The 56,125-nt window shown below is 63.7% G+C and carries 56 protein-coding genes (2 of these 56 only partly in view); 40 read left to right on the top strand and 16 right to left on the bottom strand.

Annotation, left to right across the window (positions count from 1 at the left end; translation table 11 throughout):
- The 5 genes from E4M07_RS21600 to E4M07_RS21580 form a co-directional block, all read left to right on the top strand.
- Positions 1 to 519: the 3' portion of an ABC transporter permease gene (locus E4M07_RS21600; protein WP_246660545.1), read on the top strand. It extends 486 nt beyond the left edge of the window; only the last 519 of its 1,005 coding nucleotides appear in the window; the start codon falls outside the window, past its left edge; the stop codon is at positions 517 to 519.
- A gap of 2 nt (positions 520 to 521) precedes the next feature.
- The gene (locus E4M07_RS21595) at positions 522 to 1,265 is read left to right on the top strand and encodes an ATP-binding cassette domain-containing protein (RefSeq protein WP_206057340.1); all 744 of its coding nucleotides are present in this window, start codon (positions 522 to 524) and stop codon (positions 1,263 to 1,265) included.
- A 16-nt stretch (positions 1,266 to 1,281) separates the two neighbouring features.
- Complete coding sequence (locus tag E4M07_RS21590; protein WP_136660475.1) at positions 1,282 to 2,022, top strand: FCD domain-containing protein; 741 nt, start codon at positions 1,282 to 1,284, stop codon at positions 2,020 to 2,022.
- Between the two features lie 30 nt (positions 2,023 to 2,052).
- Entirely contained in the window at positions 2,053 to 2,721 is a 669-nt protein-coding gene (locus tag E4M07_RS21585) for an RraA family protein (RefSeq protein ID WP_136660474.1), read from the top strand.
- A 115-nt stretch (positions 2,722 to 2,836) separates the two neighbouring features.
- On the top strand, positions 2,837 to 3,982 hold the full coding sequence (locus E4M07_RS21580) for a fumarylacetoacetate hydrolase family protein (protein WP_169054336.1): 1,146 nt from the start codon (positions 2,837 to 2,839) through the stop codon (positions 3,980 to 3,982).
- 25 nt (positions 3,983 to 4,007) lie between these two features.
- Here the strand turns inward: E4M07_RS21580 and E4M07_RS21575 are convergent, their stop codons facing one another.
- The 3 genes from E4M07_RS21575 to E4M07_RS21565 form a co-directional block, all read right to left on the bottom strand.
- Positions 4,008 to 4,850, bottom strand: a complete 843-nt coding sequence (locus E4M07_RS21575) for an alpha/beta hydrolase (RefSeq protein WP_136660473.1) — start codon at positions 4,848 to 4,850, stop codon at positions 4,008 to 4,010.
- Positions 4,851 to 4,969: 119 nt separating this feature from the next.
- Positions 4,970 to 5,641: a thioredoxin family protein gene (locus tag E4M07_RS21570; RefSeq protein WP_136660472.1), complete on the bottom strand. Its 672-nt coding sequence runs from the start codon at positions 5,639 to 5,641 to the stop codon at positions 4,970 to 4,972.
- Positions 5,642 to 5,794: 153 nt separating this feature from the next.
- Positions 5,795 to 6,931, bottom strand: a complete 1,137-nt coding sequence (locus E4M07_RS21565; protein ID WP_169054335.1) for an FAD-dependent oxidoreductase — start codon at positions 6,929 to 6,931, stop codon at positions 5,795 to 5,797.
- 90 nt (positions 6,932 to 7,021) lie between these two features.
- Between E4M07_RS21565 and E4M07_RS21560 the strand changes: the two genes are divergently transcribed.
- The 13 genes from E4M07_RS21560 (at position 7,022) to E4M07_RS21500 (ending at position 18,490) form a co-directional block, all read left to right on the top strand.
- Positions 7,022 to 8,317 carry a glutamine synthetase family protein gene (locus tag E4M07_RS21560; RefSeq protein WP_246660544.1) on the top strand — a complete coding sequence of 432 codons (1,296 nt, stop codon included), beginning with the start codon at positions 7,022 to 7,024 and terminating at the stop codon, positions 8,315 to 8,317.
- A gap of 3 nt (positions 8,318 to 8,320) precedes the next feature.
- The gene (locus E4M07_RS21555; protein ID WP_136660470.1) at positions 8,321 to 8,629 is read left to right on the top strand and encodes a EutN/CcmL family microcompartment protein; all 309 of its coding nucleotides are present in this window, start codon (positions 8,321 to 8,323) and stop codon (positions 8,627 to 8,629) included.
- A 1-nt stretch (position 8,630) separates the two neighbouring features.
- The gene (locus E4M07_RS21550) at positions 8,631 to 8,939 is read left to right on the top strand and encodes a BMC domain-containing protein (protein WP_136660469.1); all 309 of its coding nucleotides are present in this window, start codon (positions 8,631 to 8,633) and stop codon (positions 8,937 to 8,939) included.
- A gap of 45 nt (positions 8,940 to 8,984) precedes the next feature.
- Complete coding sequence (locus E4M07_RS21545) at positions 8,985 to 10,175, top strand: hypothetical protein (RefSeq protein ID WP_136660468.1); 1,191 nt, start codon at positions 8,985 to 8,987, stop codon at positions 10,173 to 10,175.
- Positions 10,175 to 11,554 carry an aldehyde dehydrogenase family protein gene (locus E4M07_RS21540; RefSeq protein WP_136660467.1) on the top strand — a complete coding sequence of 460 codons (1,380 nt, stop codon included), beginning with the start codon at positions 10,175 to 10,177 and terminating at the stop codon, positions 11,552 to 11,554. Before E4M07_RS21545 ends, E4M07_RS21540 begins: the two co-directional genes overlap by 1 nt.
- Positions 11,555 to 11,556: 2 nt before the next feature.
- Positions 11,557 to 12,192, top strand: coding sequence for a BMC domain-containing protein (locus tag E4M07_RS21535; RefSeq protein ID WP_206057339.1), 636 nt, complete (start codon positions 11,557 to 11,559; stop codon positions 12,190 to 12,192).
- Entirely contained in the window at positions 12,192 to 13,379 is a 1,188-nt protein-coding gene (locus tag E4M07_RS21530) for a malate dehydrogenase (protein WP_136660466.1), read from the top strand. Before E4M07_RS21535 ends, E4M07_RS21530 begins: the two co-directional genes overlap by 1 nt.
- 5 nt (positions 13,380 to 13,384) lie before the next feature.
- The gene (locus E4M07_RS21525) at positions 13,385 to 13,798 is read left to right on the top strand and encodes a Rid family hydrolase (RefSeq protein WP_136660465.1); all 414 of its coding nucleotides are present in this window, start codon (positions 13,385 to 13,387) and stop codon (positions 13,796 to 13,798) included.
- Positions 13,799 to 13,898: 100 nt separating this feature from the next.
- Complete coding sequence (locus E4M07_RS21520; protein WP_136660464.1) at positions 13,899 to 15,188, top strand: ABC transporter substrate-binding protein; 1,290 nt, start codon at positions 13,899 to 13,901, stop codon at positions 15,186 to 15,188.
- Positions 15,189 to 15,248: 60 nt separating this feature from the next.
- Entirely contained in the window at positions 15,249 to 16,100 is an 852-nt protein-coding gene (locus E4M07_RS21515; RefSeq protein ID WP_136660463.1) for a branched-chain amino acid ABC transporter permease, read from the top strand.
- 1 nt (position 16,101) lies between these two features.
- Positions 16,102 to 17,058 carry a branched-chain amino acid ABC transporter permease gene (locus tag E4M07_RS21510; RefSeq protein WP_136660462.1) on the top strand — a complete coding sequence of 319 codons (957 nt, stop codon included), beginning with the start codon at positions 16,102 to 16,104 and terminating at the stop codon, positions 17,056 to 17,058.
- On the top strand, positions 17,055 to 17,786 hold the full coding sequence (locus E4M07_RS21505; RefSeq protein ID WP_136660578.1) for an ATP-binding cassette domain-containing protein: 732 nt from the start codon (positions 17,055 to 17,057) through the stop codon (positions 17,784 to 17,786). The genes E4M07_RS21510 and E4M07_RS21505 overlap by 4 nt, the downstream gene beginning before the upstream one ends.
- Entirely contained in the window at positions 17,783 to 18,490 is a 708-nt protein-coding gene (locus E4M07_RS21500) for an ABC transporter ATP-binding protein (protein ID WP_206057338.1), read from the top strand. The genes E4M07_RS21505 and E4M07_RS21500 overlap by 4 nt, the downstream gene beginning before the upstream one ends.
- A 23-nt stretch (positions 18,491 to 18,513) precedes the next feature.
- Here the strand turns inward: E4M07_RS21500 and E4M07_RS21495 are convergent, their stop codons facing one another.
- The 8 genes from E4M07_RS21495 to E4M07_RS21460 all read right to left on the bottom strand — a co-directional run bounded on the left by E4M07_RS21495 (position 18,514) and on the right by E4M07_RS21460 (position 27,718).
- Positions 18,514 to 19,494, bottom strand: a complete 981-nt coding sequence (locus E4M07_RS21495; RefSeq protein WP_136660461.1) for a helix-turn-helix transcriptional regulator — start codon at positions 19,492 to 19,494, stop codon at positions 18,514 to 18,516.
- A gap of 30 nt (positions 19,495 to 19,524) precedes the next feature.
- A complete protein-coding gene (locus tag E4M07_RS21490) occupies positions 19,525 to 21,834 on the bottom strand; it encodes a N,N-dimethylformamidase beta subunit family domain-containing protein (RefSeq protein WP_136660460.1) in 2,310 nt (769 codons plus the stop codon).
- Between the two features lie 4 nt (positions 21,835 to 21,838).
- A complete protein-coding gene (locus tag E4M07_RS21485; protein ID WP_136660459.1) occupies positions 21,839 to 23,359 on the bottom strand; it encodes a branched-chain amino acid ABC transporter permease in 1,521 nt (506 codons plus the stop codon).
- A 4-nt stretch (positions 23,360 to 23,363) separates the two neighbouring features.
- Positions 23,364 to 24,293, bottom strand: a complete 930-nt coding sequence (locus tag E4M07_RS21480; RefSeq protein WP_136660458.1) for a branched-chain amino acid ABC transporter permease — start codon at positions 24,291 to 24,293, stop codon at positions 23,364 to 23,366.
- Positions 24,294 to 24,301: 8 nt separating this feature from the next.
- Positions 24,302 to 25,000, bottom strand: coding sequence for an ATP-binding cassette domain-containing protein (locus E4M07_RS21475; RefSeq protein ID WP_136660457.1), 699 nt, complete (start codon positions 24,998 to 25,000; stop codon positions 24,302 to 24,304).
- Positions 24,993 to 25,724, bottom strand: coding sequence for an ATP-binding cassette domain-containing protein (locus tag E4M07_RS21470; protein ID WP_136660456.1), 732 nt, complete (start codon positions 25,722 to 25,724; stop codon positions 24,993 to 24,995). The genes E4M07_RS21475 and E4M07_RS21470 overlap by 8 nt, the downstream gene beginning before the upstream one ends.
- Before the next feature lie 11 nt (positions 25,725 to 25,735).
- Positions 25,736 to 26,995 (bottom strand): ABC transporter substrate-binding protein, encoded by a 1,260-nt coding sequence (locus E4M07_RS21465; protein ID WP_136660455.1) that lies wholly within the window; start codon positions 26,993 to 26,995, stop codon positions 25,736 to 25,738.
- Positions 26,996 to 27,118: 123 nt separating this feature from the next.
- On the bottom strand, positions 27,119 to 27,718 hold the full coding sequence (locus E4M07_RS21460) for a TetR/AcrR family transcriptional regulator (RefSeq protein ID WP_136660454.1): 600 nt from the start codon (positions 27,716 to 27,718) through the stop codon (positions 27,119 to 27,121).
- 158 nt (positions 27,719 to 27,876) lie between these two features.
- Between E4M07_RS21460 and E4M07_RS21455 the strand changes: the two genes are divergently transcribed.
- The 8 genes from E4M07_RS21455 to E4M07_RS21420 all read left to right on the top strand — a co-directional run bounded on the left by E4M07_RS21455 (position 27,877) and on the right by E4M07_RS21420 (position 39,533).
- A complete protein-coding gene (locus E4M07_RS21455) occupies positions 27,877 to 29,058 on the top strand; it encodes an efflux RND transporter periplasmic adaptor subunit (protein ID WP_136660453.1) in 1,182 nt (393 codons plus the stop codon).
- Between the two features lie 3 nt (positions 29,059 to 29,061).
- Positions 29,062 to 32,187 (top strand): efflux RND transporter permease subunit, encoded by a 3,126-nt coding sequence (locus E4M07_RS21450; RefSeq protein WP_136660452.1) that lies wholly within the window; start codon positions 29,062 to 29,064, stop codon positions 32,185 to 32,187.
- 96 nt (positions 32,188 to 32,283) lie between these two features.
- On the top strand, positions 32,284 to 33,447 hold the full coding sequence (locus E4M07_RS21445) for a hypothetical protein (RefSeq protein WP_136660451.1): 1,164 nt from the start codon (positions 32,284 to 32,286) through the stop codon (positions 33,445 to 33,447).
- 158 nt (positions 33,448 to 33,605) lie between these two features.
- Complete coding sequence (gene asnB, locus E4M07_RS21440; protein ID WP_136660450.1) at positions 33,606 to 35,576, top strand: asparagine synthase (glutamine-hydrolyzing); 1,971 nt, start codon at positions 33,606 to 33,608, stop codon at positions 35,574 to 35,576.
- 17 nt (positions 35,577 to 35,593) lie between these two features.
- The gene (locus tag E4M07_RS21435) at positions 35,594 to 35,857 is read left to right on the top strand and encodes an acyl carrier protein (RefSeq protein ID WP_136660449.1); all 264 of its coding nucleotides are present in this window, start codon (positions 35,594 to 35,596) and stop codon (positions 35,855 to 35,857) included.
- A 35-nt stretch (positions 35,858 to 35,892) separates the two neighbouring features.
- Positions 35,893 to 37,440 (top strand): class I adenylate-forming enzyme family protein, encoded by a 1,548-nt coding sequence (locus E4M07_RS21430; RefSeq protein ID WP_136660576.1) that lies wholly within the window; start codon positions 35,893 to 35,895, stop codon positions 37,438 to 37,440.
- A gap of 2 nt (positions 37,441 to 37,442) precedes the next feature.
- Complete coding sequence (gene nadE / locus E4M07_RS21425; protein WP_136660448.1) at positions 37,443 to 38,462, top strand: NAD(+) synthase; 1,020 nt, start codon at positions 37,443 to 37,445, stop codon at positions 38,460 to 38,462.
- Positions 38,463 to 38,468: 6 nt separating this feature from the next.
- Positions 38,469 to 39,533: a polysaccharide deacetylase family protein gene (locus tag E4M07_RS21420; protein ID WP_136660447.1), complete on the top strand. Its 1,065-nt coding sequence runs from the start codon at positions 38,469 to 38,471 to the stop codon at positions 39,531 to 39,533.
- A 12-nt stretch (positions 39,534 to 39,545) separates the two neighbouring features.
- Here the strand turns inward: E4M07_RS21420 and E4M07_RS21415 are convergent, their stop codons facing one another.
- Positions 39,546 to 40,517, bottom strand: a complete 972-nt coding sequence (locus E4M07_RS21415) for a VOC family protein (RefSeq protein ID WP_136660446.1) — start codon at positions 40,515 to 40,517, stop codon at positions 39,546 to 39,548.
- A gap of 190 nt (positions 40,518 to 40,707) precedes the next feature.
- On the opposite strand from E4M07_RS21415, the gene E4M07_RS21410 reads away from it, so the two are divergent.
- From E4M07_RS21410 to E4M07_RS21390, 5 genes are all read left to right on the top strand, one after another.
- Positions 40,708 to 41,991, top strand: coding sequence for an aconitase X catalytic domain-containing protein (locus E4M07_RS21410; RefSeq protein ID WP_136660445.1), 1,284 nt, complete (start codon positions 40,708 to 40,710; stop codon positions 41,989 to 41,991).
- A 1-nt stretch (position 41,992) separates the two neighbouring features.
- On the top strand, positions 41,993 to 42,424 hold the full coding sequence (locus E4M07_RS21405) for a DUF126 domain-containing protein (RefSeq protein ID WP_136660444.1): 432 nt from the start codon (positions 41,993 to 41,995) through the stop codon (positions 42,422 to 42,424).
- A 157-nt stretch (positions 42,425 to 42,581) separates the two neighbouring features.
- Positions 42,582 to 43,418 (top strand): hypothetical protein, encoded by an 837-nt coding sequence (locus tag E4M07_RS21400; RefSeq protein WP_136660443.1) that lies wholly within the window; start codon positions 42,582 to 42,584, stop codon positions 43,416 to 43,418.
- Between the two features lie 4 nt (positions 43,419 to 43,422).
- Positions 43,423 to 44,166, top strand: a complete 744-nt coding sequence (locus tag E4M07_RS21395) for a sulfotransferase family protein (RefSeq protein WP_136660442.1) — start codon at positions 43,423 to 43,425, stop codon at positions 44,164 to 44,166.
- Between the two features lie 24 nt (positions 44,167 to 44,190).
- Entirely contained in the window at positions 44,191 to 45,453 is a 1,263-nt protein-coding gene (locus tag E4M07_RS21390; RefSeq protein ID WP_246660552.1) for a Coenzyme F420 hydrogenase/dehydrogenase, beta subunit C-terminal domain, read from the top strand.
- Here E4M07_RS21390 and E4M07_RS21385 read toward each other — a convergent pair.
- Positions 45,450 to 46,373 (bottom strand): LysR family transcriptional regulator, encoded by a 924-nt coding sequence (locus E4M07_RS21385; protein WP_169054334.1) that lies wholly within the window; start codon positions 46,371 to 46,373, stop codon positions 45,450 to 45,452. The two genes, E4M07_RS21390 and E4M07_RS21385, sit on opposite strands and share 4 nt — an antisense overlap.
- 137 nt (positions 46,374 to 46,510) lie before the next feature.
- Here E4M07_RS21385 and E4M07_RS21380 point away from each other — a divergent pair, with 137 nt between their 5' ends.
- From E4M07_RS21380 to E4M07_RS21350, 7 genes are all read left to right on the top strand, one after another.
- A complete protein-coding gene (locus tag E4M07_RS21380) occupies positions 46,511 to 47,914 on the top strand; it encodes an APC family permease (protein WP_136660439.1) in 1,404 nt (467 codons plus the stop codon).
- A gap of 275 nt (positions 47,915 to 48,189) precedes the next feature.
- Positions 48,190 to 48,615 carry an antitoxin Xre-like helix-turn-helix domain-containing protein gene (locus E4M07_RS21375; RefSeq protein WP_246660543.1) on the top strand — a complete coding sequence of 142 codons (426 nt, stop codon included), beginning with the start codon at positions 48,190 to 48,192 and terminating at the stop codon, positions 48,613 to 48,615.
- The gene (locus E4M07_RS21370; RefSeq protein ID WP_246660542.1) at positions 48,612 to 49,292 is read left to right on the top strand and encodes an RES family NAD+ phosphorylase; all 681 of its coding nucleotides are present in this window, start codon (positions 48,612 to 48,614) and stop codon (positions 49,290 to 49,292) included. The genes E4M07_RS21375 and E4M07_RS21370 overlap by 4 nt, the downstream gene beginning before the upstream one ends.
- A gap of 148 nt (positions 49,293 to 49,440) precedes the next feature.
- Positions 49,441 to 49,881 carry a hypothetical protein gene (locus E4M07_RS21365; protein WP_136660438.1) on the top strand — a complete coding sequence of 147 codons (441 nt, stop codon included), beginning with the start codon at positions 49,441 to 49,443 and terminating at the stop codon, positions 49,879 to 49,881.
- A gap of 131 nt (positions 49,882 to 50,012) precedes the next feature.
- On the top strand, positions 50,013 to 50,615 hold the full coding sequence (locus tag E4M07_RS21360; RefSeq protein ID WP_169054333.1) for a Spy/CpxP family protein refolding chaperone: 603 nt from the start codon (positions 50,013 to 50,015) through the stop codon (positions 50,613 to 50,615).
- Between the two features lie 27 nt (positions 50,616 to 50,642).
- Entirely contained in the window at positions 50,643 to 51,329 is a 687-nt protein-coding gene (locus E4M07_RS21355) for a response regulator transcription factor (protein WP_136660436.1), read from the top strand.
- A gap of 34 nt (positions 51,330 to 51,363) precedes the next feature.
- Positions 51,364 to 52,635 carry an ATP-binding protein gene (locus E4M07_RS21350; protein WP_136660435.1) on the top strand — a complete coding sequence of 424 codons (1,272 nt, stop codon included), beginning with the start codon at positions 51,364 to 51,366 and terminating at the stop codon, positions 52,633 to 52,635.
- 54 nt (positions 52,636 to 52,689) lie between these two features.
- Here the strand turns inward: E4M07_RS21350 and E4M07_RS21345 are convergent, their stop codons facing one another.
- From E4M07_RS21345 to E4M07_RS21335, 3 genes are read right to left on the bottom strand one after another with little or no spacing between them, the layout of a single operon-like run.
- On the bottom strand, positions 52,690 to 53,400 hold the full coding sequence (locus E4M07_RS21345) for a thioredoxin family protein (RefSeq protein WP_136660434.1): 711 nt from the start codon (positions 53,398 to 53,400) through the stop codon (positions 52,690 to 52,692).
- 11 nt (positions 53,401 to 53,411) lie between these two features.
- A complete protein-coding gene (locus E4M07_RS21340; RefSeq protein WP_136660433.1) occupies positions 53,412 to 53,858 on the bottom strand; it encodes an SRPBCC domain-containing protein in 447 nt (148 codons plus the stop codon).
- Positions 53,842 to 54,186: a metalloregulator ArsR/SmtB family transcription factor gene (locus tag E4M07_RS21335; RefSeq protein WP_136660432.1), complete on the bottom strand. Its 345-nt coding sequence runs from the start codon at positions 54,184 to 54,186 to the stop codon at positions 53,842 to 53,844. Before E4M07_RS21335 ends, E4M07_RS21340 begins: the two co-directional genes overlap by 17 nt.
- Before the next feature lie 88 nt (positions 54,187 to 54,274).
- Between E4M07_RS21335 and E4M07_RS21330 the strand changes: the two genes are divergently transcribed.
- Together E4M07_RS21330 and sbmA are read left to right on the top strand one after the other, a co-directional pair.
- Positions 54,275 to 55,534: a YbfB/YjiJ family MFS transporter gene (locus E4M07_RS21330; RefSeq protein ID WP_246660541.1), complete on the top strand. Its 1,260-nt coding sequence runs from the start codon at positions 54,275 to 54,277 to the stop codon at positions 55,532 to 55,534.
- Positions 55,535 to 55,648: 114 nt separating this feature from the next.
- Positions 55,649 to 56,125 carry the 5' end (the start) of a peptide antibiotic transporter SbmA gene (gene sbmA / locus E4M07_RS21325; protein ID WP_136660431.1) on the top strand. 810 nt of this gene lie beyond the right edge of the window, so the window shows 477 of its 1,287 coding nt (coding positions 1-477); its start codon is at positions 55,649 to 55,651; the stop codon falls past the right edge of the window.

The raw sequence follows: 56,125 nt of genomic DNA, 5'->3' as shown, positions 1-56,125 counted from the left end.
GATGCGCCCGTTTGGCTCTTCGCCGGCAGCATCGGTCCGTTCAAGGCCTCGATGATCTGGTTCTTCGCCATCTTCGTGATCATCACGGTCTATCTGCGCAGCACCAACATCGGTGCCTGGACCTACGCCATCGGCGGTCAGCAGGAGGTCGCCAAATCGGTCGGCATCAACACCTTCGCCGTGAAGATCGGCGCGTTCATGCTGTGCAGCTTCCTCGCCGGCCTTGCCGGCCTGATCCAGGTGTTCCGGCTGCGCAGCCCGCTGCCGTCGCTGGGCGAGGGACTCGAACTGCAGGTCATTGCCGCTGCCGTCATCGGCGGCGTGGCACTGACCGGCGGTAAGGGGACGGTGATCGGCGCGGTGGTCGGCCTCGCCCTTCTCAAGGTGATCGAGAACGGTCTTATCCTCACCGGCATGGATGCCAGCTGGTTCAAGTTCGCAGCCGGCATATTGATGATCACGGCGGTAATCACCCACGCGTGGATCGGGCGCAAACTGTCCAGGTTCGAGGAGAAGTGACCGTGGATCAGCAATCTAGCCCGGTCGTCGTCGAGACCCGGTCGCTCAAGAAGTCCTATGGTGCCGTGCATGCGGTCAAGGGCGTCGATTTCAAGCTCAGGCAGGGCGAGGTCATCGGTTTGATCGGCGACAACGGCGCCGGCAAGACGACCCTGATACGCATGCTGTCGGGCGCGGAACAGCCGACCGGCGGCGAGATCCTGTTCAACGGCGAGCCCGTGGCCTTGCGGTCGCCGCGCGACGCCATGGCACTGGGTGTCGAGACGATCCACCAGTATAATTCCACCGTCCCCAACATGACGATCGCGCAGAACATCTATCTTGGCCGGGAAGTCCTGACCTGGTCGCTTGGCGGCTTCGGATTTCTCAACAAGGCCGCAATGCGCGAGTGCTCGGAAGATGCGCTGGCCAAGGTCGGATTTCATCTGCGCTCGCCTGATGCCAGCGTCGGCGCCCTGTCCGGTGGCCAGCGCCAGGGTGTCGCGATCGCCCGGGCATTGCAGTTCGAAGCCAAGATCATGATATTGGATGAGCCGACAAATCATATATCGGTAAAAGAAACCAACAACGTTCTGGCGTTCACCAGGCAGCTTCCTGAAAGGGGGTACTCGGGAATCTTCATCAGCCACAATCTGAACCACGTATTCGAAACATGTTCCCGTATCGTCGTGATGTCGCGGGGCCTCGTCGTGGCAGACCGGCTGACGCGTGACTTCTCGGTGAGCGAAATCGAAGACCTTCTGTAGCAAGGAACAAACTCCAGTGTCGGACAGGACAACCATGATTGCGGACGAGAAAAAGCGGCGTTCCTCGACAACGAGCACCGCAGCGTCGGATACCGTCAACGGTATCATCGAGCTGATCCAGGCCGAGGGCCTCGGTCCCGGCGATCAGTTGCAGAGCGAGGGTGTGCTGGCGGAGCGCTTCGGCGTCAGTCGCGGAACGGTCCGCGAGAGCGTGCGCGCCCTGGCGCAAATCGGCGTCCTGACCGTGAGCAACGGTCGCCGACCCGAACTGGCCCCGATAAACGGCAAGAACATAGCCGTGCTGATCAACCATGCGGTCCAGACCGCCCAGGTCAGCGTGCTGCAGACCTGGGATCTGCGCCAGACCCTGGAGACACGCTCGGTGTACCTGGCCTGCTTGCGGCGCACCGACGAGCAGATTGCACGCATGAACGAGATCGTCGATGAAATGCGGGTCTCGGTGGATGACGTCGAAAAGCTGACCGACCTCGACATCCGGCTTCACCTGCTGTGGGCGGAAGCGGCGGCCAATCCGCTTTTCCTTCTGGTGCAGCAGTCCCTTGAGCTGGTCATGCGCTGGACCGGCCCGGTGGGATATGCCGCGCTCGGCGAGTTTGAGACCGTGCGCGAGCATATCGAGCTCCACGGCCAGATCAGCGATGCCATCGCCAGGCGCGCGACGGGCACGGCGGTCGAGAAGATCACCGAGCACTTCAACACCGCGCGCAATTGCATCATCGATTCCGGTTTCGAATAGCCGGCGCCTCCAACAACGCTGGATTTCCCGATGTCCGAAAACCATGAAGCAATCGACCTCGACGGTCTGAGCGCCACCACCTATTCCGCGGTCTTTTCCGATGTCTGCGACGCGGCCGGCCGGCGCGAGCAGACGTTTGAGCCCGGCCTCAGGCTGCTCGCGGGCAACAGCGGCGTGCTGGTCGGCTGGGCGCGTACCGCCGTGAGCCGGCCGGTGTCGGATATCCCGGACCGGCCCTATGGCGGCGAAATCGACTTCATCGATTCGCTGAGGCCCGGCGATGTGGCGATCGTCGACTGTTCGGGCCGCCCGGCCGCCGCCTGGGGAGAGCTGTTTTCAACCGCCTCTGTGGGTCGCGGCGCGCGCGGCGCCATCATCGACGGTTACGTCCGCGATATCGACAAGATCGAGGCGCTCGGGCGGTTTCCCGTATACGGGCGCGGCGCCCGCCCGACCGACAGCCTTGGGCGCGTTTCGATACAGGAGCAGGACACGCCCGTCAGCGTTTACGGGCGCACGGTTCACCCCGGCGACCTGGTGATCTGCGACCGCGACGGCGTGACCTTCGTGCCGGGGGCCATTGCCCTGGAGATTGCCGAAAAGGCGCGCGAAAAGGCCTCGAAGGAAAATTCCGCCCGCGAGTTGCTGCTGAACGGCGGCTATCTGCGCGACGTTTGGGAGCGGTTCCGGGTGCTTTAGGTGGCCCGGTCTCAAAAGAAGACTTCAAGGACAGCGGACCGGCAGCGGACGCGGTAGATTTGAACCGTCATGCTAGTGTGTCGCGGCTGCGGCTGTTTTTACGGGAGGACCGAGATTGGGCGCGACCATCATACCGGACGAAGGGACATTCCTGGGGCGGGTCTGGCTGCCGTCCGAGGAAGGCCCGGCTGTCGTCACCGTACGTGACCGCCGCGTTATCGACATCACCGGTCGCGCGGCGCCGACAGTCCGCGATGTCTGCGAGCTGGACGATCCGGTCTCCCACGTGCGGTCCCGGGAGGGCAGGGACCTCGGATCGCTCGACGACATCGCCGGCAATGTGCCGGGTAATGCCACCGCCATACACTTCCTGGCGCCCTGCGATTTGCAGGCGGTGAAGGCCTGCGGCGTCACATTCGCGAGTTCCATGGTCGAGCGGGTCATCGAGGAGCGGGCGTCCGGCGATCCCGGGCTGGCCGAGGAGATTCGGGCCCGCGTCGGCGCTGCGATCGGCGACAGCCTGCGCAACATCCGCGCCGGCTCCGAGGAAGCCGCGAAGGTGAAGGTCGCGCTGATCGAGGAGGGGCTATGGAGCCAGTATCTCGAGGTCGGCATCGGCCCCGACGCCGAGGTCTTCTCCAAGGCACAGGTTCTGTCATCCGTCGGGCCAGGCGCCGAGGTCGGCCTGCACCCGGTCTCAAGCTGGAACAATCCCGAGCCGGAAGCGGTCTTGGCGGTCTCGTCCAGGGGGCGCATCGTCGGCGCGACGCTCGGAAATGACGTGAACCTTCGCGACGTCGAGGGGCGCTCGGCGCTGCTGCTCTCCAAGGCCAAGGACAACAACGCCTCCTGCGCGCTCGGGCCGATGATCCGGCTCTTTGACGATACGTTCTCGCTGGACGATGTGCGCCGGGCCGAGCTCGACCTGACCGTCACGGGCGAAGACGGGTTCGTTCTGAGCGGCCATTCCTCGATGTCGGAGATCAGCCGTGATCCGGAAGATCTCGTGGCGCAGACGATCGGCCGGCATCACCAGTATCCCGACGGTCTCATGCTTTTCCTCGGCACGCTTTTCGCGCCCACGCAGGACCGCGACGTTCCTGGCGAGGGCTTTACCCACAAGCTCGGCGACGTGGTCGAGATCGCGTCGCCCGGGTTTGGCACGCTGCGCAACATCGTGCGCCTGTCCACCGAATGCGCGCCCTGGACCTTCGGCGCTAGCCATCTGATGCGCAACCTGGCGAAACGGCGGCTGATTTGAAACCGCACGAAAGCCGGCCAAGCCATCAAACAGATGGTGTGCCTGCCGCAACGGCCGGTTCGGATCGCGTCATCCAGTCAACGATGACGCTGTTTCGGCGGGAAAGAAGCCGCGACATCGTGTAGTGGTCGATCCCCGGCACGACGAGCAGTTCATTGCGGATACCGGCTTCGCTGAGCTTTCGGCTGTAAGCTATTGATTGGTTGGTGAAAACCTCCGACTCCCGTTCGCCGACAGCGACAAGCAGTTCCGGCCTCTCGAGCAACGTTCCGGTTTGCGGGCTCAGGGTCGCGACATCCTCGTCCGTAAGCCGCAGTTCCCGGTCGAGATAGGACCGTTTCATCGGGCCAAGATCGTAGAGGCCGCTCAGCAGGGCGGCCTTCATGACGCCACTGCCGCCCGGCCAGTCCTTTTCGAGAATTTTGGCCGCCAGGAACGCGCCCACCGAATGCCCGCACAGGACGATATCGTCGGGATTGCCGTGCCACTTGTGGATATTTTCCCGGATCCATTCGAATGCGGCCAGCACCTGCTCAACGATATCGGCAACCCGGACCTTCGGCGCCAGGTCGTAATTGACCAGGACCGTCGTGTAGCCGGCCTTTGCCATCGGAAATGCCGTGTACCGGTATTGGCTCTTGTCCAGTGCCCGGAAATAGCCGCCGTGGATGAAGACGAAGACCGGTGCGCGATCCGGTTTCGCAGGAAAGATATCCAGCGACTGGCCGGCGCTGTCGCCATAGCTGATGTCGAGGCTGCAATCCATCAACTGCCGGGCGAGTAAGCTCTGAAAAACGTTCAGGAGCAGGTGATACCGGGAGATCGGGTGGCGCTTGCGCAGATTGAACTGATCGTCGAAATCGGACACGGGCTCACCGGCTCGGAAAAGAAAAGGTACGACCGGATGCGGCTGATGCGCCGCGGTGTGGATGGTCGGAGCGAAGCCGGACCATATACCGGCACTGCCTTGCCGTCACCCGGATCCCGTCAATTCTCTTCGCCAGCGCAAAATGCCTCCGAGGGCCGCGCAATCCCGGCCTGGTCGAGCATCTTGCGTGTTTCCTCAACGCTCAAGAGGTCGGGTGCCCCGCTTCCATCGGCTCCGGCATACTCCTTGAACGCCTCCTGTATCACCCGATCGATGTCGTGCGCAGGAAAGACGCCCTCGATGCGGCCGATCACGTGCAGTTTGTCCATGTCCGTTTTAAATATGACGGTCGTCGGATAGCGCTCGACATTGAGCGCCGACGCCAGTTGGTCTCCGCCTTCGTCCTTTTCGCGCCAGGCGGTGCCGAACTTCATGAATCCCGCGTAGCGCGCGATGGCAGGGCAGCGAAACCGCTCGAGCATCGTCAGGCAGAAACCGCACTGGTCTGCCGAAAAGAAGATGAATGTCGGTTTGCCTTCCGCCAGCGCGTCCGCATAGGCCTCGAAGGTCCGGTTGTCATACCACTGGGCGCGCAGGCGCTGGATTTCAGGCTCATCGGTGGGACGCGGTCGCTCCGTCGCGTTTTCCTGCGCCTGCGTCGCCGGTTTATCGACGGACTGTGCCAGTGCGTTGCGTCCGTCCGTCAAGGCCAACACGCTGACAACGAGAACGCCGGTGACAAATGTCATCAGCCCCGATGCTACTGCTGCCCTGGGCAAATGATAGACCATATCATCCCTCCAAAGGTCCTGCCGCGCGCCAGCCGCATCCTCAGGCCCGCATGTTAGCATCAAGAATGCAGGCGCAAAAGCGGCGTGCGGCCGCCGGCGATTCCGGACGGTTGCATGTGCCGGACTGGCCGGCTTCGTCCTTGACAGGCTGTCCTACCGCCCCGACGGGCTTTCCTTCGGCGAAAGTTTCTTGCGGCCGGCGATCTTGAAGCGGTCGGCGGTGCCGAAATCCTTGAGGCCGACGCCGGCGACGAAATCGCCGAAGACCGGGCCGTGCTTGAAGAGATGACCTGAGCAGCCCCCGGCCAGCAGCACGTTTCCGTGCTCGGGATGCCGGTCGACGATGAAATGGGTATCGGGGGTCAGCACGATCTGGTTGAACTTCGAATCCACCACCTTCTCGCCGACAAGGCCGGGCAGGCGTTTCTTGATATAGCTGCGCGTCCGGTTGAGCGTCTGGCGGCGGATCAGCCGCTCGTCCTGGTCGAGATCGATCGTGTCGGGGATGACAACGGCGGCCTTGACGCCGGAGCCCTCGGTAGAGGGCAGGCCGAAGGAGCCCTGACCGTGGTCGATCCAGCAGGGCATGTTCTCCAGGTCGAAAGCAGTGCTGCCGTCGGGCGTCGAGGTGTAGAGCACGTTGACGCCGACGACGCTGGTGATCGGCTTGACGGTGCGCGGGAACATGTCGCCCATCCAGGCGCCCGTCGCGATGACGATGAGATCCGCCTCCAGCGGCCTGCCGTCCAGCACCGGGCGTTCGTTCCGGTCGGTCTCGACGCGCCCGCGCGCGACCTTGCCGCCGGCCTTCCTGAAGAGGTCGATCGTCGTGATGACGGCGCGGTGGGCCATGACCATTCCGGCTTCCGGCTCGTAGAGCCCGTAGGAAATGCCGGCCGGATCGAATTGCGGAAACCTGACGGCGATCTCGTCGGGCGAGAAACGGTGGAACGGCACGCCCAGCTTCTGGAAGGTCTCGGCCGTCGCGTCCTCCCAGTCGCAGTGGCCGGCGGTGGCGAGGATCAGCGCACCGCACTCGTAGTAGAGGCGCTGCCCGGTCTCGGCCTGCATCTCCAGCCAGCGCTCGCGGGATTCGCGCGCCCAGCGCGTATAGAACTCGTCGCGCCCGTGGATCGAGCGGATCACCCTGTTGTAGTCTGTGGACGATGCACGCGAATGGCCGGGTTCCCAGCGGTCGACGAGCGTTGTCTTGATGTTTCGGCGTGCCAGTGCAAGGGCGGTCATGGCGCCGGCTATACCGCCGCCGACGACAATCGCTTCGCTACGCATCGTGATTTCCCTCTTGCTTTGTTCTCGATTTCTGAATACTGTATTCAGAATACGAACGGTCTTCAAGGCCGCATTTTGGAGGGAACGATCTTGTCGGGTGCAGCATTCACCTTGCCGGAAGGCACGCATACCGTGGCCATGGGCCTCGGTGATCTCAACGGTATCATGCGCGGCAAGCGCATCCCGTCGACCCACTGGGACCATATCTGCAAGAGCGGCAACGCACTTTCCATCGCGCTTTTCGCCATCGATATGACCTGCGACGTCTGGGACACGCCCTATGTCAATTTCGACAACGGCTATCCGGACATGCACATGTTTCCGATCACCCAGCCGGTGCCGCTGCCCTGGGAGCCGGGCGTCGCCTTTTGCCTGGCGCGCGCTGAGGGCATGGACCACAAGCCGGTTCCGATCGACCCGCGCAACGCGCTTGTCAGCCAGGTCGAGCGGGCGAAGGGGATGGGTTTCGAGGTCAATGTCGGAACCGAGCTCGAGTTCCATCTCCTCGATCCGGAAACCCGCCAGCCGCGCGACCAGGGCATCCAGGTCTATTCGCTGGCCCGCGCCGCCGAACTCGAGCACGTGCTGGGGCCGATCCGCCAGCAGATCAACGAGGCAGGCATCCCGATCGAGCAGTCCAATCCGGAATATGCGCCGGGGCAGGTCGAGGTGAACATCCGCTACGGGGGCGCGCTGCAGGCCGCCGACCGTGTCGTCATGTTCCGCTCGCTGGTCAAGCAGCTCGCGACCGTCCACGGCTACCTCGCCACCTTCATGGCGAAACCGTTCATCGACCAGTCGGGCAACGGTTTCCACACCCACTATTCGCTCTGGAGGGAAGGGGGCAACGCCTTCTCCGACGGCGGCAAGCTAAGCGCCGTCGGCCGCAATTTCGTGGCCGGCCTGCAAAAGCGTATGGCCGAGACGGCGCTGTGCGGCGCGACGACGCCGAATGCCTATCGCCGTCGCCAGCCCTACACGTTCTGCCCGATCAATACGAGCTGGGGCATCGATAACCGCACCGTCGGCATCCGCATCATCGAAGGCAACGAGAGCGCCGTGCGCGCCGAAAAGCGCGACGCCAGCGCCGACTGCAACCCCTACCTTCTCATTGCCGCGGAGCTGGCCGCCGGGCTGGATGGCATCGAGCAGGGGCTGGAGCCGTCCGAGATGGCGACCGGCAATGCCTATGAAGAGGCCGATGCCGATCCGATCCCGACAGACATCCGCGAAGCGGTGCAACAGGCGCGGGGATCGGAATTCATGAAATCGGTCTTCGGCGACGACATGTTTGAGCTGCTCGTGCAGCAGGCCGAGCGTGAGATCGGCTTCTTCGACGAGCAGGTCACCCAGGTCGAGCTCGATCGTTATATCGAGAATTTCTGAGCCATGAGGATCGCGCGCATAACCGGAACGGTCACGGCCACCGTCAAGGACGCAAGTCTCTCGGGCACGGCTCTTTTACTGTGCAACGTCGAGGACGGTGCCGGCGCGGTGCTGGAAAAGGCGGTTGTCGTTGCCGACACCTGCGGGGCGGGGGCCGGCGACCTGGTGCTGCTTGCCACCGGTTCGGCGGCGCGGCTGCCCGCCAAGGTCGGCGGTCTTCCGGTCGACGCGACGGTGGTCGCCATCGTCGACCACATCGATATCAGGGCGGGCACAACCCGCTCAGCCACGTCCAACAGAAGGAAATCGTAAAATGGCTAAACCCGTAAGTGGCCAGGCGGCCCTTGGAATGATCGAAACGCGCGGCCTTGTCGCCGCCATCGAGGCTGCCGACGCCATGGTCAAGGCGGCCAGTGTCACCATCATCAGCCAGACGAAGTCCGGCGGTGGCCTCGTTTCCACCCTGGTGCGCGGCGAAGTCGGTGCCGTCAAGGCGGCCGCAGATGCCGGCGCCGTCGCGGCAAACAAGATCGGTGAAGTGATCGCCGTCCATGTCATCCCGCGGCCGCATGACGAGCTTGAGACGCTTATCTCCTCGCTCGGCGGTGGATCCGCCGAATAATCCGCCCGCGGTTCCTGACACGACCAGAGGGAAAGACGTTTAATCATGGACAGCGGGTTCCAGGAATTTGCCGAGGCGGTCGCCGCCCGGCCGCGCGGAAGTCATGCCGCGTCACCACCGCGCTTCGAGCGCGTGACGGTGCTCGGCGGCGGCGGCGACGCGCTGATGCTGTCGGCGCTTTGTCTTGCCGCGGGCGCTGAGGTGACGCTGTTTTCGGCTTACGGTGCCGAGCTCGATGCGTTGCGCGCTGGGCACGGCATTGCGCTACGCGGCGCCGGGCCGGTCGGCAACTACCAGGTCGACCAACCCGACGCGCCGTCGATCGCGACCACCGCGGAACTGGACCGCGCCGTTGCCGGTGCAGAAGTGATCTTCCTGACCGGGCCCGTCCACAAGCAGCGCACCTACGCCATGGTGCTCGCCGATCATGTGCGCGACGGCCAGATCCTGGTCCTGGCGCCGGGCCGGTCCTTCGGCGCCGCCGAGGCGGCCTGGCTGCTGCGCATCGGCGGGGCAACCGCCGACTACACGATCGTGGAAGCGCAGGGCCTTCCCTACTGGTTCCGCATCACCGGCAACCAGATCCACCTGTCCGCCGCGGCGAAGGTCGCGGCCGCGACCCTGCCGGCCGGCCGGGAGGCGATCCTTGAAGGGCTGAAACCGTTCCTGCCGAACGTGGAACCGGCCATCAACACGGTACGCAGTAGTTTCGACGACGGCTCCGGGCTGGTCGAGGTGCCGGCGCTCCTGCTTGGCGGCCCGGCGGTCGCCGACGGCCGCCCGTCCATCCCGGATGAAGCCGCGCCGCTTTCCGAAAACGAGACCTTCAGGGCGCTCATCGGCCCTCAGCACAATGCGATCATGGCCGCCATGGCGGATGAACGGCGGGACGTGGCGCGCCGGTTCGGCGTCCGCGATCTTCCCGGTCTTGCCGAATGGCAGGAACGCCACGCCGGCGCGTTGAAAGGCGAGGGCAGCCGCCCGGTGCCGCAGCCCGATGAGGCGCAGCGGATCGTGCGGTGTGCGACGATCGGCTCGCTTGTGCCGCTCGTCTCCGCAGCCGGAATCGCCGGTGTCGCCGTGCCCGCGACCCAGGCCATGGTGACGCTCGCCGGTACCGTGCTCGGCGCCGATATGGGCAATGCCGGTCGGCGCCTGGAGATGATCGGCATCGATTCCGGCGGCATCGAGGACGCCCGCCGCCTACTTGACGACATTGCCGGTGGAGCGCGCTGATGGATGCTGACCTGAAATCCGTTGCCGCCGCACGGCGCTGCGCCGAATCCGCATTCGAGGCCTATCGCAGTTTCCTCGGAACGGAGCCGGCGGCGATCGATGCCATGGTGGATGCCATGGCGCGCGCCATCGAGCCGGAGGCCAAGCGCCTCGGCGAGCTGGCGGTGGAGGAGACGGGCTACGGCAACGTTGCCGACAAGCGCGTGAAGAACCTCTTCAACTCCCTGTCGGTCGCCGACTATCTGCGCGACATCACCGCGCTCGGTGTCCTGTGGCGCGACGACGCGGCCAAGGTCGCGGCCATCGGCGAGCCGATGGGCGTGGTCGCGGCGCTGATCCCGGTCACCAACCCGACCTCGACGATCATCTACAAGGTGCTTTCGGCGGTCAAAGCCGGCAATGCGATTGTCTGCGCGCCGCATCCGCGCGGCGTTCAGTGCGGGCTGGAGACGGTGCGGATCATGGCCGATGCCGCCGAGCAGATGGGCGCGCCCAAGGGGCTGATCCAGTGCCTCGATCAGGTAACGATCCAGGGCACGGCCGAGCTGATGCGCCACCGCCGCACCTCAGTCGTGATGGCGACGGGCGGGCCGGGCATGGTGCGCGCCGCCTACTCGTCCGGCAAGCCGACGCTCGCGGTCGGCGCCGGCAACGTTCCCTGTTTCGTGGACGATTCGAAAGCCGACCAGCTCGGCGAGGTCGCCGAACAGATCGTCACGTCCAAATGTTTCGACTACGGCACGGCCTGCGTGTCCGAGCAGGCGGTGATCGCCAGCCGCAAGATCGCCCGCGAGCTGCGCCACGAGATGAAACTCAAGGGCGCCTATTTCTGCACCCCGGCGGAGGCGGACCGCCTGGCCGGCGTCATCTTCGCCGGCAAGCAGGCGATGGATCCGCAAAATGTCGGTCAGTCGCCGCAAAGCCTCGCCGACAAGGCCGGCTTCTCGATACCGCCAAATACGCGTTGCCTGGTTTCCGAGGAGACAGAGATCGGCTGGCAACGCCCGCTGTCGGCAGAGAAACTCAACCCGGTGCTCGCGTTCTACGAGGCCCGCGACGCCGATCATGCGATCGAGCTGTCGAACGCCATCGCCCGCTTCGAGGGCTGGGGCCACTCGTCGGTGATCCATTCGGACGACCCAGGTGTCGTCGCGCGCTACAGCGCGATCCCGACGGGCCGCGTGCTGGTCAACACACCGGCGATCATGGGCGGCATGGGCTATTCCACCGAACTGGAGCCGAGCTTCATGCTCGGCACCGGCACTTGGTCCGGCTCGATCACTTCGGACAACGTCACGGCACTGCATCTCATCAACATCAAGCGCGTCGCCTACGAGAGCCGTCCCTGGCGCGACATCTACGATGAATACGGAGAATAGGATTGGCTGGACAGGCGAACGAAATCACCATCCGCGCCCTCATGCAGATCGACAATCTGCAGCCGAAATTCGCCGCCTATAACGGCGCGACGGTGCAGGGCTCCGTGCCGCTTTCCGGCGACACGGTCCTGATCGGCGAATTCGCGCCCGGCAACGGCGTCTTCACGCTGATCGACCGGGCGCTGAAAGCGAGCGCGGTCGAAGCGACGACGCAGCTGGTCGAACGCGAATTCGGCTTCTTCATCCTGCGCTCGCCTTCCAACGCGGAGGTCAGCGCCGCGCGCGACGCGATCCTCTCCGAGCTCGGCGCCTCGATGAGCGACCGGGTGAAGCCGTCGGTCGCCTCGACCCAGGTCATCACCTCGGTCGAGCCCTACCAGGCGCAGCTTCTCAACAAGTGGCGCAAGGGCGCGCTGCTGGTGCCGGGCCAGACGCTCGGCATCATCGAGTGTGCCCCAGCGGCCTATATCTCGATTGCCGCGAACGAGGCGGAGAAATCGGCCGATGTCGATATCGTCGAGGTGCGGGCGGTCGGGCGTTTCGGGCGGCTGTTCATTTCCGGCAGCGAGGACTCCGTCAAGACCGCCATCGAGGCGGCGACGACCGCCATCAACAGCGTTGACGGGCAGGAAGGCTGATGAGCGCGGGCCGGCGAGTCATCGGATCCGAGCACGTCGCCGAGACGCGCGCCAAGGGGCGCGTCGTCATGGAGATCATGCCGACCGATATCGTCACGGCCCAGGCTGAAGAAACCGCGGCAAGGCTCGGCATCAAGCTGGTGCCCGGCCCGATTGAACGGCCGCAGGTGCACCGGACCGACGGCGCGACGTCCTTGCGGCGCGTGCTTTACCGCCGCTCGCCGCGCTGGATCGCGCCGCAGCGGCCGAAAAACGGCGCAGCGTCGACGATCCGGAGGCTGGCACTGATCGGGGCCGGCGGTGTCGGCGCCAATATCGGCCATCTGGCGGCCAACGCCGCAGCGGCCGACGAGATCGTCCTAATTGATGTCGTGCCGGGGCTCGCCGCTTCCGTGGCGCTCGATCTCAACCATGCGAGCGGCGTGTCGCGCAGCCGCACCCGCGCCTCCGGTGGCGAGGATCTTTCCGCCGTGGCCGGCGCCGATGTGGTGGTGGTCACCGCCGGTCGCCCGCGCACGCCGGGCATGACCCGGGCCGATCTCATCGACGTCAACCGCCGTGTCATTCACGCGACCGCCGAGGCCATCCGTTCGAAAGCGCCGGATGCGGTCGTCATCGTCGTCACCAATCCGCTCGATGAAATGACCGTCGAGATGCTGCGCGCCACCGGCTTTCCGCGCGAACAGGTGCTCGGCATGGCCGGAACGCTCGACAGCAGCCGCTTCCGCAATGCCTTGGCTCTCGCCGCCGGCGTCTCGAGCGCCGATGTCGAGGCGATCACCCTCGGCTCCCACGGCGACGAGATGGCACCCATCGTCTCGCGGGCACGCATCAAGGACCGCCCGCTCGATGTTTTCCTGGACGACAAGCAGATCGATGCCTGCGTCAAGGACGCCGTCACCGGGGGAGGGCAGGTGGTTGCCCTGCGCAAGACCGGCTCCGCGACGATCGCGCCGGCTCACGCCTCGCTCGAACTCATCGATCATATACGCGGCGCCCGCACGGGACCGGTTCCCGCATCCGTCATGCTGGACGGCGAATTCGGGATCTCCGGCGTCGTGCTGGGCGTGCCGTGTCATCTCGGGCGCGGCGGCCTGATTTCGGTCGAGGAACTGCCCCTGTCTCAGTCCGAACTGGACGCGCTGCAGGCGGCGGCCGAGGCCATCCGCGAGCGGCTCGGGGAATAGCGGCGATGATCATCGAGACGGTCAAGACGGGTGGGCGCTTCGAGGAGATCGGCGCCTATGCGCGGGTCAAGCGCGTCGGGCCCTTTGTCTATGTGGCCGGAACGACAGCGGTTGAGCCGAGCGGCCGGCTGCACGCGCCGGGCGACACCTACGCCCAGGCTATCTTCATCTTCAAACGCATCGAGGAAGCGCTCGCCGAAGCGGGCGCCGGCCTGCACCATGTGGTGCGCACGCGCGCGTTTCTGACCGACATGGCGGCGGGCGGCGGGGCGTTCGTGCGCGCCCATGGCGAGGTGTTCCGCGGCATCGATCCGGTGACCAGCGGCGTCGAGGCGGGGCTGACGATGCCCGGCATGATGATCGAGATCGAGGCGGATGCGCTGATCACGGACGGCCTCAAGCCGGTTTTCGGGGAATAGGCGTTTTAGAAGCGGTCAAAAAGGTTGATCGCTTTCGAATTCTGTGTACTGTATACAGGATACAATAATAATAACTGGGCCAACCTTCTGGAGGAAGAACATGTCAGGGATACTAAGAAGTGCCGCGGCAGCGGGCGCGCTGCTGTTTGCCGTTCAGGCCGCGCAGGCCGAAGTCAAAGTCGGTTTCATCGGATCGCTCTCGTCGGATACGGGTCTCAGCACGCTGCGCGGGGCCGAGCTCGCCATTGAGGAGCTGAACGCCGCGGGCGGCGTCCTCGGCGGCCAGCAGATCAAGCTGATCAAGGCCGATACGGGCGAGGACGTCACGGAAGGCATCAAGGCCTATGAGTACCTGGCCGAGACCGAAGAGGTCGATTTCATCGTCTCCGGATCGATCGACGACGTATCGCTCGGCTGGCTGCCGCGCATGGTCGAGTACCAGATTCCGACGCTCGACACCTGGACGTCCTATATCGGCATCATCGACAAGCTGGTCGAGGACTATGACAGCTACAAGCCCTACTTCATGAACATTGCGTCCGACGAGGCGCTGGCGACGCTCTATATCGACTTCGGCAAGGACGTTCTTGCCGACAAGATGGGCTGGAAATCCGTCGTCATCCTGCAGGAGGACACGGCCTTCGGAAACGCCATCAACGGCCTTGTCTCCGAGGCGCTGGCGCCGAATGCCGGCATCGACGTCGTCGACACCATCGTCTATGACATCGCCACGGTCGATTTCGCGCCGCTGTTCAGCCGGGCCGTCGATTCCGGCGCCGACTTCATTTACCTCATCTCGTCGGTGAATTCGCAGGTCGTCTCGTCGCAATATGTGAAGCTGCAGGTGCCGATGGGCATGACCGGCGTCAATGTCGCGGCCCTCGGGCAGGAATACTGGGAGGACACCGGCGGTGCCGGCGGCGGCATCTCGACGCTGAGCCCGGTCCCGTCTGTCGGTTTCGCGCTCGATCCGAAATCGCAGGAATTCGTCGACAAATATGTCGCCAAATACGGCGACAGCCGGCCGAAATTCCCGCATTTCAACGGCTTCAACGCCTATCACGGTCTGAAGCAGGCCTTCGCGGCGGCCGAGGAGGCGGGCGGCTTCAACAATTCGACCTGGGTCGATGCGATGGAAAAGCAGGACCTCGTTCTTGAAAAGGACGGCCAGATGTGGCTGCGCTACGGCTTCTGGGGCCGTGACGAGGTCGAGCCGCGCACCGGTCGGACCTATCCGCACAACGCCCGTTTCGACATCACCGACCCCTATGACGACGGATCGCCCTCGATGGTCGTGATCCAGTGGTACGAGGACGGTACGGCTGCCGTCGTCTATCCGGAAAAATACGCAACCGGCGAGTTTCAGGTCCCGTCCTGGGTCAAGAAATAAGCTGATTTGGGCGGCGTCCGACGGGCGCCGCCGGACCTTCCGGAACCGCGATATCTGACCATGAGCCAGATTATTATCCAGGGGCTGCTCCTAAGCGGGCTCTACGCGCTGATTGCTGTCGGTTTCACCCTGATCTTCAGCATCGGGCGCGTTCTCAACCTCGCCTACGGCGCCTATCTGATGATCGGCGGCTATGTGTACTACCACTTCACCCAGGTGCTCGGCCTGCCGCAGATCGCCGGCATACTCATGGCGGCCATCTTCGGCTGCGTCATCGGCATTCTGAAATACCGGCTGATCGTCAAGACGCTCAAGGGCGACCATGTCGCGGTGGAGATCTCGACGCTCATCCTGGCGGTGGTCATCCAGGCCGGCATCGTTCTCGTCTTCAACGACAGTTCGAAGATCCTGCACCCGATCGTGCCCGGTGTCTGGCGTATCGGCGGCGCGACGGTGACCTTCAACATCCTGACGGCGGCGCTTGCCAGCTGGGCGATCCTCATCGGGCTCTATCTCTTCGTGCGCAATACCCATATCGGCCGCGCCATGCAGGCCGTGTCGATGGACGTCAAGGGCGCCGCCATATCCGGCGTGGACCCGGACCGGATCAATCTCATCACCTGGGGCATATCGGGTGCGCTCGGCGCCGTCGCCGGCGTCTTCTTCGCCAGCTACACGCAGCTCAGCCCGTCCATGTGGGTGGCGCCGCTCATCATTGCCGTCGCGGTGGTCATCGTCGGCGGCATCGGCTCCATCATCGGCTCGCTGATCGTCGCCCACATCATCGGATTCATGGAGATCATATCGACGACGCTGATTGCCGCGGAACTGCGCGGCGTCTTCACCATGCTGCTCATTATCGGTGTTCTCGTCATGCGCCCGCGCGGCCTGTTCGGCCGGGAGGAGTTGTGACATGGGCATCCGCTGGCAGCATATCGCGCTGTGGATCGCGTTTATCGTCGTCATGCTGGCGCTGCCGGAGTTCGTCTCCAAGGGAACGCTTCGCACCATCATCTTCGCCAATTTCCTGGCCATCTTCGCGATCAGCTGGGACGTGCTTTCCGGAAGGACGGGCTATATCAGCTTCGGCCATCCGTTCCTGATCGGCATCGGCGCCTATACCTCGGCGATCCTGTCCTACCGCTTCGGCTTTCCGGTGGCGGCTTCGATTCCGCTCGCGGTCGTCGCCACCATGATCGGCGGGACGCTATTCTTCCTGCCGGCGCTGCGCATTCGCGGCAGCTATTTCGCCCTCGTCACGCTCGCCTTCATGGAACTCATGTACCAGCTCGTCCAGGTGATACGCCCGGATCTCACCGGCGGGACGCGCGGCATGTCCGGGATCGAAACGATCACGCGCGGCGCGGTCAACAACTACTACCTCTCCTTCAGCCTCATGGTCATCATCGCGCTAGCCATGTGGCTGGTCATGAAGACCCGGCTCGGAACGGCGCTCAGCGCCATCGGCATGAACGAGGAATCGGTGCGCGGCAGCGGGCTCGACACGACCAAGCTGAAGCTCGCAGCGTTCATGATCGCCGCTTTCATTGCCGGTCTTGGCGGCGCGTTTTACGTCCACTATCTGGGCTCGATCGCGCCGCGGGCGCTGTTCGACATCAATTTCCTCTTCACCATCATCGTCGCCGCGCTGATCGGCGGCGCCTCGACCATCATCGGTCCGATGATCGGTGCGTTCTTCCTGACTTTCCTGCTCGAATACCTGCGTCCGGTCCTGCCCGGCGCCGAGCGCTATTTCATCTATGGCGGCATCGCCCTCATCCTCTACATGTACCAGCCCAAGGGCATCTACGAGGTCGCCAAACAGGGCTGGGGCAGGCTGCGGGCGGTGCGGGCGGGGGCCGGGCCATGAGCTATCCGCTGGAACTGAAGGACGTCGTCAAACGCTTCGGCGGGCTCACCGCCACCAACCACATGTCGTTCAATGTCGAAAATGGCGAGTCGCTCGGCCTGATCGGTCCGAACGGGGCCGGCAAGACCACCATATTCAGCCTGATCATGGGCGAGCACCGCCAGACCGCCGGCGAGATCCTGTGCAATGGCGAGGACATTTCGGCTCTGCCGACCTATGCGCGCATCGGCCGTGGCGTGTGCCGGACCTATCAGATACCGCGCCCCTTCGCCGAGATGGATGTGCTGGAGAACATCCGGCTCGGCCTGATGCCCAACAGTATCTGGCAGATGCTGACCCGCAATCCGGACCGCTACAAGGAGATCGAGCTGGCGCTGAGTGTCGGCTTCAGCGAGAATGACCTCAACCGGCATCCGGCGGAACTGTCGATGGGCGATCTGCGCAAGCTGGAACTGGCGCGCACCCTGGCGACCGATCCGTCGATCATGCTGCTCGACGAGGTCTTCGCCGGGCTGACGGCCGGCGAAATCGCCCAGATCGCCGATCTCATCAACAAGAAACGCGAGGCCGGCATGACGCTGATCATCGTCAGCCATGATCTGCGCTCGCTGGAGCCGCTGATCGACCGGGCCATCGCCATGAACCATGGCTCCATCGTCGCCGAGGGGTCTTTCGCCAAGGTGATGGCCGATCCGGATGTCCGCGCATCCTATCTGGGAGGCGAATGATGGCGTTCCTGGAGATCGAGGGCCTGTCCGCCTATTACGGCAAGGCCCGCGCACTGCACAATGTCGATATCGCCGTGGAAAAGGGCGAGATCGTCGCCGTCGTCGGCGCCAATGGCGCCGGCAAGTCGACCCTGCTCGATTCGATCATGGGTCTGACGGCGATCAAGGGCGACATCCGCCTCGGCGGCGAGTCGTTGGCGGGGCTTTCGAGCCGCGCCATTGTCGAACAGGGTGTCGGCTATGCACCGGAACGCTTCAACCTGTTCCCCTATATGTCGGTATTCGACAATCTGATGGTCGGCGCCTTCACGGCAAGGGACGAGGCGGACAGGAACCTGCAGCACGTCTTCGACCTTTTCCCGCGGCTTGCCGAGCGGCGCAGCCAGGAGACCTACACGCAAAGCGGCGGCGAGCGGCAGATGGTCTCGCTCGGCCGGGCGCTGATGACCGGTCCGCGCCTCCTGCTTGTCGACGAGCCGACCATCGGCCTTGCGCCCAAGGTCTGTCATGACATCGCCGAATCCTTGCGGCGGCTCAACGGCGAAACCGGCCTGACGATCGTCATTACCGAGCAGAACGCCAACTTTGCGATGAGCCTCGCCAGCCATCTGCACATTCTCGAAACCGGCGAATTGAAGATGAGCGGGACCGCCGACGAACTCGGGTCGGACGAGGAATTGAACAAGGCCTATTTCGGCCACTGACGCCTCATTGCCGCCCGCGTCGATCAGCCGTCGCGCATTTCCGGAACCATGTTGGAAAGGCTGGCGCGGTTGCCGATGCCGAGCTTGGCATAGATGGCCTGCGTCTGGTTGCGGATAGTCGCCGGCGCGACGCCGAGGATGCGCGCTGCCTCCTTGTGGCTCTTGCCGGCGGCAAGCGTGCGCGCCACCTCGCGCTCACGGTGAGTGAGAAGGTCGAACGGCGTCAGCCGGCGCAGCGTCAGTTTTTTCAGGCCCATGCCCTCGAGGCCCGGCGCGTTCTCGCACTGAACGACAAGGCCACGGTCGGTCAGGATGTGTTCGCCCGGAACGCCGATCAGGCTTTGAAGGCGGTCCGGCAGATGATCGCCGTCCCATTCGGGCCAGATCTCACCGAGCTGCTCGCGCAGGTTTGAAAGGCCAAGGATGCCGATACCATTCTCATTGACGAATATGGAGACAGCTCCCAGATCCTGCGGCCTTCCGGGCTCCGACGTCGAGAGTTTCATGGCCGCGGAAAGTTGATCCACGGCGCATTGCAGGAACTCCTGTTCGGCATCGGACCATTCCCGCGAATGGGGCCCGACCCGGTAACTCGAAAGGTAGAACGAGGCAATGCGCCCCGGGCGCGTGTGCATGGCGGTTGCGAGTTTCTTCAGGCCGTATTTGTCGGCCAGATAGACCATGCCGTCGGTCTGCAGCCGGTCGGTGCGGTTGTAGATGGCAACGCCATCCGGGGCCTTCAGGAACTTCGCGGCCAGAAGATCCTGATCCGACATGGTCAGCCATGTGTCGTAATAGTCGTCCGGCAGGTTCAAGGACGCATTGGCATGGATGTTGACGCCCTCGGGCCGGATGTCGGCCCAGCCGTACCAGGCGGCGTCGAATCCGAGCGTTTCGGACAGTTCCCCGACGGCCCAGCGGGCAAGCCCCTCGGCATCGTCGTTGCGCACGCGTTCGTGCATTTCGGACACGAAATTCGAAAACGCATTGAGGCTGTTCTTCATGCACTCCTCCCCAGGTGTGCCGGCATTTGTCTAGCGCCACAGCTTTTCATCGCCAGTATACTGCGAACCGGGCAATTTCCCATCTTTGGTGAAGGCATCGAGCAGGTTGCGCATGATCTGCGCGACATTGTTGTCGCCGCCGTTGCAGGGCAGGGCCTGCGACCAGGCGATGGAGCCTGCCGCGAAGACCGCGCCGTCATTCGGCGTTGTGAAGTAGATCATGTCGCCGCGCACCTGCGCGTCCTGGGTGCCGCCGCGTCCGGGGAACGCGTAGGTGATCTCTTCCGACACCAGCGGGTAATTGTCCGAATGGCCCCAGCTCGAGGCCAGCAGCATGGCGTGCGGCGGGGTTCCGAGACCGAGTTCATAGCGGTCGAGCTCGACACCCGCGCATCCGCCCGCCGCGAGGCCGAAATCGCCGATCGGCTCCTCGTCGCCGATGCCCTGCATGATCCACGAGACCCGCTTGTGAAAGGAGTCCGGCATGCGCTCATAGGGCTGGCTTTCGTCCATGCCCTCGGTGGTGAAGCCCAGCCCGACGATCTTCTGCGGCGCCCGCCCGCGCGAACGCCACAGGCCCGAGCGCTCGCCGGTGCAGGCCAGGTGCCCTTCGCCTGGTTCGGCCTGCCAGGCGCGGGACCCCGTGTCCAGCTTGCGCACCTCGATGCAGTGCGGCTCGCCCGCGCGCAGGCCCGTCACCCAGTAATAGCCGTTGCCGCCGAGATACATCACCCGGCCGCCGCCGCGCAGGTAGTCCTCGGTGCCGTCCATCATTTCTTCCGAGTAGTATTCGGGATGCGTTCCGTTGAGCACGACCTTGTAGGGCGCGAGCGCACCGGCGCCCTCGGCATGCAGGTCGTGATCGGTCAGAATGTCGTAGTCGTAGCCGGCATGCTCAAGCCACCACAGCAGCGACAGGTCCGCCGGCAGCGCCCACGGGAAGTTCATGGCCGGCATCCGGTAGCGCGGCCGAAGCGAGATGATCGGCCGGCGCCAGGAGCTGTAGCAGCATCCAGCCCCGTCGCTGTGGTGGTCGTAGGTCGAAAGACCGAATTCCTCGAGCTTCTTGTATTCGAGGTCTTCGGCAACGATCACCGGCGTGTGCGCGACGATCGCCTGGGCGATCGGCGCCTCGTAGGCCAGATGCTCGTTGGCGTAGGCGAGATAGGTGAAGGTCGGCATGAGGACGGCGATCTTCGCGCCCGGGGTCTGCGGGCGGACGAAGAACGGCACGTGATCTTCCATGCCGCCGGCGCGCAGGCGCAGCGCGTAGACACCGCTGCGCAGGTTGGCGGGCAGACGCAGGCTGTGCGAGACCTCCCAGCCGCTGTCCGTCAGCGCATCGTCATGGAAATGAACGCCGCCATAGGTTTCCGGCGCCAGCCGAAAGCTGTCGGCACCCGCCCAGTTGAAACCGGTCATCAGCCGAACGGGCCGGTTGACGCCGGCAAGGTCGAGCCCGTGCGGGCCGGTGTCGACGATCCGGTCGTCGACACCCGTCTCGGTGATCCCGACCGTCGGGTCCCAATAGGCGACGAGACCGTCGGCTGTAGGTGCCGCGCCACCGGAAAGGGCGGTAATCTCCTCGCGCGAAAGCACCCGGTCATAGACACCCGAGCGGTCGATCTTGCCGTTGTACAAGAACGAGGCGTACGTCCCGCGCTGGCGGTTCCAGGCCGTCGCGGCGGCCAGGTGAAACACCGCATCGTCCGCCGTCGCCGCCGGTCTGACGCGCAGCGTTTCCTTGATCCAGCTGTCGTCCTCGAAGGGAACGACGGTGGAAATGCGCGAATTCCAAGGATTGACGCAGTTGATGACGTGCAGTTCCGCTTCGCCGCTTTGCCCGTCGAAACGCGCGGCGACAAAGTACCAGGCGCGGGGAACCAGAGGAATCTCGGTGGTGATCTGGTCGACGCTCTCGCCGTCGCCGATCCACAGCGAGACATGGCCGTCGGGATCGATGCCGAGCCCGTAGCCGCGGTTTCCCTCGATCGCCCAGCGGCCCATGATCATCTGCCGCTCGGCCTTGGGAAGGGTGGGGCAGATGTGGGCGAAGACAGTGAAACTCTGCAGCCCGTCCAGCCTGCGATCAGGATCATCGCACCGTGCGAAGGAGCCGACCTGTGTGTATTGCCGCTTGACGTTCAGCCAGCTCGGCAGGTCGGTCTCGATCTCCTCCTCGATGAAGCCGGGACCCTCCGGGTTCTCGTCGCCATGGACCAGGCGGACGAGCTTGGTCTCGACCTCGTGCCGGCCCTCGACCGAAATCATGAAATCGACAGCATCGCCCGCCTTCGGATTGAGCGGGTCGGCGTAGCCGAATATGCGGGTGTTGGTCATGGCGTCAGCTTTCCAGAAGGTCGTTCACGCGCAACAGGAAAACGGCGTGATAAGCCTCGTTGATATCTTCATAAATCCTGTCGTCGACCAGCCGCGGCGGGGCGCCGCGCTCGCCGGAAAACGCGATGATCTTGTAGCGGTGGAACCCGTCCGGCTGGCGCATGATGGCGTATTTGTCGGCCATCTCGCCGCGGCGGAAATAGTTCAGCACACGGTTGAGCGCATCGGAGTGTTTTCCGAGGGGGCTTTTGCGATGTTCCTCGATCAATTCGTCGGTGATCAGCGTTTTCAGATGATCCCGCAGGCGCTTCTGGAAGCGGCGGTAGTAGATCTCCTGCTTGTCGGTGAATTCGATGGCTTCTTCCGGCATGACCTCACCTCCCTTTTCGGTGCGACGCGCGCGCGCCTCTGATCTCTTGCGGTTGCGGTAGTTGCGGAACTGCTCGCGGATGCCGACAAGGCCGTTATTGGCAAACAGCGTCACGACGAGCATGATCGCGGCGATGAGGAGAATGCGCGGCGGCCCGAGCTCCAGCATGCCCTTATCGATGAGGACGACGACAGCGGTGCCGATGACGGCGCCCTCGGACCGGCCGAGCCCGCCGATCACGATCATCGCGAACAGCAAGAGCAACTGGTCGAGCGAAAAGATCGACGGCGAGATCGACATGTAGAACATTGCGTAGAACGCGCCGATGACGCCGAGCCCTCCGGATGTGATCAGGAAGACATACATGCGCGCACGCCGGTAATCGATGCCGACGGCTTCCGCGTAAGCTTCCTCCTCGCGCGCGGTCTGCAGCAGCATGCCCAGCCGCTCCGAATTGACGATGCGGAAGATCAGCAGCGACAGGAGCAGCAGCAGGAAGGCACCGCCGAAACCGAGCAGCAGGCCGGGGCGCTGCAGGAACCAGTCCTTGGGGATGAAGCTTCCGACATTGTTGATGGAGCCGTTCGTCGGCCCCAGTGCCTTGAGCTGTACCACGAAGACCCGGCAGATCTCGGCAAAGCCCATAGTGAGCAGCGCGTAATAGAGCCCGTCGAGCCGTGTCGACGGCAGCGCCAGGAAACCGCCGACGAACAGTCCGGCGAGGCCGCCGGCCGCGAACATGAGCGGCCAGGGCAGGCCAAGCCACACATTGAGCACCGCGGCGGCATAGCCGCCGATGCCGACGATGGCGAGCGTTGCGAGTGAGAAGATCCCGGCCGTGCCGATCACCAGGGTCCAAAGCACGTTGATGGCGGCGAACATGCAGAAGATGGCGGCAATCGTGATCATCGAATTGGACAGAAACGGCGTCGCGACGAGCAGCGCGCCAAGGCCGATCGTCCACCAGAGCGGGCGCTTGTCGGCCAGCCGGCGCTCCTGTCTCAGCGACTTGGGGTTGGCGCGGCTGCGCCACTTGAGAAGGTGCCTTCGGGTTCCCGGCAGGCGCCGGCGCCGCAGCGGCGCACTGCCCGGCGGATAGAACAGCAATTCGCGCGGGCGCTGGCCGATCAGGTAGAATTTCTTGTCCCGCGCCATGCCGCTACTCCCGGGTTTCGTCCAGCAGGCCGCCGAGACCGCGCGGGCGGATGATCAGGACCGTAATGATGAACAGGAACTGGGCGAACAGCACGTAGCGCTGCCCGAGGAAGGGCAGGGCGCCCACGGTCGCCTCCAGGAAGCCGATCACCACCGCGCCGGCGACAGCCCCCGGCACCGATCCGAGACCGCCGAGCAGCGCGATGGTGAGGCCCTTGATCAGCGGCAGGGCCCCCGCTGTCGGGCTGACGAATATGGTCTGCGACAACAAGATGGCGGCCAGCCCTGCAAGCGCGCCGGTCAGCATGGTGACCGGTAGCGCCGTCCAGCGCACCGAGATGCCGGACAGGACGGCGCCTTCCGGGTTCTGCATCATCGCCCGGATCTCCAGACCCTTGCGCGAGACCCGAAGCCAGAATAGCACGAGACCCAGGATGATGGCCGTCGACAGGATCGCCCCGGCCTGGTCGTAGCGGATCGGCACGCCGAGGATCTCGAACTTGCCGAAGCCGAACAGTTTCGGCAGTCCGCGCTGGCGCGGCCCGAAGAACCACAGCAGGATCTGCACGGTCGCCAGGTTGATCGCCAGCGTCACGATCAGCGAGCGGACCGCGAAATTGGGCTTGTCGTGGATCGGCAGGAAGGCGAGCAGGTAGATGATGGCGCCGAAAACCGCGCCGGCCAGCGTGCCCGCGCCGACCGTGACGCCGGCCATGGCGAGCTTCGCCATCACGGTCTTTCCGAAGGCCGCGGCGATGAGCGGCTTGGCCGCCGACGAGGCGATCCAGGCGGCGTAGCCGGAGATGGCAAAGGTCGCGCCGTGCGCCATGTTGATCATGCCGACGGACGACCACAGGATCGATATCCCGATCGCCATCAGTCCGTAGATGGCGGCTAGGTTGAGCCCGTGGATGATGGTTCCCAGAACGTCCATGCCGGTACCTATTCCAGCCCCACATGGCCGACGTCGCCGCGCAGGCGTCCGGCATGCATGCCGATCATGCGGTCCACCCGGCCGGTCAGCAGCGCCACGTTCTGCTCGGCGATCACCATCGCCCGGCCTTCCGTCGGCAGCGAGAACAGAGCCTCGATCACCGATGCCGAGATCTTCGGGGCGAGCCCGAGCGACGGCTCGTCGATGAGATAGAGCGAGGCCTCCACCATCAGCGCGCGGCCAACGGAGACCATGCGGCGCTCGCCGCCCGAAAGTTTGCCGACGAGGGCGTCCTCCAGCTTGCGGAGCGGCGGGAAGATGTCCATCACCCTGTCGCGCCGCTTTCGGCGCTCGCGCCACGCCAGACGCGAATAAGCGCCGCAGTCGAGGTGCTGGCGCACCGTCAGGCCCGGGAAGATGGCATCGCCCTGCGGCGTCATGGCAAGGCCCTTGCGCACGATCCCGGAGGTCCGCCGTCCGGGTCCGAGCGAACGCGCGCCGCCGATCTCCTCGCCGTTCAGCCTGATCGAGCCGTTCTGCCAGCCGACCAGGTGCGATACGGCGCGGAACAGCGTCGTCTTGCCGTGGCCGTTAAGGCCGACCAGTCCGACGCGTTCGCCTTCCTCGACGTGGAAATCGATCTCGTGCAGCACGCGCAGCGGGCCGTAACCGGCGGTGAGGCCGTGTATCGTCAGGACTTCAGGCATGCGCCGGTTCCTCGAAATAGGCTGCAAGCACACGCGGATCGTCGAAGACCTGTCGTGGTGTGCCGGTGGCGATCACCTCGCCGAGATCGAGCACGACGGTCCGATCGGCGATCGCCGAAAGCAGTTCGAGTCGATGTTCGATGAGGATCGCGCCGATGGCGTATTCATCGACGAGGCGGCGGATGACGAGATCGAGTTCGTCGATTTCCGAATTGATCAGCCCCGAGGCCGGCTCGTCCAGCAGGAGCACCGTCGGCCGGCGCATCAGCAGGCAGGCAAGCAGCAGCTTGCGCCGGTCGAACGTGTCGAGCGCGCCGGCCGGCGTGTCCCAACGCACGTGGAAATGGGCGAGGTGGCAGCCCCACTCGGCGTCGAAACGCGTCAGATAAGGCCGGTGCGAGAACCGGGCGGCGCGGAACACTTCGGCTGCCGTCATCGCCGAAGGCACGACCGGGCTCTGATAGGTCCGGGCAAGCCCTTTCCTTGCCCTGTCGTGCACCGAAAGCCCGGTGATGTCCTCGCTGTCCATCCAGACATTGCCGGCACTCGGCGTGTAGCGTCCGCACAGTACCTCGAAGAGCGACGTCTTGCCGGCCCCGTTCGGGCCGACGAGGCCGAGCACCTCCCGGTTGTCCACATGCAGTGCGACTTGCCTGAGGATCGGCCGGCCGCCGAAGGAAATGTCGATCCCCCGGCAGCCGAAGATGCCCCGTTGTTCGGCCATGCTCACCGGGCCTACATCCAGAATGCGGGCTCGAAATCCACCTCGTTGTAGGGCGGCGGCGATATGATCCTGTGCGCGCCGTCTTGCACCTGGAAGATCAGGTGCGCCTGGCCGGCCTCGGGATCGTCCGTCTGGTTCGGATAGCTGGTGCCGGACTGGCTGTCATTGTCGAACGTATAGGTGCCGGCAACGCCGCGGTAGTTGATGCCGCGGATGGCGTCCCCGACGGCGTCGAAGTCGGAAGGATCGGTGTTTTCCCAGACTTTTGCCAGCAGTTTGGCGGTGTCGTAGCCCGAGCCGGTATAGACCATGCCCATCGTGCCCGGGAACCGCTCCTGGTAGGTCTCGCGGAACGCCTTGCCAGGCTCGTCGGCATAGGTCCCGATGACCGATCCCCAGATGAAGCCGTTGGCGGCTTCGCCGGCCAGATCAAGGAATTCCGGCTGCGACGGCCCGTATTGCAGATAGACCAGCGCTCCCTCGACCGGATCGACCGCGAATGTCTGCGCGAAGGCGGCGAGTTCCGCGGCAACCCAGTGGTCGATCATGATGATGCCGGCATCGGTTTCCTTCAGTGCGCGCATGACCGGGGACCAGTCCTGGACCGGGAACTGGATGTCCGTCACCGCGCCGAGTTCCCACTCGCCCCCGGACGCGGCAATGGCGTCCTGCGTCGCCTTGGAGATCACCTGCGTATAGGCGATTTGCTCCTGAACGATGTGGACCTTGTTGTTCTTCGGCGTCCACTGGCCGGATTCCTTCAGGTTCGACAGGAACTTGATGAAGCCGGAGCCGTACCACGTCTCCGCCACGTCGATCTGGAAGATGTTGCGGTATTTCTGCGGGTCCGACTTGAAGAGATCCAGCGATGCCATCTGTGTGTTGCCGTGCAGATAGGGAACGCCGGATGCGGCGGCGGCATCCATCGCCGGTTGCGGAATAAGTACGAAGGACGAGGCGATGGCGTGGACGCCGGATTCGGCAAGATTCTGGAAGGCGGCCACCGTGCCTTCGGGTGTCAGGATATCGATATCGACCACCTTGGTCTCGATCATCCGGCCGTTGACGCCGCCGGCGGCGTTGATTTCCTCGACCGCCATGGTGACGCCGTTCAGCCAGTCCTGCTGATCGGCGACGCCGACCGGTCCTGACTGCGCGGTAGGAACGCCGAGGACGATCGGATCGGCGGCCAATAGGGGCGTTGCCAAGGTGGCTGCGGCGATGGCTGCAACCGATGACTTCAGGATGTTTCGTCTGCTGAATTTGAACATGTTTCGTCTCCCTCATTTTTTGGGAAAGGAAACTGCATTCCGAGGGGCGGCGTCCATGAGCCAAATGAACTAAAAAGCACCGTAAACGCGCCAAAAAGGCCCGATTACCGGCGCGTCGACGGCCTATTTGCGGATGGCGTGGCGGATGAAGTCCTGCAGCGTATCGAGGGCGGTCTTCTCGTTCGCGCCGTTCGCGAAATAACTGCGCAACGCATACCCCTCGAGCGTGTCCATGATCAGTTCCGCGATCTCGTGCGGATCGGCGAATTCGCGGAAAGTCCCGTCCGCCGCGCCTTTCCGCAAAAGATCGCTCACGGTGCCAACGAGGGCCGCCCAGTTCTCGTTGAACAGCGCCGCGATGTCCGCATTGTGCACGGATTCGCTGACCAGCTCGACGGTGAGCACGACATTCTCGGGATGCGCGGCATAGCCGGCATAGGCGGAAACGAAGCGCATCAGCGTTTCATCGGGCTTGCTGTGATCGGAGAGCATGTCCAGGAACGGCTGCAATTCCTGGCGGTCCAGTGCCGCGATCTCGGCCAGTACGGCTTCTTTTCCTGAGAAGTGATTATATAGGTTTCCCAAGCTGATACCGGCTTTTCTTGCGATATCGCGTACACCGGTCTGGTGGTAGCCGTTTTCCAGAAAACAGGCGAGCGCCGCATCGACGATGCGCATTTTTCGCTTTTTGAGCGCTGTCTTTTTTTCAGAGGGCGCATTCATGCCTTGAAACCTTTTCTGCAGGTGATTAATTAGAGCGAACGATCGTTCGTTCACTGGTGCTTGCAGATAATATTTTGTCGCCCCCGGGAAGAAATCAAGATGTTCCATACCAACACTGACGGCAAGCTGTCGAACAATTACCGGCTGCGGGGGCGGGCATGACCGGACCCGTCAATTCGCCGCGCGACCGCGCCGCCGACGGTCCGGAACAAACCGCTTCGCCGTTGCGCCGCTGGATCTGGATCATCGCCGCTCTCCTTGTCTTCGGCGCGGTTCTGCTGATCCTCGCTTCCGCCGAGGACACCGTCGACGTCACCCGGGCAAAGGAGCCGCCGCCGCTGCAGCAGGTGTCGGTCGAAATGCGCCCCGTTGGCGACGAGACCATAGAAATCAGGGCTTTTGCAGAGGTTCGGCCCCGCTGGTCGGCGCAACTGCGCGCTGCGGTTTCAGGGCGGGTGCAGGAAGTGACGAACAGCGCGCTTGTCGGCGAACGGGTCGGGGCGGGCACCACGCTCGTTACCGTCGAGGACAGCCGTTACGTCGCCGAGCTCAGTGCCGCGGAACTTGCCCTCAAGCAGGCGCGTCTCGAATTGAGGAAGGCGCAGAACGCCAACATCCTGGCCAGGAAAGAGCACGAGCGGAACAAGGTTACGCCGCCGAACGATCTGGCGCTGCGGCTGCCCCAGCTTGAGATCGCCGAAAGTGCCGTTGTTTCAGCGGAGGCGCGGGTCGCCGCGGCCATGCAGCAGCTCAAGGACGCCACCGTCGACGCACCGTTCTCCGGGTTCGTAACGGAGCGTTTCGTCAGCCCCGGCCAGACCGTCAATATCGGCGACCCGCTGGTCAAGCTCGTCGACGACCGGACCTTTGAGCTCACCGTCGAGGTCAGCGGGCGCGACTGGGCGCTCCTGCGCAAGCCGCTTGCCGGGTTGGAGGCGCGGGTGCTCGATCAGCAAGGCGAGGCGATCGCCATGGCAACGGTCCGCAAGGCGGGCGGGTTCCTGGACGAAACCACCCGTCAGTACAAGGTGTTCCTGGAGGTGGACGATCCCGCGACCGAAACCGTGCTCTCCGGCGACTTCGTGCAGGTCGTCCTGCCGGGCATCACCGTTCCGGCGTCCCTGAACATCCCCGCATCGGCGCTCACCAAGGAAGGCGATGTCTGGTTTATCGACGGGCAGGACCGGTTGCAACGCATGAAGCCGCGCGTGCTGTTCCGCCGCGGCGACCGGATCGTCGTTGAAACCGGCGAAGAAGAGCAGACCTGGCGCGTCGCCACGACACCGCTTGTCTCGTTCCTGCCGGGCCAGCAGGTCCGTGCCGTCGAACCGGGGAGCTGATCCATGCATGCGCTGACAGGATGGTTCATACGCAACCCGGTGGCAGCCAATCTCCTGATGCTGTTCATACTGTTCGTCGGCACCATGACGGCGCTGTCGATCCGGATCGAGGGATTTCCCCGTGTTCCGCCCGACAGCATCTTCATCACTACCGAATATCGCGACGCGCCGGCCGCGCAAGTGGACGAGCTGGTCACCCGCAAGATCGAGAAGGCGCTGGAGGGGCTCGAGGGCGTGCGCAGCGTCACTTCGCAGTCGAACAACGACGGTTCGACGGTAACGGTCCGCCGCGCCGGCGGGCAGGACCTGCAGAAGCTGCTGGACAAGGTTCGCCTCCGGATTGACGCCTTGTCCGACCTGCCGGCCTCGGTCAAGCGGCCGGTCATCGAAACCAGCGGCTACGATTTCCCGGCACTTTACGTCAACATTCACGGCGACACCGATCCGTCGACGCTGCAGACGCTCGCCGAGCGTTTCCGCGAGGAACTGCTGGCGAAACCGGAACTGTCCCGCCTCAATGTCTGGGGCCTGCACGATCGCGAGATGCGCATCGAGGTGGAGCCGCGCACGCTGCAGCGGTTCAACCTGACGGTCGCCGATGTCGTCGGCTTGATACAGGCCAGTTCTCTCGACTTCCAGGCCGGCACGCTGCGCACGCTGGGCGGCAATATTTTCTTGAGGGCCGACGACCGCGCACGTTTCTCGACAGAGTATGCGCAGATACCGGTGATCGAGCGTGCCGACGGCACGTCCATCCTGCTCGGCGATATCAGCGCCATCCGCGACACCGTTAGGGAAGGCGACTATCTCTTCCGCTTCAATAGCGCTCCGACCGCCGGCATGGAGGTGCTCGTCGGCCGCAAGGAGAACCTGCTGCGCATATCCGAGGTGGTCGGCGATGTGGTCCGGGATTTCGAGCCGCAACTGCCGCCCGGCGTCAGCATTTCGGTGTGGGGAGATTCGTCGCACTACATCTCCGACCGTCTCAAGCTGCTGCGCAACAACGGCATCCAGGGATTGCTTCTGGTCGTCCTGATCCTGTCGCTGTTCCTGAATCTGGGACTGGCGTTCTGGGTGGCCATGGGGATCCCGGTATCGGTCATGGGTGCGCTTGCGGTCGCCGGGTCGAAATGGGTCGATTATTCGCTCAATGACGTGACAACCTTCGGCCTGATCCTCGCGCTCGGCATCCTCGTCGACGACGCGGTGGTCGTGGGCGAGAGCGTCTACGAGGAAAGGCAGCGCAATCCCGACCCGATCCGCGGCACGGAGGACGGCGTGGCCAAGGTCGCCGTCGCGACGGTGTTCGGTGTGCTGACCACCATTGCCGCCTTTTTTCCGATGCTGCTTCTCGACAATCCGCTCGGCAAGGTGCTGGCCGGCTTTTCGGGCATGGTGATCCTCGCGCTGATCTTCTCGCTCATCGAAAGCAAGTTCATACTGCCGGCCCATCTTGCCGCAATGAAGCTGGATCGCGAACGGCGCTTTGTGCTTGCGCGGCTTTGGGGCGGAGTCCAGAACTTTGCGCGGGGGGGCCTTGCCTGGTTTCGCGACCGGATCTACGCGCCGCTGCTCAAGGGCGCGGTCCGGCACCGCTACGCCACGCTGATCCTGTTTGTTGCCGCCGGCACGCTGGGCCTCGGACTGATCGGCCTCGGCAAGGTCAAGACCGTGTTCTTCCCGGACGTGCCAGGGCAGATCATCACTGTCAGCCTCAAGATGGACGCACGGGCGCCGTTTCAGCTCACCAGGGCGCAGATCGAGCGCATCGATGCCATCGGCGCCGCATTGAACGAGGAACTGCAAGAGCGTCACGCTCTTGACCGCCCTCCGATCCGCACGACGTTCCTGATAATTTCGGATGCGGGGTCGGCGGAAATTTATGCCGAACTGACGCCGGTCGCCGAGCGTCCCGACGTGGGGATCCTCGATGTCCTGAACGCGTGGCGCGAACGCACGGGTCAGGTCGAGGGCGCGACGGAGCTGCAGTTTACCGGGTCGGAGGAACTGGCCGGCGGTTTCAGGCTGCGCCTGTTCTCGAAAGATGTCGAATTGCTGCAGCGTGCCAGCGAGGAAGCGCAGGCTTTCCTCGGCCGGATCGAGGGCGTGAGCAATATTCGCGACAGCATGTCATCCGGCCAGCCGCAACTGGAAATCAAGGTGCGGCCGGAGGCCCGCAATCTCGGTTTCGACGCCCAGACCCTGGCCTCGCAGATCGGCTTTTCCTTCGGCGGCGCGGAAGTGCAGAAGGTCAACCGCAACGGGACCGAACTTCGGGTCCTGGTTCAGAACGCCGGCAGTGCGCGCGATACGGTCGACGACCTCATGCAGACCCGGGTTCGCAGCAAGAACGGCCGCTGGATACCGCTGACCTCGGTCGCCGAAATCAGCAGCGGCTATGTCGCCGGCACCATCCACAGGCAGAACGGCAAGCGCGTCAATACCATTGCCGCGTCGATCGACCGGTCCGCGGTCGCTCCGGAAGAAGTCGGCCAGGCGGTGTTCGAGCAACTCGTGCCCGGGCTGGCGGCGCGATACCCGAGCGTGCGGATCGAAAAGGCCGGCGAACTGGAAGAAATGGGCGAGATAAGGGGCGGTATGAAGCGTGCCCTGTTGCTGGCGGCGGTGCTCATCTACGTGTTGATGGCGGTGCCGCTGAAATCCTATTGGCAGCCTTTCGTCATCCTCGCCATCGTTCCTTTCGGGTTTGTCGGCGCCGCCATGGGCCACCTGATTATGGATATCCCGCTGTCGCTGCTTTCGCTCTTCGGCATGCTGGCGCTGACCGGCGTTGTCGTCAATGACAGCCTGGTGATGATTACCCGTTACAATCAGGGGCGCGAGGCAGGATTATCCCCGCGGGAGGCGCTCTTTGATGCCGGAACCGGACGTTTCCAGGCGATTTTCCTGACCACGGCGACGACGGTGATCGGTCTGACGCCGCTGCTGACGGAGACCTCGGAACAGGCGCAGTATCTCATCCCGGCCGCTGTTTCCCTGGCCTATGGCGAGATATTCGCGACGGCCCTGATGCTGCTGCTGGTACCCGTCCTTTTGGCCATCACCGAGGACGTGCGCGGCCTTTTCACGGCCAGGCGGCAGGTGCATCGAAGCGGCTCGAAGGCCTGAGGGACAGCGACTTAACCACAATTTAATGGGAGATTGAGACGATCCCGAAGCGTTTGGGCGTAGCCAGGCTATGTCCCGCCAATCAGGATACGAAGATTGCTGCAAACAGGAAAACAGGGGAATTCGGGCAGACCGGAGCCTGCGCAGGACGCGCCCGATCGCACTGCCGACATCCGGCCGATTGAGCCGGCTGACATTCCAGCCGTGGCAGCGCTCTATCAGAGGATCCTGATGCACCGCAAGGAAGCCGCGCCGGCTTCGCTTGCGTCCTATCTCGAAGAAATTTTCCTGAACCATCCGCGCTTCGACGCGGATATGCCCTCGCGGGTCTATATCGACCAAAAAGGCGCGGTCGGCGGGTTTATCGGCGTGCTTCCGGCCCCGATGCTGCTTGACGGCAACCCGGTGCGTGCGGCCGTTGCGGGCTCCCTGATGGTGGACAACCCGGTGGAGAATCCGCTCGCCGGCGCGCGGCTTTTGCGGTCGGTCCGTTCCGGACCGCAGGATCTTTCCATCAGCGAGACCGCCAACGACATCTCCATGGGCATGTGGGAGCAGATGGGCGACCGCGCCTTGCCGCGATACAGCCTGCAGTGGATTCGGGTGTTCCGCCCGGCGGGATTTGCCGCCGCCGCCCTTGCTGAGCGGTTCAAGGCCGCCCGCGTGTTGCGCCCGGTCGCCTCCCTGACGGATTCGGCCGCCGGGCCGCTCTACCACAGTGCGCTGTTCGGATCGGATGACAAGCCGAGGAAATACAGCCGCAAGGAAATTGAAGGCAGGGACCTGATCGCTCACCTTCTCGAACTGTCGAAGCACTATGGCCTCCATCCGGATTGGGATGAGGGCACGCTCGAATGGACGCTGCGGCACGCCGGCCGCAAGCAGCGGCACGGCGAGATGCGCAGTCATGTCGTGCAGTCGCCAAGCGGCAAGCTGCTCGGCTGCCACGTCTATTTCGCGCGTCCCGGTGGCATGGCCTGGGTCCTTCAGGTGCTTTCCAGCCCGAAAGCCGAGGCAACCGTCGTCGCCAGCCTGCTCGATCATGCACGCGAAACCGGGGCTGTCGCTGTCCGCGGACGCGTCATGCCGCGCACCATCGCGCCGTTGATGCGGCAAAGGGCCTTTTTCCTGTGCAATGCGTCGACCGTCATCCACACCAAAAATCCGGACATCCAGGCCGCCGTCGACTCGGGCGATGCCTTCATCACCGGCCTTGCCGCAGAATCCTGGATCAGGCTCATCGGCGACCGTTTCGAATAGACATCGCGATTTTCGAATAGATTAAGCTTTCCGGCCCAAGTGAACGGATTTGCAACCTTTTTGTGCCAGTTTGGCGCGGAGTGTAACCGCGATCGTGCCGCCCCGCCGGTTCGGCCGATCGACGTTGTGTGCGTAAAACCGGCGGTTGGAGGCGTGCGATGTGCGGCATCGCCGGCTATCTCGGTACACCGGTCACACCGGTGCCGAAGGCCAAATTGCTAGAAGGCATGGTCGGCGCGATCGCCCACCGGGGCCCGGATGCCCGCGCCACGCGTGTGCTGCCCGGCGTCGGTCTCGGGCACGCGCGCCTGAGCATCATCGACATTGCCGGTGGCGCACAGCCGATGGCCAGCGCCGACGAGTCGATCTGGCTGATCTTCAACGGCGAGATATTCAACCACATCGAATTGCGGCAGGAGCTCGAGCAGAGGGGCCACGCGTTCCGCACCAGCTCCGACACCGAAGTTATCCTGAACCTCTACCGAGAGAAGGGTCTCGATTGCGTCGACGACCTCAACGGCGATTTCAGCTTTGCCATCTGGGACGCGCCGAAGAAACGGTTGATGATCGCCCGCGACCGCATGGGCGTGCGCCCGCTGTTCTACACCGAGCGCAATGGCTGCCTTTATTTCGCGTCCGAGGTCAAGGCGCTGCTCCAGGTTCCGGGCATCGAGGCGGAACTCGATCCGTTCGCCCTCGACCAGATTTTCACCGTCTGGTTTCCTCTGGCGCCGCGCACCGCCTTCAAGGGCATTCACGAACTGCCGCCCGGCCACGTGCTGACCGCGACGCCCGACGGGATGAACATTCGGCGCTACTGGCAACTCGATTATCCCGATGCCGACGGCGACGGGCCGTTCGCGGATCGCAGCGAGGCCGACCTTGCCGAGGAGCTGCGCGCGCTGCTGTTCGATGCCACGCGCATACGGCTGCGTTCGGATGTACCGGTCGGCGCCTATCTCAGCGGCGGCCTCGACTCGTCGATCATCACGGCGGCGATCAAGCAGATCACGCCCGAGGCGCTGCGCACATTTTCGGTCACCTTCGAGAGCGGCGAGTTCGACGAACGCGAGCAGCAGCAGGAGATGGTCGCCGCGCTCAAGACGCGGCACGAGGAGTTGATGTGTACGCAGTCCGACATCGCGGATGCGTTTCCATTGGTCATCAGGCACACCGAAGCGCCGGTCCTGCGGACGGCGCCGGCACCGCTGTTCGGGCTCTCGGGCCTGGTGCGCATGGCCGGTTTCAAGGTCGTGCTGACCGGAGAGGGCGCCGACGAGGTCTTTGCCGGCTACGATATCTTCAAGGAAGCCAAGCTGCGACGCTTCTGCGCGCGCCAGCCGGAGTCCAGGTTCCGCCCGCTGCTTTACCGCCGCCTCTATCCCTATTTGCCGCAATTGCAGAACCAGTCGCAGGCATCGCTTGCCGCATTTTTCAGCGCCGGCGGCAACGCGCTGGACGATCCGCTCTATTCGCATCTGCCGCGCTTCCGCACCACTTCGGGCACGAAGCTGTTTCTTTCGCACGAAGTGCGGCGGGAACTCGGCGACTATGACGCGCTCGCCGAAATGCGCGATCGCCTGCCGGACGATTTCAGGCGCTGGCATCCGCTGTCGCAATCGCAATACCTGGAAGCCGCATTCCTTCTGCCGGGATACATCCTGTCGTCGCAGGGCGATCGCATGTCGATGGCCCATTCGGTGGAGGGGCGCTACCCGTTCCTCGATCACAGGCTTGTCGAGTTCGCGGCGCGCATTCCGCCGCAAATGAAGCTGCGTGCCCTGCGTGAGAAGCACATCCTGCGCAAGGCCGTCGAGGACATCCTGCCGCAGTCCATATCCAACCGGCCGAAACAGCCCTACCGGGCTCCGGACAGCCAGTGTTTCACCGCCGCCGCCGCACCCGCCTATGTCGAGGAACGCCTGTCGCGCACAGCGATCGAGGAAGGCGGTTACTTCGATGCGGGCGCGGTGGAAAAACTGCTCGCCAAGTGCCGCAAGCGTCCCACCGTCGGCACGCGCGACAACATGGCGATGGTCGGAATCATATCAACGCAGCTCTGGCACCAAGCCTTTGCTGAGAAGGCTGGGACGGAACGGCCGAGCGCCGAACCGCGAGCCGTCGCCTGATAAAAGGAGCGTTCAACATGCAGGTCGATGTCAGGTCCGATATCCGCGAATTCATCGTCGACAATTTCCTCTTCCGGGAAGACCGCGAGACGGTGTCCGATACGGAGTCGCTGCTCGAGAACGGGTTGATGGATTCAACCGGAGTTCTTGAATTGGTTGCCTTTCTTGAAAGCGATATCGGCATTGAGATCCAGGATGCCGAGATCGTGCCCGAGAATTTCGATTCCATCGAGAACATCTCCAACTACGCCAACTCCAAGCTGTCGAAGAACGGCGGTTGAGCGGCGGTCGGGTTAATCAATGACAGGGGCAGATGATGCGCGTTGAAGAGCACCTACGTGCCGGAGCGGAGCGCCACGCAGACAAGGAAGCCGTCATCGCCGGGCCGGTTCGGCTGACCTACGGCGAGGTCGATGCCGCCTCCGACCGTCTGGCGGCCGCGCTGTCACGGGCAGGCGTGAAACGCCACGACCGCGTCATCGTGTTCATGGACAATTGCTGGCAGGCGGTTGTCGCGATCTATGCCGTCATGAAGGCCGGCGCGGTCGTCTCGCCGGTCAATCCGTCGACCAAGGCCGACAAGCTCGCCTTCATCCTGAAAAACGCGGGCGCGTGTGCGGTCATCACCCAGGCGCGTTTGGCCGGGACCGCCGACAGGGCGGTGGAAGCGGCGCCAACGGTAAGCGTCAAGGTCGCGACGGATGCAAGCGAGCAGGGCCTTTCCGGCTACCTCGATTTCGAGGAAATCCTCGACGACCGGTCCGCGTTTGAACGGCCCTTCGCCGGCATCGTCACCGATCTCGCCATGCTCATCTACACGTCCGGATCGACCGGTTTCCCGAAGGGCGTGATGATGACCCATCAGAATGTCGACGCCGCCGCCGGTTCGATCACGACCTATCTGGAAAACACCGCCGACGACATCATCTTGAATGTGCTGCCGATCTCCTTCGACTACGGCCTCTACCAGGTGCTGATGGCCTTCCGGGCCGGCGCCACGCTGGTTCTGGAGAAATCCTTCGCTTTCCCGCAAGTGGTGCTCAACCGGATGATCGAGGAGAAGGTGACCGGCTTTCCGATCGTCCCGACGATGGCCGCGCTGATCCTGCGCATGAAAAGCCTCGAACCGGGTACGTTCCCGCATCTGCGCTATATTTCCAGCACCGGCGCGGCCTTCGCGCCGGCGGTCATCCAGCAGATGCGGACCCTTTTTCCGGGTACCGATGTCTATTCCATGTACGGGCTGACGGAATGCAAGCGCTGCACCTGGCTGCCGCCGTCCGAACTCGACCGCCGGCCGGGTTCGGTCGGCATAGCCATACCGGGCACGGAAGCCTATGTCGTCGATGACGACGGCGAGAGGCTGCCGGCCGGCAAGGTCGGTGAACTCGTCATCCGCGGTCCGCATGTGATGAAGGGCTACTGGCAGAACGAGGAAGCGACCGCCAAGGCGCTGAAAACGGGCATCTACCCCTGGGAGAAAGTGCTGCACACGGGTGATCTCTTCCATGCCGACGAAGACGGCTTTCTGTATTTCGTCGGGCGCAAGGACGACATCATCAAGACGCGCGGCGAGAAGGTCAGCCCCAAGGAGGTCGAGAACGTCCTCTACGCGATGCCGGAAATCAGCGAGGCGGCGGTTCTGGGCGTCACCGACACCGTCCTCGGCAGCGCCATCAAGGCGATCGTGGTCGCCGCGCCCGGAACGCAGCCGACCGAAAAGGACGTATTGCGGCACTGCGCCCGGCACCTCGAGGACTTCATGGTGCCGAAACAGGTTGAATTTCGCGATTCGCTGCCGAAGACCGATTCCGGGAAGATCAGCCGGCGGCTCTTGCAGGAAACACTGGAAGCGGGGGAGTGACCATGAACCTGGTCGAACCACATCTTTCCGAGCCGGGCAGCGACAAGGCCCCGGATTTCTCGGCGGCGACGCTGGAGTTGGACGCTGCCGCCGAAACCGACAGGATCGCCGAGAAAATCCGCGAGCAGGTGCTGCGCGACCTTCGCCGGCGCGGCGCGGTCGTCGGCCTGTCCGGCGGCATCGACAGCAGCGTGACGGCGGCCCTGTGCGTCAAGGCGCTCGGCCCGAAGAAGGTTGTCGCGATCCTCATGCCCGAAAAGGACTCCGACGACGAAAGCCTCGTCCTCGGCAAGCTCGTCGCGGACGAACTCGGCATCGAATGCGTCACGGAAAACATCGAGCCGATCCTCACGGCGGCCGGCTGCTATCGCCGCCGCGACGAATTCATCAGGAAGCTTGTTCCCGAGTTCGGCCCCGGCTGGGGCTGCAAGATCGTGCTGTCCAACGCGCTTGAAGGCGGCATCAACATTTCCCAGCTTGTGGTGGAATCGCCCGAAGGCGAGCAGCAGAAGAAGCGCATGCCCATCGACGTCTATCACGGGGTGGTTGCAGCGGCGAACATGAAGCAGCGCACCCGAAAGCAGCTCGAATATTTCCATGCGGACCGGCTCAACTACGCGGTCGCCGGCACGCCCAACCGTCTGGAACACGATCAGGGCTTCTTCGTGAAAAACGGCGATGGCGCGGCGGATCTGAAGCCCATCGCCCATCTCTACAAGAGCCAGGTCTACCAGCTTGCCGAACATCTGTCGGTGCCGGAGGAAATCCGCCGCCGGCCGCCGACGACGGACACCTGGTCGCTGCCGCAGTCGCAGGAGGAGTTCTACTTCGCGCTGCCCTATCAGCAGATGGACCTGTGTCTCTACGGCCTGAACAACAACGTTCCCGAGGATGCGGTTGCCGCTTCCGCGGGCCTGACGGCCGAGCAGGTTCAGATGGTCTGGCGCGACATCGCGGCGAAACGCCGTGTCGCGCACTATCTGCACGCCGCGCCGCTGCTCGTTGATGATGCATCCGGGTAGGTCGCCATGATCGATAACAAGGAAAAACTCAGGAAGCTCGTCTTCAAAAGCCTGACCGCCAGCCGCCTGCCGCAGATATTGCGTCCGTTACTGGGCGGCGAGGGCGCGATCCTCATGGCCCACCGCGTGACGGCCGCACCGGGCACCAAATACGGCTTCAACGGCAATCTGATCGTCCATCCCGAGTTCCTCGACGAACTGATCGCCGAGATGAAGGCGAGGGGATTCGATTTCGTATCGCTCGACGAGGCGGTCGACCGCATCGGCAACGGCGCCAAAGGCAGGCGCTTCGCGGCGATCACGCTCGACGACGGGTTTCGCGACAACCTGACGGAAGCCCTGCCGGTCTTCGAGAAGCACGGCGCACCGTTCTCGGTCTATATCGCACCGGGACTCACAGACGGCCAGGTCGAGCCCTGGTGGGAGATTGTCGAGGCCGCGGTGGAGCGCTGCGACGGCGACGCGCTTGAGATGGACACGCCCGACGGCGTCCTGAAGTTCGATTGCGCCACCGATGAGGCCAGCGCCGATACCTTCGAGGAGATCTGCCGGGTCCTGTCGGAGGAACTCGACGAAGAGGATCAGGTCGCCGCGGTGCGCAGCCTGGCCGACAATGCCGGCGTCAGCTGTGCGCAGTTTCGCGAGACCTATCTGATGAACTGGGACGAGATCGCCCGGATCGCCGCGCATCCGCTGTGCACGATCGGCGCGCACACGGTCAACCACTACAATCTCAAGCGTCTTCCGAAGGAACAGGCGCTGTGGGAAATGTCCGATTCCGCAGCGATGCTGGAGGAGCGCCTGGGCGAGCGCCCGCGTCACTTCGCCTATCCGTACGGCTTTGAAAAGGCCGTCGGCGAACGCGAGGCACGGCTCGCGAAACTGGCCGGGTTCAAATCGGCGCTGACGACGCGCCACGGCGTGATCCAGAAGGAGCATGCCGGCCACCTGCACACGCTGCCGCGCATATCGGTGAACGGTCGCTATCAGAACATCGACTATCTCAACGCCATGCTTTCCGGCGTGACGACGCCGATGGCCAATCGCGGCCGCACGGTGGTGACGGTGTAGGAACGCCGTCCCTCAGCGCTTGATCATCTCATTGTAAAGCCACGGGCAGTCGACGACCGGCGGTGTGCGCCGCCCGCTCGCCGCGGTCTCGAGCCGCATGTCGCGCATCCTGGCACGCTCGTCCTCAGGAAGGTAGAGCCGTTCGTGGCCCCAGAAGCTGGGTCCCACATGGGTCTCGTGCGGCTGCCACGTGGCCGGATCGATGATGCGGCCGCCCCAGCCGCTCTCGACGAAAAATCCTGACGGCGAATTGGCATAGTAACTCGTCATGTAATCGTTGGTGTGCCGCCCGAGCGTGTAGGCGATGCGGCCTTCCTCTAGCTGCGCCAGGTCGTAGCCCTGTCCCACATCGTCCAGGTTCTGGAATTCGACCATAAAGTGGTGGAAGCCGGCCTTGCCCGATCCCACCATGGCAAAGCTGTGATGCCGGCCGTTCACGTGGAAGAAATAAAGCGGATAAGGCGTCAGGCCGTAATCACTGAGATGAAAGCCGAGGAGATCCCTGTAGAAGGGCAGCAACGCGTCGACCTTGTTGACGTGCAGCACCGCGTGGCCCATGCCGAACGGCCCTGTCGTGAAACCGTCGATCGGACGGCCCGGGCGGAACGGCTCGTCCGCCCGCATCGGGTTCCAGACGAGTTCGATGCGGTTGCCGTCCGGGTCGTTGAAGACGATGAGATCCTCGACAAAGCGCCGGTCCGCGAGTTCACGCGAACCCTGCGCAACCGCATGGCCGGCCTTGTCCAGGCGCCCCGCGAAAGTGTCCAGGTCCTGCCGGGATTCCACTTCCCAGCCGATGAAAGCCAGCGTGTCACCTGGTTCGTCAGACACCAGAAGCCTTTGCTTGCGGTCGTCCATGCGAAAGGCGAGGGCGTTGCCGCCCCGGTCGATTTTCTGCATGGCAAGCAGCCGCCCGGCAAAATCACTCCAATCGTCGAGCCTGTCCGAGCGGATGCCGAGATATCCAAGCGCGTGTATGGCCATTTCCGTGTCCTCAAACCGGCATTCCGCAAAACGGATGATAGGGTCCGCCCGACCCGCAACAAATATCAGGAAATGATCTGTCCGTCTGCCGGACAGCGAAATCGGCCGGAGGCGATGCCGCGAACGGGCTTGGCTCGGAACCGGTTTTCGATCATGTTCGCTGCATGTCTCTGGCGGATTCCGTATCGATATGCCCCTTGAACTGAACGCGCACGACCGCGCTTTGCTCGATGGAAAGGAAGGCCCAATCGGCTGCTTCGCCATGCGCGTCGTCGTCCGGGCGGCTGAAATTGTCGGTGCGCCGCGGCTCGCCGACGTTTCCTTCGCGCATATCGATGCCTGCCACTACTACGGAACCGCGCATCTCGATTTCGTCCGGCGTTTCGCGGACGCCGATGCGCGGTTTAAAATCCCGGTGTGGACCAACACCCTGCCGGTCAGCCTCCGCCGTCCGGAAAGCCGTGCAGATGCTGGTGAGCGATTCAACGGGGAGGCGCGGGAGGTTGCGCGGCTCTACAGTGCGCTCGGCTGCAGGCCGGTCTGGACCTGTGCGCCCTATCAGATACCGGGTGGACCGGATTTCGGCGACCAGATCGTCGGTTCGGAATCGAACGCCGTCGCCTATTACAATTCCGTTGTCGGTGCCCGCACCAACAAATACGGAGACTTTCTCGACGTCTGTGCCGCCCATGTCGGCCGGGTGCCCTACGCCGGCCTGCACACCGACGAGGGCAGGCGCGGCACCGTCGAATTCGACGTAACGGGCCTGCCGGACGACCTGCGGCAGACGGAGATGTTCTGCCATGTCCTCGGCCATCTCGTCGGCGCCCGCGCCGGATCCCGCATCCCGGTGATCAGCGGCCTGCCGGCAGGCACGCCGAAGGACAGCCTCAAGGCCATCAGCGCGGCGGTCGCCGCATCGGGCGGCGTTGCCATGTTTCATGCCGTCGGCGTCACACCCGAGGCGCCGGACCGGACGGCGGCCCTGCACGGGCGCGAACCGGACGAACGCATAACGGTCACGCCGGATATGGTCCGGCGCGCGAGGCAGTCTCTGTCGCCCGCCTCGGACGGGCCGCTCGACATGGTGGCGCTGGGTACGCCGCATTTTTCCGTGTCCGAATTCGGGCGGCTGGCTGGGCTCATGGACGGCAGGACCGTACATCCGGACGTGACCGTCTATGTGTCGACGAGCCGTTTCGTCGAACAGATCGCCAGGGAAAAGGGCTATCTCGAGCCGATCGCCGCAGCCGGGATCGATGTGCTCGTCGACACCTGCACCTATTTCTCGCCCGCCATCAAGGCGTGCCGCGGGCGGGTGATGACGAATTCGGCCAAATGGGCCTATTACGCGCCCGGCATGCTGCCGGTGGACGTCGTTTTCGGCAGCCTGGAGGACTGCGTCCTGTCGGCGTCGGCCGGCGAGGTGCGCCGCGAAACCGCATCCGGCCCGGGCCGGTTCTGGAGCGTTTGACATGAACTCCGAAGCTCCCGCGCGGATTTCGGCGACGGTGCTCAACCCCGGCACCGCGACCGGCGCCTTGCTGGTGCTCGACGAGACACTGAGTTTCTGGGGCGGTTTCGATCCGAAGAACGGCGAGATAATCGACCGGCATCATCCCCAGGCGGGCCAATCGGTGACCGGCAAGATCATCGTCATGCCCGCCAGCCGTGGATCGGCCGGCACACCCGCGGGCGTTGCCGAGAGCATCCGCCTGGTCACCGGCCCGGTCGCGGTCATCCTGCGGCATCGTGATATCAATATCGCTATCGGGGCGATGGTCGCGGGCGAACTCTACGGAAGCAGCGTTCCCGTATTGTTGGTATCCGAGCCGGAATATTGTTTTCTAGAAGACGGAAATCGCGTGGAGATTACCCTCGACGGCACCATCCTGATCGGCGATTAGTGGCCCGAGGCATATCAATATTGATATCAAGTTATGCGCAATAGGCATTGGCATTGGATGGCCGTGTTTGCGAAGCTGTGCCTGTCGGATCGCGCTGCAAGAGCGGCCCGGCGACAAGGCGGGACAGGCCTTCGCCCGGTCCCGCGGGAGGGACGTGATGAGTTATGTGAAGCCCGCACACTGGGCCGATCCCGAAAACAAGCTGTTTCCCCATCAGGTCGGCTTCACTTGCCCGCCGCATGACTTCGACGCCGCGCCCACCGATTTTTTGCGCATCGCGCCGGAAACCGTGGGCGTCCATGGCCGCATGCTGCACGTGCCGGGCTACGGACACAGGCTCGACCAGCGAAAGGCGAATTTCGGGCTGCTCGAGGAATTCGTCGAATGCATGGCCAACAACGGTGCCGATGTCTGCGGCCAGGTCGGCTCCAACTGGGTCCATGCCAGCGGCCTTGGCGTCGATGGCATCCGCGATCATTGTGCGATGCTCAGCGACAAGTACCAGACGCCGTTCCACATGGCCGGCTACGCCATGGTCGAGGCGCTGCGTGCGATGAATGTCGAGAAGGTCGCGCTGAACGCCGTCTACCACTGGCCGGACTGGTGGCAGGGAACGGTCGGTTTCCTGAGGGAGGCCGGCTTCGATGTCCTGTGGGCTGGCAATTTCGTCGACCAGGGTTTCATCGCCACGCAAGAGGCGTGCAACGCCCGAAGATGGTGCTTCGACGGCGACCTGGCGGAAAAATCCATGGCTTATGTGGCCGAGAAAGCGCCCGCCGCCGATGCCTACCTTGCCAACGGCATGTGCAATTTCCGCCGCGCCGGAGACGGTCTCGCCCAGCGTTTCGTGTCCCTCGAGGTAGACCTGGAGGCGTTGCTGGGCAAGCCGGTGATCACCCACGACAACGCGCTTTACTGGCGCATTTTCAAGACCCTCGGAATTGGTCCGGTCACCCGCCAGGGCGCCCTGTTGTCAATGCTCTCCAATGGATAGGCCAATGCACAAGATCCTTGTTTTGTGGGCGGTGCCGCGATCGACCTCGACCGCATTCGAGTGGATGATGCGCCAGCGCGGCGACCTGGAATGCCTGCATGAACCCTTCGGCGAGGCCTGGTACCAGGGCGAGGCGCCGCTCTGGCCGCGCCTTTCCGCGGACAGCGTCAGGACACCCGGCCTGACGCTGGAGTCGGTCTGGGAAACGCTGGCGGCGCTGGCCCGCGAGAGGCCGGTCTTTTCCAAGGACTTTCCGCACTACATCGAACATATGTGGACCGACGCGCGGCTCGACATGTTCAATCACTCGTTCCTTATCCGCGATCCCGCCAAGACCATCACGTCCATGTACTCCAAATGGCCGGATTTCCACGAAGGGGAGGTCGGTTTTGCCGAACAACGCGCCCTGTTCGACCGTCTGGCGGAGCGCGACGGCAAGGCGCCGCCGCTCATTGACAGCGACGATCTCCTGGAAGCGCCGCACCGGATCGTGGCGGCCTGGTGCAAGGCGGTGGGTATCGATTTCATCGAGAGCGCCCTGAGCTGGGAGCCGGGCGCCCGCGACGAGGTGAGCTGGTGGGACGGCGGCTCATTCCACGCCAATCTGCGCGATTCCGACGGCCTCAAGCCGCAGTTGCGCCGCCACATCGACATCTCCGACGCGCCGGACCGCGTCAGAGAGGTCTATGACAGCGTTCTTCCCGACTATGAGCATCTTTACGCGCACCGCATTTCCGTCGATGGTTAGCCCTGTTTGGATCGACGGGTGAGCATGACGCCACAGGACAGGTTTTACCGGATCGTCGAAAGCGGCCTTTGTATCGGCTGCGGCTTGTGCCAATCGGTTGCCGGCAAGGATACGATCCGCATGGAAAAGGCGGAAAGCGGCGAATTGCGGCCGCGGGTCCTTGGCGCACTGACCGAGGAACGTGTCGACATGATCTACGAGACCTGTCCAGGTACCCGCGCCGAAGGGCTTCCTGAAGCACTGTCGTCGCAGGCGCCGGAATTCGATCCCGTCTGGGGTCCCTATCACCGGTTGGTGCTCGCATGGGCGGGCGAGCCGCAGATCCGCCACGAGGGATCGGCCGGCGGTGTCCTGACCGCGCTCGGCCGTTACCTCCTCAACAGCCGCCGGGTCGCGTTCGTCCTTCACGTCAAGGCCTCGGCGGCCGAGCCGTCCTTCGGCGAAAGGACGCTGAGTTTCACGGAGGCCGAGGTCCTGGAGGGCGCCGGTTCACGCTACGGCCCAACGGCGCCGCTGATCGATTTCGACGACGTGTTGGCGCGCGAAGAGCCGTTCGCGCTGATCGCCAAACCCTGCGACCTCAATGCCGTGCGCAACTTGGCGCATCGCGATCCGCGCGTGGACGCGCTTGTGCGCTACTGGCTGAGTCCCGTCTGCGGCGGCTATATGCCGACCGAGGCGATGCACCGGTTCATGCACGACAATCGCATCGACCCGTCAAACGTCGCCGCGTTGCGCTATCGCGGGCTCGGCTGTCCGGGGCCGACGACGTTCCGCATGCGCGATAGCGAGGAAAGATCGTTCCACTATCTCGATTTCTGGGGCGAGGACGAGAGCGCCTGGTCGCTGCCGTTCCGCTGCAAGATATGTCCCGACGGCATCGGCGACGGCGCCGATATCGCCGCCGCCGACATCTGGCCCGGGGCGGCGCCCGACAGGAAAGGATCCGAAACCGACCCCGGTTTCAATTCGATCATCGTTCGAACGGCTGCCGGAACGGAACTTGTGGAAGCGGCGGTCGCCGCGGGCTATCTCGCCATTGGTGAGGATGTCGGTCCGGACTTCATGAACGATACCCAGCCGCATCAGGTGAAGAAGAAACTTGCCGCCGGCGCCCGCCTCGATGCGATCGCGCAATCGGGCCGGCCGCGTCTGAAAACCGTTGGATTGCGCATTGACGAACTCGCCGATCTCAACGGCGACGCGAACAACCGGACGCAGGCGGAAGGAACCGCCCGCAGGCTGCGCGAAGGGCAGGGCAGGGAGAAGCGCCCGTTTCAGCGTTAGCCGGAACGTTCTGAGTTCGGTGCATCGTCCCGCAATTGCCGCATGATGCGCAGCGCCGCCTTGTTCTTCAGTCCCTTGGGCGTTAGCCGGGCCCACAACTTGGTCCGGCGTGTGATCCATCGGTCTTCGAGCTGCACCAGTGCGCCGTCGGCCAGATAGCGGTCGACGAAGCCGCGCCAGCCGAGGGCCAGTCCCTGGCCGTTGACTGCTGCCTCCAGCAGGTAGACATAATTGTCGAACGTCTCGACGGTGATGCCGCGATCGGCGATGCCGCGCGCCTCGAACCAGTCGTCCCACACAGCCCATCCGTAATTGGCTTTCGAAAGCGCGAGCAGCGGCACGTCGCGCCAGGCGGATGCGGAACCCTTGAGCTTGGCGCGTATTTCGTCGACCAGGTCCGGCGTGCCGACGGGCGTGATCAGCTCCGGCGTTACCACCGTCGCGTCCTGCCGGTCGGTGGTGTCGGAATATTCGAACACGAGGTCGACACCGGCATCGAGGATCGACGGAACCAGACTGTACTCGCTGGTGATGATGCGCATGTCGGCCTTTCCGCCGAGGGTGCGCTTGAGATCCGCATAACGCGGCATCAGGAACAGGTGCGAGACCTCGTGCGTGCAGGCGATGGTAACATCGCTCGGCTCCGAGCGGATTGAACGCTCCGCGTTCTGGATCTCCTCGAGCGCCGACGTCACGGCGCCGAAATAGAGTTCCCCGGCCCGTGTCAGCGCGACCCGCTTGCCCGACCGGTCGAAGAGCTTGACGCCGAGCCGCGCTTCAAGTCCGCCGATATGCCGGCTGACGGCGGATTGCGACGTGTTCAGCTCTTCCGCCGCGCGGGCGAACCCGCGCAGCCGCGCGACGCTCTCGAAGGCGGTGAGGCTGCTCGTCGACGGAATGTTGTAGCGCCGGCTGCTCATGGCCGACACGATATTGCGAGAGACGAGAATTGCAACGCCAGCTTGATAGCCGGCTACATCGCTCTTGGCCCTGTTCGAAACCGCAACTATGGTGGCGGGTGAAGTGCATTGAACCAGCAACCCGTGCGGGCCGAACCATGTCATCCGATCTTCGCAAGAGCCTCTCCCTGCCAATGCTCATCGCACTCGGCGCGGCCGGCATCATGGGCACAAGCTGGATTTTCACGGCAAGCGACTTTTTCAGGGACTATGGCGCCGGGGGCGAGATTTTCGGGCTTTTGGCGGGTGCGGTGCTCGCCGTCTGCGTCGCCCTGGCCTACGCCGAACTGGCATCGCGCTATCCGCGCGCCGGCGGCGAGGTCGTCTTCGCATTCGCCGCTTTCGGACGCGGCTGGGCCTTCGTCGCAGGCTGGCTGCTGCTTGGCGCCTATGTGAGTTCGCTGGCCTTTTATGTCTCCGCCAGCGGCATGCTCTTGAGCGAGTTGTTGCCGATCATGCGGACGATGCCGATCTACAGCGTCGCCGGCACCACCGTGTTTTTGCCTTCCCTGGCGGTCGGCGTAATCCTGTGCATCGGTGTGTGGCTGCTGACCTCCTCGGGTATGAACCGGGCAGGGCGCTTCCAGATGCTGCTCTTCTCGATCATGATCTGCATAGGGATTGTGCTGGCCATAACGGGATTCTCCACCGGGAGTTTCGAGAACTTCTGGCCGGCCTTTGAGGACGACGCCAATCCATATACGAACACCATTCGTTTCATCCTGCCGGCAATGACGTTCCTGACCGGTTTCAGTCTCGTCTCCACACTGGCCGAAGATGCTGACATGTCCCAGAGGAAAATCGGCATCGCGGTCATCGCGACAGTTGTCGTGGCCGCGATGTTTTACTGCACCGTTCTGCTCGCGACGGCGTGGATTGTCCCCTGGCAGGAGACGGCTGCGCTCGAGGACGGGGTTATCGATGCATTTCGACTAGCGGGTTTCCCCGCCTTGGCCTGGAGCGCCTTCGCGATTTCTGTGCTCGGACTGCTCACCAGCTTTGTCGCATTGTTTCCCGCAGCGTCCCGGCTCGTGCTTGCCATGGCGCGCGCCGGGCTGTTCCCGCGGGCCTTTGCCAATGTCGGACCCTCCGGAAGACCCGGCAACGCGCTGCTTTTCACCCTGGTGCTGACACTGGGACTGGGATGGCTCGGCCGCGGGGCGCTGCTTTGGTTCCTCGATACCGGCGGCGTCTATGTCGGTCTGGCCTGGTGCATTGCGGTGGTCAGCCTGTACCGTGTGCGCCGCATACACGGAGCCGTCGAGCCACCGTTTCGGGCAAGGCCCTTCTGGCTTCCCGGCCTCGGGGCGTTGGCCGCTCTCTGCGTCATCGCGGTCATCCTCATTCCGGGAACGTCCATGTCGCTGATCTGGCCGTATGAATATGCGATTCTCGGTGTTTGGACGGTGCTTGGCATCGTGATCTACGCACTTGCGCCGCGCAGGACCGAGAGCGAGATGCGGCGGGCCGTACTCGGCAACGCGGGAGACGATGATCCGTAGCGGTTGGTCCGTCTTACGGTTTGACGCACAGCGTGATCCGTTGAATCGATCAGTCCAGTCTTTCGGATAACTATCTGGAAGAATTAAATTAAATCCAGGAGCCCACAGTTCGGACACGCAATCCCGTCGTGCCGGCGCCGTTGGCCGTCATATTGCTGACATGCCGTTTTGATCCAGCGTGTATGTCTGGTTTGTCGCCAAGCGAATCAGCGCCATCAATATTGATTTGTGCCAAAAGGCATATTATATTAAGCCACATGGCAAGGAAAGCAAATATGGCACCGCAGCCGCTTCAAAAGGAGTTCGCCGGACCGGGCGCAGGTCTCGCAACCATGGACGACGACCGCGTCGCAGCGGTCGCCGCCAAGGCCTATGCGCGCATCGTCGCGGCCTGGAAGCTCAACAACAGGCTTGCCGCCGATCTGATCGCGGTCAGCCCGCGCACCTGGGCGCGCATGAAGAGCGGCCAGTGGACGGGCCGGCTTAACCGCGATCAGTTGCTGCGGGTCAGCGCCATCACCGGCCTTTACAAGGCACTGCACCTCTATTTCAGCGATGCCTTGGCTGACCGCTGGGTCGGCCTGCGCAACAGCGGCCCGATATTCTCCGGCCGCGAGCCGGTCGAGGCGATGATCGAGGGCGGTCTGCCCGCGATCATGGAAACCCGCAATTATGTCGATGCGCTGCGGGGCGGGGCGTGACGCCACCCGAGGCCACCATCTGCCAGCAAGCCACGGTCCGCCTGGTTCCCACCGCCTACTACAAGCCTCCGGTGCTGGCCCCGCTCGTCGACGACGACGAGGAGCTGGCGATCCTCGCGGAGATCGAGGGTCTGACAAACCGGCGCCTTCGGGCGCAGAGCACCGGTCTTCCGGGGCTCGACCCGCGGGAACTGGCCTTTAACGTCTGGGGCCAGTCCTATATCAACGCCGCGTTTGCCTATACGCGGGCCGGCGGCAACCGCTTCAACGACGAGAGCCGCGGCGCGTGGTATTGCGCCTTCGAAGACCTGACGGCCATCGACGAGGTGGCCTTTCACAAGACACGGGAACTGGCCGCCATCGGTGTTTTTGAAGAGGAAACGGTCTATCAGTGCCTGCTGGCCGCCTTCGTCGGCGATTTTCATGATCTGCGGGCAATGACAGGATCGCCCGCCTGTCTCGGGAAGGACCCGGAAAACGCCTATCCGGAAGGCCAGGCCCTTGCCGCCGCATTGAGGGAATACGGCAGTCGCGGCATTATCTACCCATCTGCCCGACGCGCCGGCGGAACCTGCCTTGTCGCCTTCCAGCCGCATCTCGTCCAGAACGTGCGGCCGGGCGCCCGTTGGAAGCTTGTCTGGAACGGTTCGCCGCAATACACGGCCGTCGCGGATTGAGCGAAACGGAATCACCTCCAGAACGGCGCAGCTTTACATAACTTTACATTGACGAAAAACACCCGAAACGGCGGCCGGGTAGGACGGCATGTGTGCATTTCGAAATGTGCCGCCGGCAGAGCGCCGGCCTCCACAAGGAAAGCGAACCATGAGCCGCAAACTGCCATTCAATGCCGTCAAACTGATCTTCCTCGGCGGATTTTACCTGTTCCTGCTCGTCCTCTACGCGACCGCCGCGCCGGCGCAGGGCATGTCCATTGGCGATGAACAGCAATTACAGGAAAGGGTGCAGGAAATGGCCGAAAAGTTGCAACTGACCGAAGATCAGCGCCAGGCCCTGATACCGATCATGCAGGACTACGGTCTGGCCACCAAGGCGATGCTCGAAAAGCACGACGTCGATCTGGAGCCGGGGGAGCGCCCCTCCAGGCGCAAGATGATGGCGATGCGCGGCGACGTGCAGAAGAACCGAAGCGCGTTCGAGCAGCAGCTGGCGACCGTGCTTTCGCCGCAGCAGATGGACGAATTCCACAGGCTGCAAAAGGAACAGCGTGAAGCGATGCGCGCGCGACTGCGCCGCACGAACTGACCGGAACCGGTTCCGGTCGCGGAATTTACATTTCTTTACCTGGCCGAAAAGCCGCGGAAACGTCCGAACACCACGTTGGAATGGAGGCCCGGGGCCATGTCCCCGAGGCGTCGACAGTAAAGGAGCAAACCATGTCGAACGAGCAGCACAACCCGAAATCCGGCCTGTTCAGGAAAGGCAACCGGTTGGCCATCGCGCTGATCGCCGGTGCCGGCATCACCGCCGGCGGCATATTCACCGTCCAGGCCGTGGCCGACAGCAAGACCTACCAGCATGTCCGCATGCTGACCGCGGATGGCGGTGCCGAACTGCGCAATGCGGCCTGGGGCGGGCACCGCCGCCGCGGACCGGATTTCGCCAACATGTCGAATGCCGAAATCGAACGGCAGATCACCAGGGCGGTCAAACACCTGGCAATCGAGATCGATGCCACCGAGGAGCAGCAGGAGCAGATCGTCGCCCTGGTCCTGCCGGCGGTCATCAACATGAAAACGCTGCGTGGCGAGATGCGCGGAACCGGGCAGGAATTCGCTGAACTGCTGACCTCGCCGGTCGTCGATCGCGCTGCGATCGAGGAACTGCGTGCCGAAAAACTTGCGGAGGCCGACCAGATCAGCAAAGAATGGGTCGATGTTGTCACCGATGTGTCCATGGTACTGACCGCGGAACAGCGCGATACGATCAAGGAGCGGTTGGAGCAGTTCCGGTCGATGCGCGGCAGGTGGCGTCACTGAAATCGACTTCCGCAGCAGACACATTGAATGACACAACAGATTCTTCTCATTGAAGACGATGCGCGGCTCGCCGAGATGGTCAGGGACTATCTCGGCGAGTCCGATTTTGCGGTCACGATCGCTGCCACCGGGGCCGAAGGGCTTGCGCTGCAACGCCAGCGCGGCTTCGACGCGGTGCTGCTCGATCTGATGCTGCCCGATACCGACGGGCTCGAGGTCTGCCGCACTATTCGCGCGGGCGACGGGGTTCCGATCCTGATGCTGACGGCAAAGGGAGAGCCAATGGACCGCATTGTCGGACTGGAGCTCGGCGCGGACGACTATCTTCCCAAACCTTTTGAGCCGCGCGAGCTGCTGGCCCGCCTGCGCGCAATCTTGCGCCGCGGTCGCAGCGAAGAGCGGTCGGACATCTTGCGCTTCGGCAGCCTCGAGATCGATCCGCAGGCCATGGAGGCGCGCATCGGAGGGCGGGTCTGCGCGCTGACCCCGCACCAGTTCAAACTGCTGCACATCATGGCCGGGAGCGCCGGCCGGGTGCTCAGCCGCGACTACATCATGAACGCGCTGAAAGGTGAGGACCTGGCGGCGTTCGACCGGTCGATCGATGTGCACGTTTCGCGCATCCGCGCCGAGATCGAGGAAGATCCCAACCGGCCGCGCCGGCTGATTACCGTCAGGGGGGCGGGCTACGTCTTCGCCCGGTCGCAGGACTGATGCGAAGCACTGACCACCTTCAAGGCCTGGTCCGATGCTGAGACGGCGCCTTTACCTCCAGATCTACCTGACCCTGATCGCCAGCCTTGTTCTCGTGGCCATCTTGTCCGGCATCCTGTGGAACGCGTTCGGACGCGACGGCGAGGATCGGCGGATCACGGAAGTGGCGGGCCGGTTTGTGGCTCTCACATTGCCGCCCGCGGACGCCCCGGACAGCGAACAGCAGGCCGCGGTCAATTCGCTTGGCCGCGAACTCGAACTCGATATCAGCCTGTTCGATGCCGAAGGGGAGCTGATCGCGGCTTACGGCGAGCCGAAAATCCTGCGCTCCCGGCACAACCGGCGCAGCGGTTGGCGGCGGACATCGGAAGGGCCGGCCTTTTCGCTGCGCCTGCCGGACGGCCGCTCCGTTGTCGCCGACCCGCCCGGCGGGGACGGGTTCAAGCCGTTGCGCGATCTGCTCCTGATGCTCTTGATTGTCGCCGTGTGCGTCGGTCTCGCTGCATTTCCGCTGGTGCGCCGCCTCACCAAGCGGCTGGAACTTCTGCAACGCGGTGTCGAGCGCATAGGGGCCGGCGAACTGAGCGCTCGCGTCGAGGTACGCGGGCGCGACGAGGTGGCCAAGCTCGCCGAGAGCTTCAACGAGGCGGCCGAGAAGATCGAGAAACTGGTCGGTGCGCATCGGCTGCTGCTCGCCAACGCCTCGCACGAACTGCGCACGCCGCTGTCGCGCATCCGCCTCGGCCTGGAGATGTCGAAAGGCGAGCAGGACCCGAAGCGAAAGAAAGACCTGCAGCGGGACATCGCCGAACTCGACAATCTCATCGACGAGATCCTCCTGATGAGCCGGCTGGACGCGGGCGCGAACGTCAACATGAACCAGCCCGTCGATCTCGTCGCCCTGGCGGCCGAGGAATGCGCCCGCTACGACGATTGCCGGCTGTCCGGGCGGGCGCCGGAGATCAGCGGCGATCCGCGCCTTCTTCACCGCCTGCTGGCGAACCTGCTGGAAAACGCACACAAGCACGGTGTTCCGCCGGTGTTCGTCGAACTGGAGGCCGATGACGACACCGTGACGCTGACGGTTCGCGACTGGGGGGAGGGCATTGCCGAGAAGGACCGGGAGAAGGTGTTCCGGCCCTTCTACCGTGGCGCTGACCGGCAGAATGTCGAGGGTTACGGCCTCGGCCTGCCGCTGGTCGACCAGATCGCAAGGGCGCACGGCGGCTCCGTCGAGATCGTGCCGCGCGAGGAAGAGAACGCCGCAATCAGGGTCCGCCTGCCACGCCAATCACCGGTCATATGATACGAAAACAGGCCGCGAGGCGGCCTGTCATCAGGTTTTGCCGGCAGTTTCCGGTTACGCCTTGCCGTATTCGTCCCGAAGGCGGATCCAGTCCATCGGGTAGGGCAGCTGGTTCTCGTCGCGTCCCTTGGGAACGAGATCGAGGAAATGGTAACAGGCGATCAGCATGTCGAGACCGCGCGCATAGGTCGAATAGGTGTGGAAGATCTTTCCGTCGGCGTCCTTGTAGAAGACGCTGACCCCCGGAGCTTCATCCGCCGGGAATTCGCTGGCCCGGTAATTGTAGCGGATGGTCCCCTTTTCCCGCGCTTCTTCTGTGAACGAGACTTCGAAGTCGTAGTTGAAGTCGCTGCCGAGCGATGAGATCCAGTCGAAGCTCCAGCCCATGCGTTTCTTGAAGGCGTCTAGCGTTTCGAGCGGCGCCCGCGAAACGGCGACGAGCGTAACGTCCCGTGCCGCCAGGTGCACGACATTGCGGTCGAAGCTGTCGGCCAGGAACGAGCAGCTCTTGCAGCCTGCCTCCCAGTCCGGTCCGTACATGAAGTGGTAGACGACAAGCTGGCTGTTTTCGCCGAAGAGGTCGCCCAGCGACTTCTTGCCGGCGGCGGTGTCGAATGTGTAGTCCTTGGTCACCTCGACCCATGGCAGCGCCTGGCGCTCATGGCTGAGCGCGTCGCGTTCGCGGTTAAAGGCTTTTTCGCGCTCAAGCAGCGCAACCCGCGCTTTCAGCCACTCTTCGCGAGAAACAACGGCATGATCCTGCATGGCTCTTCTCCCTATTCAAACAGTTTGTCGAGGCAGTTGAAGCTCGAATCCCAGCCCATGCGGTGATTGTCGCGATTGCTGACTTCGGCGAACGCGCGTTGGTCGAGCTTCATCTTGGTGCCGCGGTCAACGGCTTCGAATGTGACCGTGATTTCGGTTTCCTCTCCGCGCGAGCCGTCGGGCTGGTGCCAGGCCCAGGTGAAGACCAGCCGGTTGGGTCGGTCGATCGCCTTGTAGATCCCGGAGACAATGACTTCGCCGCCTTCCGCGTTGCGCATGGTCGTCTCCCAGCTGCCGCCCTCGCGCACATCAAGGTTGTGCTTGGGAATGCTCATGCCTTCCGGGCCCCACCACTGAATCAGCATGTCCGGGTTGATCCATGCATCGAAGACCTTGTCGGGCGGGGCTGCGATGGTGCGCTCGATGTAGAGCACCTGATCGTCAATCACGGTCGTCATCTTTGTTTTCCTTTTCCTTGTTGTCCTGCAGGACTTTTTCCAGCCGGTCGAACGATGTCTGCCAGAAGCGGCGGTAACGCCCGATCCAGTCATCCAGGCTGCGCAGGCTCTGCGGGCGCACGCTAAAGGATCGGAACTGCCGGTCGATCTTGCGCTCGATCACGCCGGCTTCCTCCAGCACCTTCAAATGCCTTGAGATGGCCGGCTTGGAGATGTTGAAAGGTTCGGCAAGCGAGCCCGCCGTCTGGTCGCCCTTTTCAAGGAGCTGTTCGACGATCGCGAAACGCGTTGGATCCGACAGGGCGGAGAATATGTGCTGCACGTTCATTATTTACCTCATTGGTTAAATAACACTAATGTTAAATATTAGCACTGTCAAGCCGGCTCTTTCGATCGCGGTCCCCGTGTGCAGTTAGATGAAAACCGGCCTTGCGCGCAACGCGACGCAATGCCATAGCTCGCGCATGTCTCTCGGCAACCGGAAGGCGGATACGGTTCCCGCCGAACATCAATCCCATCCGTCCGTCGTCCGGCTGGCAGCCGGTGGGCTGGTTGCCATGGCCGTTGCCATGGGGCTCGGACGGTTCGTCTATACGCCGCTATTGCCGGATCTCATGCAGGGTCTCGGCCTCAACCCGGCCGATGCCGGCTTCATCGCCTCTGCCAACTATGTCGGCTATCTTCTTGGCGCTGTCCTTGCCGCCTACGGCTGGGCCGCGGGCATCGAGCGGCGGGTCTTCGTCGGCGGCCTGGTCGCCACGACGGTGCTGCTGGCGGCCATACCGCTGGTCGATGGAGTGCTGGCGCTGGCCGCCATTCGTTTTGCTGCGGGCATCGCCAGCGCCTTTTCGATGATTTTCGTGTCGACCATCATCTTCAGCCATTTCGACGTTGCCGGCCGCCACGACCTTCAGGCGGTCCATTTCAGCGGTGTTGGCATCGGAATGATCATATCGGCGATCCTGCTCATGATCCTGCTGCGGGCTGACGCGCACTGGCCGGTCGGCTGGTACGCCTCGGCCTTGCTGGCGGCAGCCGGAGCGCTGGTCGCCACCGTCCTGGTGCGTGCCGACCCGGCGCATTCCGCCAACGGCAGGAAGGAACCGCCGCTCGTTTGGGATCGGCCCTTGCTGCTGATTTCTGCCGCCTACGGCCTGTTCGGCATCGGCTACATCGTCACCGCGACATTTCTCGTGGCGATCGTTCGCGGCGGCGCCGGGCAATCGCCGCTGGAAGGCTGGGTCTGGATGGCGACCGGCATCGCGGCGACCTTCTCGCTGGTCCTGTGGGCCCCGTTCCGCAGGCATTTCAGCCTGTTTGCGGCCTTTTCGGCCGGCTGCGTGGTGGAGGCGGCCGGTGTCGCCGCCAGCGTGCTGGTGCCGCTGCCGATCGGGCCCTTCGTCGGCGGTGCGCTGCTCGGCGCCACCTTCATCGCCATAACCGCCTACGGCCTGCAGGCCGGGCGGCTGCTTGCCGGACGGTCGCCCCGGCGGGCGCTTGCCATCATGACCGCATGCTTCGGCACCGGCCAGATCATCGGTCCGATCGTGGCGGGGTATCTCGCCGAGATTTCCGGCACATATACGTCAGGCAGCCTGGTTGCCGCCGCAGCGCTCATCCTGGCGGCGGTCCTGGCGGCCATGGCCGCGACACACGCGCAGGGAACGCAATTGTGATATGCAAAGCCTGGTGTTCGGCCATAGGTATTCGTTCCAGGTAAAATGCGTTAATGGGCGGTCAGATATTTGACTCCGTCAATATAACAAGCAGCAAACCGGAAGAGACGAACCGTGTTCAAATCCTTCTTTCCTCAGCCCAAGGTGTTTTTCCTGTCCGCGGTCGCCTGGGCCTTATTGTCGGCTTTCATCTGGTACATGTACGGGACCGGGATCGGTACCGCGCTGGGGTTTGAATTCGCACCGGACGACGCGGAAGTTGTCGGCATCCGCTATTTCTGGACCCAGAGCTTTTTGTGGTTCTACGTCTATTACGCCGTTGTCGTCGCGATCTTCGCGGTCTTCTGGTATCGCTTTTCGCCGCATCCATGGTTCATCTGGTCGGTGCTCGGCTCGGCACTGATACTGTTTTCCACCTATTTTTCCGTCCAGGTTTCCGTGGCGCTCAACAACTGGCGCAGACCGTTCTTCGATTCCGTTCAATCGGCACTGGAGGGCGAGGGGACGGTGACCGCCGCCGACCTTTACGGTCTCATCATGATCTTCGGTTACATCGCCTTCATGGCCATGGCCGTCTTTGTCGCCACCCGG

It is taken from the genome of Nitratireductor sp. XY-223, assembly GCF_004959855.1.
Classification (GTDB): domain Bacteria; phylum Pseudomonadota; class Alphaproteobacteria; order Rhizobiales; family Rhizobiaceae; genus Hoeflea_A.
Note: the sequence above shows the minus strand (reverse complement) of the source record. Positions and strands in the feature narration are given on the sequence as shown.

Bases quoted from the DNA above. Each gene is read 5' to 3' on its own strand.
- E4M07_RS21585 (WP_136660474.1), top strand. From the start codon at position 2,053: ATGTCCGAAAACCATGAAGCAATCGACCTCGACGGTCTGAGCGCCACC.
- E4M07_RS21570 (WP_136660472.1), bottom strand. From the start codon at position 5,641: ATGGTCTATCATTTGCCCAGGGCAGCAGTAGCATCGGGGCTGATGACA.
- E4M07_RS21565 (WP_169054335.1), bottom strand. From the start codon at position 6,931: ATGCGTAGCGAAGCGATTGTCGTCGGCGGCGGTATAGCCGGCGCCATG.
- E4M07_RS21555 (WP_136660470.1), top strand. From the start codon at position 8,321: ATGAGGATCGCGCGCATAACCGGAACGGTCACGGCCACCGTCAAGGAC.
- E4M07_RS21550 (WP_136660469.1), top strand. From the start codon at position 8,631: ATGGCTAAACCCGTAAGTGGCCAGGCGGCCCTTGGAATGATCGAAACG.
- E4M07_RS21545 (WP_136660468.1), top strand. From the start codon at position 8,985: ATGGACAGCGGGTTCCAGGAATTTGCCGAGGCGGTCGCCGCCCGGCCG.
- E4M07_RS21540 (WP_136660467.1), top strand. From the start codon at position 10,175: ATGGATGCTGACCTGAAATCCGTTGCCGCCGCACGGCGCTGCGCCGAA.
- E4M07_RS21530 (WP_136660466.1), top strand. From the start codon at position 12,192: ATGAGCGCGGGCCGGCGAGTCATCGGATCCGAGCACGTCGCCGAGACG.
- E4M07_RS21525 (WP_136660465.1), top strand. From the start codon at position 13,385: ATGATCATCGAGACGGTCAAGACGGGTGGGCGCTTCGAGGAGATCGGC.
- E4M07_RS21520 (WP_136660464.1), top strand. From the start codon at position 13,899: ATGTCAGGGATACTAAGAAGTGCCGCGGCAGCGGGCGCGCTGCTGTTT.
- E4M07_RS21515 (WP_136660463.1), top strand. From the start codon at position 15,249: ATGAGCCAGATTATTATCCAGGGGCTGCTCCTAAGCGGGCTCTACGCG.
- E4M07_RS21510 (WP_136660462.1), top strand. From the start codon at position 16,102: ATGGGCATCCGCTGGCAGCATATCGCGCTGTGGATCGCGTTTATCGTC.
- E4M07_RS21505 (WP_136660578.1), top strand. From the start codon at position 17,055: ATGAGCTATCCGCTGGAACTGAAGGACGTCGTCAAACGCTTCGGCGGG.
- E4M07_RS21500 (WP_206057338.1), top strand. From the start codon at position 17,783: ATGATGGCGTTCCTGGAGATCGAGGGCCTGTCCGCCTATTACGGCAAG.
- E4M07_RS21495 (WP_136660461.1), bottom strand. From the start codon at position 19,494: ATGAAGAACAGCCTCAATGCGTTTTCGAATTTCGTGTCCGAAATGCAC.
- E4M07_RS21490 (WP_136660460.1), bottom strand. From the start codon at position 21,834: ATGACCAACACCCGCATATTCGGCTACGCCGACCCGCTCAATCCGAAG.
- E4M07_RS21485 (WP_136660459.1), bottom strand. From the start codon at position 23,359: ATGGCGCGGGACAAGAAATTCTACCTGATCGGCCAGCGCCCGCGCGAA.
- E4M07_RS21480 (WP_136660458.1), bottom strand. From the start codon at position 24,293: ATGGACGTTCTGGGAACCATCATCCACGGGCTCAACCTAGCCGCCATC.
- E4M07_RS21475 (WP_136660457.1), bottom strand. From the start codon at position 25,000: ATGCCTGAAGTCCTGACGATACACGGCCTCACCGCCGGTTACGGCCCG.
- E4M07_RS21470 (WP_136660456.1), bottom strand. From the start codon at position 25,724: ATGGCCGAACAACGGGGCATCTTCGGCTGCCGGGGGATCGACATTTCC.
- E4M07_RS21465 (WP_136660455.1), bottom strand. From the start codon at position 26,995: ATGTTCAAATTCAGCAGACGAAACATCCTGAAGTCATCGGTTGCAGCC.
- E4M07_RS21460 (WP_136660454.1), bottom strand. From the start codon at position 27,718: ATGAATGCGCCCTCTGAAAAAAAGACAGCGCTCAAAAAGCGAAAAATG.
- E4M07_RS21455 (WP_136660453.1), top strand. From the start codon at position 27,877: ATGACCGGACCCGTCAATTCGCCGCGCGACCGCGCCGCCGACGGTCCG.
- E4M07_RS21450 (WP_136660452.1), top strand. From the start codon at position 29,062: ATGCATGCGCTGACAGGATGGTTCATACGCAACCCGGTGGCAGCCAAT.
- asnB (WP_136660450.1), top strand. From the start codon at position 33,606: ATGTGCGGCATCGCCGGCTATCTCGGTACACCGGTCACACCGGTGCCG.
- E4M07_RS21435 (WP_136660449.1), top strand. From the start codon at position 35,594: ATGCAGGTCGATGTCAGGTCCGATATCCGCGAATTCATCGTCGACAAT.
- E4M07_RS21430 (WP_136660576.1), top strand. From the start codon at position 35,893: ATGCGCGTTGAAGAGCACCTACGTGCCGGAGCGGAGCGCCACGCAGAC.
- nadE (WP_136660448.1), top strand. From the start codon at position 37,443: ATGAACCTGGTCGAACCACATCTTTCCGAGCCGGGCAGCGACAAGGCC.
- E4M07_RS21420 (WP_136660447.1), top strand. From the start codon at position 38,469: ATGATCGATAACAAGGAAAAACTCAGGAAGCTCGTCTTCAAAAGCCTG.
- E4M07_RS21415 (WP_136660446.1), bottom strand. From the start codon at position 40,517: ATGGCCATACACGCGCTTGGATATCTCGGCATCCGCTCGGACAGGCTC.
- E4M07_RS21410 (WP_136660445.1), top strand. From the start codon at position 40,708: ATGCCCCTTGAACTGAACGCGCACGACCGCGCTTTGCTCGATGGAAAG.
- E4M07_RS21405 (WP_136660444.1), top strand. From the start codon at position 41,993: ATGAACTCCGAAGCTCCCGCGCGGATTTCGGCGACGGTGCTCAACCCC.
- E4M07_RS21400 (WP_136660443.1), top strand. From the start codon at position 42,582: ATGAGTTATGTGAAGCCCGCACACTGGGCCGATCCCGAAAACAAGCTG.
- E4M07_RS21395 (WP_136660442.1), top strand. From the start codon at position 43,423: ATGCACAAGATCCTTGTTTTGTGGGCGGTGCCGCGATCGACCTCGACC.
- E4M07_RS21390 (WP_246660552.1), top strand. From the start codon at position 44,191: ATGACGCCACAGGACAGGTTTTACCGGATCGTCGAAAGCGGCCTTTGT.
- E4M07_RS21385 (WP_169054334.1), bottom strand. From the start codon at position 46,373: ATGAGCAGCCGGCGCTACAACATTCCGTCGACGAGCAGCCTCACCGCC.
- E4M07_RS21380 (WP_136660439.1), top strand. From the start codon at position 46,511: ATGTCATCCGATCTTCGCAAGAGCCTCTCCCTGCCAATGCTCATCGCA.
- E4M07_RS21375 (WP_246660543.1), top strand. From the start codon at position 48,190: ATGGCACCGCAGCCGCTTCAAAAGGAGTTCGCCGGACCGGGCGCAGGT.
- E4M07_RS21365 (WP_136660438.1), top strand. From the start codon at position 49,441: ATGAGCCGCAAACTGCCATTCAATGCCGTCAAACTGATCTTCCTCGGC.
- E4M07_RS21360 (WP_169054333.1), top strand. From the start codon at position 50,013: ATGTCGAACGAGCAGCACAACCCGAAATCCGGCCTGTTCAGGAAAGGC.
- E4M07_RS21355 (WP_136660436.1), top strand. From the start codon at position 50,643: ATGACACAACAGATTCTTCTCATTGAAGACGATGCGCGGCTCGCCGAG.
- E4M07_RS21350 (WP_136660435.1), top strand. From the start codon at position 51,364: ATGCTGAGACGGCGCCTTTACCTCCAGATCTACCTGACCCTGATCGCC.
- E4M07_RS21345 (WP_136660434.1), bottom strand. From the start codon at position 53,400: ATGCAGGATCATGCCGTTGTTTCTCGCGAAGAGTGGCTGAAAGCGCGG.
- E4M07_RS21340 (WP_136660433.1), bottom strand. From the start codon at position 53,858: ATGACGACCGTGATTGACGATCAGGTGCTCTACATCGAGCGCACCATC.
- E4M07_RS21335 (WP_136660432.1), bottom strand. From the start codon at position 54,186: ATGAACGTGCAGCACATATTCTCCGCCCTGTCGGATCCAACGCGTTTC.
- E4M07_RS21330 (WP_246660541.1), top strand. From the start codon at position 54,275: ATGAAAACCGGCCTTGCGCGCAACGCGACGCAATGCCATAGCTCGCGC.